Source organism: Sheuella amnicola (assembly GCF_010499255.1).
GTDB lineage: Bacteria > Pseudomonadota > Gammaproteobacteria > Burkholderiales > Burkholderiaceae_B > Zwartia > Zwartia amnicola.
Map to the genome: position 1 here is coordinate 1 of NZ_JAAGRN010000012.1, position 55,992 is coordinate 55,992.

Here is a 55,992-nt window from a genome sequence, read left to right on the forward strand (position 1 = left end):
CATGTTGTTTGGTCAGAAGTCCGAGAAACTGATTGCCCAAGTCAATCAACTTGAGCTGGAAATTGAAGAGTTAGAAATCAATCAAGGCATCCGAGCATCAATAATCGAGACCAAAGCTGATGCCCCAAGTGTCGCTCCCACTCGTCGCCCGTTACCTGAGCATCTGCCCCGCGATATTCAGGAGCATTTACCTGCCGATGCCGCATGCCCTGATTGTGGTGGCGACTGGAAAAAGATTGGCGAAGATGTCAGTGAGGTTCTAGAGCATATCCCCGCTAGCTATCGCGTGATTCGCCATGTTCGTCCACGCATGGCCTGTGCATGCTGCGATCGGATGGCGCAAGCGCCTGCGCCGAGTCGCCCGATTGCACGTAGCTACTTTGGGCCAGGCTTGATTGGTCACATGATTATTGCAAAGTATATGGATCATCAACCCATCTACCGGCAATGTCAGCAAGCTGCGCGAGAAGGTGTGGAGTTGAGCGAAAGTACTGTTTGTGACGTGATCGGTGGGGCGCATCAACTGCTGCGCCCATTAATGAATGCATTACAACGATATGTCTTTGCCTCGCCCAAGCTACATGCGGATGACACGCCGATCGATGTGTTGGCTCCAGGCAATGGCAAGACTAAGCAGGGGCGACTCTGGGTGTACACGAGTGACAATCGCCCTGCGGGTGAAACTCAGGCACCAGCGGTTTGGTTTCGCTACTCGCCTGATCGCAAAGGCATTCACCCGCAAACTCACCTGAAAGATTACAGCGGCATTCTGCAGGCGGATGCTTATGCCGGTTACAACGCAGTTTATGAGACTGGTCAGGTGATTGAAGCAGGCTGTTGGGCACATGCCAGACGTAAGTTCTATGACATACACGTCACTCGGCCGACACCGATTACCACTCATGTTCTGGCACAAATTGCAGAGCTTTACAAAATAGAATCCGGCATTCGTGGCAGTCCAATCCACCGAAGACGAGAAATCCGACAGGAGCAATCCAAACCGATTGTCACCGCGCTATTTGCCTGGCTGACTGAACAGATCTCGACAATCTCGCGTAAATCCGTGACTGCCGATGCAATCGGCTATGCCATGAATCAAAGGCGAGCACTAGAGCGCTATCTGGAAGATGGTTTGATCGAGATCGATAACAATGCTGCAGAACGGGCATTGCGAACGGTTGCCCTTGGGCGAAAGAACTATTTGTTTCTTGGATCGGATGCGGGTGGTGAACGTGCCGCGACAATGTATAGCTTGCTTGGCACGGTCAAGCTCAACGGGTTGAATCCGGAAACTTATCTACGGCATGTGTTGTCGGTCATAGCCGATCACCCAGTCAACCGTATTGACGAATTACTGCCCTGGAATGTGAAGTTGTAATCAGCGAAGATCCAATCTTGACGTCAAGACGGTACTGACCGGACCGTTACCTTTTAACATTTTTTCACTGCGTTAAATGTTGATCTTTTTTCTGGCGCAATAAACACGTTGATTGTTTGAATGAGAAACTCGACTGGGCGAAGAAAATCTCTTCGCTATCTGCGAGAGTGATTGGAGCTCTCGAGCAAATCATGGAGAGGCGAGGCAAGCCGTTGCGATTCGTTGTGATAATCAGTCAGTAGTCTTTTTCTATTTAATTGCTGTGACATTCGTACCACCAGCGTTATATCTTTTGTATGCCATAGATATAAATGGTGTTCACAACAAATTTTATTGTGAACTTTTGATTTCAGCTTGCGGTTTTCGCGCGGCTCGGCCTCACTTAGGGCTAGGGTTATTGACTGCTCTCTTTAGGTTTAGTCATAAGACTAGCGACCATTGATATGGCAAGAATGATTCCAACAACTGACAGTGAGATTCCCACAGGGATCTTGATCCAGTCAACGATTAGCATCTTTGTGCCAACGAACACGAGAATCACGCCCAGGCCATAAGTCAGCAAATGGAAGCGATCTTTCAGATCGGCAAGCAGAAAATACATTGCGCGTAAACCAAGAATGGCGAAAATATTCGAAGTCATCACGATAAACGGATCCTCTGTAATTGCAAAAATTGCAGGGATACTGTCGACTGCAAAAACCACGTCGGTAATACCGATTAGAATCATGACGACAAACAATGGCGTGTAAAACCTTACGCCCTGACGAATCACCCAGAATTTTTCACCATCAAAATCTGATGTCAAATTCATGTGCCCACGCATCCATTTCAGAATGGGGTTCTTCTCCAGGTCAGAATGAGCGCCGGCAAATATAAGCATTTTGATGCCTGTCACCAATAGGAAGGCACCGAAAAGATAAAGCACCCAGTGAAATTCTTTGATTAGCCAAGCACCAACCAAAATCATGGCCGCTCGCAAAATAATTGCCCCGATCACGCCTAGAATCAACACCCGCTTTTGCAATTCTGCAGGGACGGCAAAATAGGTAAACAACATCAGAAAAACGAAGATATTGTCTACCGCGAGGGATTTTTCAATCAGGTAGCCGGTAAAAAATTGCGCTGCTTTTGCATTCGCGACTTCACGACCGGCCTGCCCATCGAGGTACCACCATAATATGGCGTTGAAAAGCAGGGCAAGACCAACCCATAAAGCTGACCACCTGAGTGCTTGTCCAATTGAGACACGATTGTCTCCCTTTTTTTGCAGAACAAGCAAATCGACTGCACAAGCAATCACGACAACCACAGCAAAGCTTGCCCACATCCACCAACTACCAATTGATTCCATGTTGACTCTCCGAAACGTGAACTAGATAGCAAAATAGCTAACGACGAATCGAAGGTCTTGCCGCAATCTTTTGCAAAGACTGCTTACCTGACCGGAGCGATGCTTTAGACATCGCTCGTATTGGCGGCCTGAGGTGCTTAGGCTACTCCCCTTCAAGTGGAATTAGATTATCACGTGTACGAGTAAGAGCTATTAAAACCACATCGAAACTACTGGTATTTTTGGTCGGAATTCTTGAAATTTCAAAAGCGAACCCTTAAATAATGCATACCTGGATGCCTACGGGGTCCGGTTCAAAGTGAACTTGCTTACATTTAAGGAGAAAACGATGTCTTACCCATTTGGTAGAAACGTATTATTGAGTTCTGTTGGTTTTGATCGCTTGATTAATGCGATGGAAGAAATGAGCTCGGGTGAAACGCTAAGCAAAGCTCAAAGCTATCCGCCCTATAACATCATTAAAAAGAATGAACGAGACTATGCCATTGAGATTGCTGTGGCAGGGTTCAAGAGTAATGAAATTGATATCACCTCTGAGGGCAACAAGCTAACTGTTGTCGGCAAAGCCAAAACCGAGCAGGCAGGCGAATATTTGCACAAGGGAATCGCTAATAGAGACTTTAGCCACGACTTCACTTTGGCCGAAACTGTCATTGTTCGTTCCGCTGATATTGAGGATGGTCTTCTTATTATCAAACTTGAGAATGTTATTCCGGAAGAGAAGTTGCCTCGTAAGATTCTCATTGGAGGAAATGCGAAGCTTGTCATTGAGCAGGATAGGGAAGCTGCCTAAGCAGATAGGTTGGCTAGGCGGGTGTCTAGCCAACCTCTTTTCGAATTTACTAGCGGATTGTGTTGCACATGTTAAGACCACAGAATTATTCTTCCAGCAAACTTCTCAGCATCCAGGCAGTTTTTTCATGTACGTCTATACGCTGAGTCAATACATCCGCGGTGGGCTGGTCATTGGACGCATCGACCACTGGGAATAATTTGCGCGCAGTCTTAGCAGTCGCTTCCTGTGCTTTAACTAGATGCCTAATCATATCTTCAGCTTTAGGAACACCATTGACTTCTTTTATTGACGCTCGCTTAATGAATTCACTGTATGTTCCCGGAGCCGGGTAGCCCAAAGCTCGAATTCTTTCAGCAATCACATCCAGTGCAGCCCACTGTTCAGTGTATTGGGTCATAAACATCGTGTGCAACGTATTGAATTGAGGACCCTTTACATTCCAGTGAAAATTATGAGTCATCATGTAAAGCGTATAGCTGTCAGCAAGAAGATTTGATAGGCCTTCAGCAATTTTTTCTCGATTTGACTCCGATATGCCAATATCGATACTAATGCGTTTCGATTTTTTGCTAGTCATAGATTTCTCCTGATTTGCCATTAGGTCAATTAAGCAACAGCAGCTTTTCTGGAAGCATGGCTGAATTTTTAATGTCAGCGAGTGCGATGAATTATTGTCGAGCGAATCGATATATGACTCAAGACAATTTAATTTATTTTGCTGATAGAAAACTTCAATGTTCTTAAAATTCAAATTATTTTCAATCAGAATTACCCCTCCAATTTCTATCAAAAATTAAACAATGCCTCTAGATAGGAAAAAGCAATCATTAACATGTTTACGGGCTTAAAGTAGCAACTTCCATTTTGGAATAAGATTCAAATTAATAAGCTAATTTGAATTTAAAACGGGGAAACATGATGTTGCCGCTTGAAGGGTTAAAAGTCTTGGATCTGAGTCATGCGCTTGCAGGACCATTTTGCTCGACTATGCTGGCCGATTACGGTGCCGAAGTGATCAAAATCGAGCCGCCCGGCTCGGGGGATATCGCGCGAGCCTGGGGTACAAAACTGCCGGGAGGTGAAACCGATTATTTTGTCGGTTTGCATCGCAACAAAAAGGGCATTGTTCTTGATTTAAAAAATCCTGAAGGAAAAGAGACCTTCCTGAAGATGGTTGAACGGTGCGATGTGGTTCTGGAGAATTTCCGGGCTGGAACGCTTGAGCGACTGGGGCTGGATTACAAAGTCGCTCGCGAACGCAATCCAGGAATCATTTACTGTTCGATTTCCGGCTTTGGTCAAGATGGTCCGTATAGAGATCGACCTGCACTGGATTTGATCCTTCAGGCCGAGAGCGGCATGATTAGTGCAACCGGAGAAATCGGTGGGCGGGGCGCACGTGCCGGCGTATCAGTTGCGGATTTGACCGCAGGGATGAATGCCGCCTTTTCTATCATGGTTGCTTTGCGGGTAAAGGACGCGACAGGGTTCGGACAGTCGATAGACGTGTCGATGCTTGAGGGGCAGTTGCCACTACTTGGCGTCATGATCGGCAGCTATTTCGCAACTGGTGAAATACCGGGACCGATGGGCACTGCTTATAAAGCCTTACTGCCGTATCAAACCTTTCAAACGCAGACGCAAGATCTTGCTCTGGCGGTTGGCAGCGAAAAACTTTGGCGCGAGTTTTGTCCGGCGATTGGTTGCCCTGAATTGACTGATGATCCGAAATTTCGCACTAACAGTGACCGAAACCAAAATCGTAAGGAGTTGATCGATAAACTTCAGGCGGTGTTTTTGACCGACACTTATCAGGCATGGGAAGAGCGGTTGGTCAATGCGGGTATTCCGGTTGGAGCAATCAATAACATCGCACAAGTCGTGGAGCATCCTCAAGTCAAAGCGCGAGGCGCGATCGTCGAAATGGATCACCCCAAGGCGGGCAAAGTCAAAGTGGTTGGAGTACCCGTACGGTTTTCTGAAACCCCTGGTGCCGTTAGAACGCCATCGCCCTCGCTCGGGGAGCACACCGAGGATGTTCTGAAAGATTTGCTGGGTATGGATGAACAGCAAATCGACGCGTTGCGACAGGCGGGTGGGTTGGGTAAAACGACAACGTCGTAATTATTCTGCCGGTCGGTCGTTGAGTTTGAGTTGCAAAAAGGCGAGATCAAGCCAGCGCCCGAACTTGATACCGACTTCCGGCATCAAGCCTGTTTTGATGAAACCAAGCTTTTCATGCAGGGCGATGGAGGACTCGTTGCCGGCCTCGATCCCGGCAACCATCACGTGTTTGCCTAAAGCCCGCGCGCGTTCGATAAGCTCAACCAGCAACGTTTTGCCTGCACCTGCGCCCCGGAAATCCTTGTGAACATACACGGAATTTTCGACAGTGCGGCGATAACCCTCAAATGCGCGCCAGTCACCAAAGCTGGAATAGCCGATGACTCGATTCATTTCATTGACGGCGACAAGAACAGGATAGCCGAGTGCTTGCCTATCTTGTATCCATTTGACCCTATTGGCAGTATCGACGGTGACATCATTCCAAATGGCTGTTGTATGTAATACCGCATCGTTATAAATTTCTCTGATGGCTTCGGCATCACTGGGCAATGCATCGCGAATTATCATGGTCGTAGTTGGCTATGTTGAGATCAAGGTATCGGACTTTGTCCAAATGTACACCAATCGTATATTCAGTTGGTTTAGTCCTTTTGATGCACTATGCACACACATAGTGCAAGAGGCTTAAAATGCGTTCAATAATATAGATTTGAGACGATCACTCATATGGCTAAGCAACCCAAGCCACCTAGTCCTCACGCGTTGTCCAAGTTTAAGGAAGGCCTTGCACATCACCAACAAGGAAGACTTCAGCAGGCCGAGGCGTTATATCTTGCGGCTCATCGACTCGATAAGGAGTTTGCAGACGCGTTGCATCACTTAGGAATCATCGCGTTACAAACTAATCGGCTGAATGATGCGATCGGGTTGATTAGACAGTCGATAAAACTCGATCCGTCTGATCCAGGCGCCTACAACAATCTGGGTATGGCATTAGAGGATACGCGCCAACCAGTGCTGGCTCTTGAAGCCTATGGCAATGCTTTGCATTTAAACCCCGATCATATCGAGGCGCTATTGAATCGCGGCAATGTATTGCAGACCCTAAATCGGTGGGATCAGGCGCTCGGTGATTACGACCGAATCATTAAGCTTGCTCCCAATTATCCGGATGCATACAACAACCGTGGAAATGTTCTGCGTGCCTTGGGGCGTCATCGTGAGGCAATCATTAGTTTTGACCGCGCGATTGCATTAAATCCGGGATATGTTCAAGCGTTCAATAACAAAGGTATTGCCCTCAAAGATCTCAATCAATTGCACGAGGCATTGAATTGTTATGATCGGGCATTAAGCATGCAGCCCAATTATTCCGATGCATTGAGTAACCGCGCGATTGCCTTGAAAGAGCTTGGGCAACCCGATCGGGCATTGCAAGATTTTGATCGCGCGATTGCCCTTAACCCCGTTAATGCGCAAGCATATGCAAACCGTGGCGGGTTGTTTCAGGAGTTGGGTAAAAACGATCTGGCACTCAGGGATTATCAAAAGGCCTTAGATTTGGATTCAACGCTTTTGCCGCTATACGGAAAGCGGTTGCACGTCCAAATGTTGTTGTGTGATTGGACTGATTTCGATTCGCGCAGGGATCAAATCACATCACTTTTGATGGGTGGCGAGCCTGCGGCAGATCCTTTCACGACGTTAACATTTGTCGATTCTCTTCTTGTTCAAAAAGCATCCGCCCAGCTTGCCATCAAGTTGCATGCACCCGAAAATAAAAAATTAGGTTTGATTAAGCGAGATAAGTTCGGATTGAAAATACGACTTGGATATTTTTCAGCCGATTTTCGTGATCATCCTGTTGCATATCTGATGGCCGAATTATTTGAAAAGCACGATAAAAGCCGGTTCGAGTTGTTCGCATTCTCTTTGGGACGTCCGACTCAAGACGTCATGCGACAGCGGATCGCATCGGCATTCGACCATTTTATCGAAGTGGGTTCAAAGTCTGATGAAGATATCGCTAAGCTTGCGCGATCACATGGAATAGATATCGCCATTGATCTGGGAGGCTTCACCATGGGGAATCGGATCGGTGTATTCGCCTACCGAACAGCGCCCGTGCAAGTGCAATATATTGGATATCTCGGCACGATGGGCGCACCCTATATTGATTACATATTGGCGGATCGGGAACTGATACCCGAGGCGAACCAGAATGGATATGTCGAAAAAATCGCTTATCTGCCCAGCTATCAGGCGAACGATTCGCTACGCCAAATTTCGGAGAGGATTTTTAGCCGAAAAGAGCTAGGATTACCGGAAGATGCTTTTGTATTCTGTTGTTTCAACAATACTTACAAAATTACCCCGGACACGTTTGATAGTTGGATGCGCATTTTATCGATAGCAACCAATAGCGTCCTTTTTTTATTCGCAAACAACGTACAGACACAAGACAATCTTAAAAAAGAAGCTAATCGGCGCGGTATTGATCCGACAAGACTTATTTTTGGGCAGCGTTTGGAACGCGATGAGTATCTTGCTAGATTTCGATGCGCGGACTTGTTTCTGGATACGTTGCCTTATAACGCCGGCACCACTGCGAGTGATGCCTTGTGGGCGGGATTGCCGGTGTTGACACTTTCCGGCGAGTCATTTGCGGCAAGGATGTGTGCAAGTGTTTTGAAGGCGATTGGTCTGCCTGAATTAATAACAAGTTCGACCTTGGAGTATGAGGCGAAAGCGATCGAGTTGGTAAAGAATCCGGAATTGTTGCAGTCGATTAAACATAAGCTTAGCGTAAACAAACATTCTACGGCTTTGTTCGACACGGGCACGTTCTGTCGAAGTCTTGAAATGGTGTATCAAACAATGCATGAAAGAAGTCGATCTGACTTGCTTCCATGTACTTTCTCCGTCAAATCTCAATGAATATTTGGCTCGTATACACCCTACGCCATACACCGAATGTAGTCTCAATATCAGATAAGATTGACGCTATCTGTTTGTAGGTCATTTCAAAAATCAAGAGTAAATAAACAATGATCGTGGTTACACTATTCGGAACGACTGCCGGCCTAGAGGTGAAGAACCTCTCTGTGGGGGCGAAGCCATCGATCGAAACGCAGGATCAGTGGCTTGCGTTGTCCGATCAGGATACGAGGCCTCAAGCCGATCATGAATTGTTTCGATTCGATCGCAGAATAATCGATGGAAAAGTGCTGACATGGATCGGCCTCTATCGAGATCTTCCGGCAGTCGATTCGAAAGAGCAGGCCGGTTATTACGGTGCCGGACTCTGGATTTACGACGCAGTCGTTCCTGGCCAACTTGTTGCCGAACTGCTTGTGAAAATGGCAGATCAGATTAAAAATCTCGCATTATCCGAAGGACGTTTCGTTAAAAAGATTGGTGACATTCTTTCTTCGGTTTCTGCTCCGGCGCAATTGATGGCGCTGCCTTCAAATACAAGACCAGTTGTTTCCGGTATATCGCCTAATGGGGAATACAAAGCGTTCCTTTCAAATCAAAAAAATCCTGTTGCAAGCTCGATAGACTGGGCTCAACGCAGTCGGACTGCCGAGATATTTAATCAGGCCTTGATTGGTAATACAGAAAAAATCTTCGCCCAGGCAAACCAAGCTGGGTTAGAGCGATTCGATTCCGTAACAAACGCAGTGGAATGGGCATATTCTATGCAGGCAGCTTTGCTTGCAAAATATGCTCAAAATATGGATTCCGACAAATTAATTACCCTGGAAAAAGAAAACGAAATTCTTAGGAGTGAATTTGAAAAGCTTCGAAAAAAACTCATTGAGCAGAATTCGATTTATGGTAAAAATCCAGGCTCTCGTCAATCAAGAAAAAATAATGGGATAAAAGGCTTTTTATTCAAAAACTGGCCTTTGCTTATTTTGATTATCGTCTTGATGGCGACAATGTCCATGTTTGCGTTACTTTGGCAAGAGGCGCACTTGAAAAATAAAGCCTATGCCAAGGAAATCACTTCCTTGATTCGTGTACAAAAAGAGTTGCGAAATCAACTCGTGGAAAAGAGAAATTAAAGTGCCATTGCCTCAAAGTGTTGATCGTGAAGAGTTGCATCAAAGACAAATCACAATGAAAGCGTACAAACGCTCCGATGGGTTGTATGACATCGAAGCGCGATTGATGGATACAAAAACGGCACCATTCTCAGCCCCTTTGTCTATGCAACCGCTTGCTCCGGGACGACCGATACATGATCTTTGGATCAGATTAGTGATTGACGACAATATGCTCGTTCATGATGCGATTGCTTCTTCTGATGCGACTCCTTTCTCGATTTGCAAGGAGGCGGGTGCAGCACTATCGTTTTTAAAGGGTGAAACGATTGGTTCCGGATGGAACAAGATTGTCAGGGACGGACTGAAGGGAGCGATCGGTTGTACGCACCTGATGGAATTGTTGTCGCCAATGGCGACCACAGCGATGCAAGCTATGTGGCCTGTCAAGCAGACTAGACCGATCAAAGTTGATGCCAATGGACGTCCGCTCAAAGTGGATAGTTGCTATGCTTATGCGGCAAAACGTGTCGTCGTCAAACAACTTTGGCCACAGCACTATACAGGCGGTCAGGATTAAAGTCTCTGGACTGTAGCCTGCGAATATAGTCTGGCGACATCTTGTGCGTTACACATCTTGCTGTGAATGTTCAGAAGAGTACCTGTTGCGCAGGCAATGCCGTATTTGAATGCGATTTCCAGGTCATGATCTTGTGTTAGTCCCCAAAGAATTCCTCCGACCATGCTGTCGCCGGCTCCAACCGTGCTGAGCGGTTTAACGGGAATGGCCGGGGCCCGCAGTGCAAAGTCCCTACCGACCATCAAGGCACCCTCTTCACCGAGCGACAATACAACCAGTTGAGTGGAGCCAGACAGAATTAAGTTGCGGGCTGCCCGCAGTCTGGACTCTTCGGATTCGAGTTTCGCGTCAATCAACTCTTCCAGTTCTTGAAGGCTGGGTTTGATCATGTAAAGTCCACCAGCTTCAATAGCTTTGGCCAATGAAATTCCGGCAGTATCGAGTACAAAATGCGATCCGATTTTTGTTGCGATTACGGATAGTTCGGCATAAAAATCGTGAGCCACGCCAGGAGGAAGGCTGCCACTGGCAACCAGAAATCGGGGTCCTTGTTTTAATTGTTTGAAGTAGCTCAGGCAATCCTTTACATCCGAATCCGAGAGTGGCTCGCCCGGCAAAATAAAGCGAAAATCTCGCCCGCTTGATGTTTCATGAACAGAAAAACATTGGCGCGTATCTATTGGCAGGGCAATCGATTCAAATCGTACACCTTCGTTGGATAATAGTTTGATCAGTCTTTGGCCGGTATAACCTCCCGAAGGAAACACCGCGCAACTTGTGCCCCCCATTTCCTTGATAACCCTAGCTACGTTGATTCCGCCACCTCCGGGTTGAAGAGTCTCCGGCGAGCATCGCAGCTTGTTCGTATCCACCACTTTTTCGACGGATGTCGACACGTCGAGTGACGGGTTCATCGTTAAGGTAATCGTATTAAACATACCGTTCAATTACCGAATTCGTACCAGTTTTGTATCGTATCCCAAGCGTCTTTGGCCGAATCGACAAAAGTGAGGATGTTGAGGTCTTCCGCATCGATCAGACCCTGGTCGACGAGCATGTCAAAACGCACGATGGTTTTCCAGTGTTCGGTTCCCACCAAAATCACCGGAAGCGGTTTCATCTTTTTGGTTTGTATCAGTGTCAGGACCTCAAATATCTCGTCAAAAGAGCCGAATCCACCGGGGTATACGACAATGGCACGCGCCCGCAGCAAAAAGTGCATCTTGCGTAGCGCAAAATAATGAAAACGAAAACAAAGCGCGGGAGTGATGTAGCGATTGGGAGTCTGCTCTCTCGGTAGGCTAATGTTCAGTCCTATCGACAAATCGCCGGTTTCGAATGCCCCCCGGTTTGCCGCCTCCATGATTCCCGGGCCACCGCCGGTGCAAATATGCAGGCGTTTTTTGGGATTGGAATGCATGAGGTTGTGCGTTGCGACCAACCTACCGAATTCCCGAGCCGATTCGTATAAGGCGCTGTTTTTAAGCGCCAGCAGTGCCTTTGCCGTGTCAGTATCGTTTTTAGCCTCGGAAATCATTTTTTCAGCCTTTTCCTGACTGACAAATCGCGCGGAGCCGAACACGACAATCATGTGATCGATATCGTTTTCACGCAAAATCAGATCCGCTTTCAGTAATTCAAGTTGAAATCTGATACCCCTAACTTCCGGGCGCTCTATGAATTCTTTGTCTTCAAAGGCAAAAACATACGATTCGCTTGCCTCTTGCATCGAATGAGGCGGCTCTGCGCGACTCAGTATTTCGGCAATTAAAGGTGCGTTATCGTTCGTGAGTTTATGTGACACGTGACTAATCCTGCCCAAAAGAATGATTCAGAAAGATAACTGGCTGTATAGCGATATTCTGTCCTAATATTCCAGAAATTCAAATTGTTAAGTTAATTAAAACGATTAATCGACGTAAAGGGGATGCAAGTGAAATTGGCCAGCTATCAGTATCAGGGACGTGTCTCCTACGGGATTGTCGTAGATGACGGCGGGGTTGTGGACTTATCTTCCCGTATAGGGACAACGTATCCGACACTGTTATCCCTGATTCAAAAGCAGGGTTGGGATGCGGCCCGGCAGATCGCCCACGAGATTGCTCGCGGTAGCCTCAATGTGGATTACAACGAGTCGGACTTGACCTATCTTCCGTTATTTCTCGAGCCTGTCACAATTCACTGTATAGGGTTGAATTACGCCGCTCACGCAGCCGAAGCAGGGCATAAGCCGCCCGAGTTTCCTCGTACATTTGTCAAAATTCCGGCCGCACTTGTCGGACATGGAGAAGCTTTCGAAAAACCAACCTTATCCCCCGAGTTCGATTTCGAGGGTGAGCTGGCGGTGGTGATTAGTCAAACAGGTCGCAATATTCCCAGGAAAAAAGCGCATGAATACATTGCTGGTTATACCTGCTTCATGGATGGATCAGTGCGTGATTATCAGTTTCAGCGCACGCTGGATCAGGGTAAAAATTTTTACAGATCAAGCTCCATCGGTCCTGCATTAGTCACGGCGGACGAGGTTGGTGATCTGGATCAATTGTCTCTTACGACCGTCGTCAGCGGCGAAACGATGCAGCATAGCAAGTTCGATAATCTGATATTTTCGGTGCCTCAACTGATTGAGTATTTGTCCGGGATTACCGAGTTGCGCGCCGGAGACGTGATCGCCACGGGCACCCCTGAAGGTGTTGGTTTTAGCCGTACGCCTCCACGATTTTTGCAGCATGGCGACGTGGTCGAAGTCATCATCGACAAGGTCGGTACGCTTCGCAACGTTGTTGATTGATCAGTGCAGATGTTTGGCACCGCGACGTTGCGCCATGCGCACACCGATCGCGCGTAATTTTGCCTGGTCCAGTAATGCAATGGCAGGGTAAATTTCGGCCTCTTCACGATCGGCGTGTTCTACGTATGCCTGGGCGAATCGATTCAGGTTTTCTGGAGTAGCAATGAACTCTTTCTGCTCGATTCGCTCCAGCCATTGGCGCACTTCTGACCATAATTTCTCAAGCTCGAAATGTTGAGCCTGCAATTGTCGAATTGACCGATCCAGCGCGAATTTATGTTCGGCATCTAAATCTTTGTGATTCAGCGCCAGTAGAGCCGGATAAACATCAAGGTCTTCATCGTCATGGTGCAGTGGTGCTGCGATATTGAAATAGCGCAACACCTTCTGTGCGGCTTGTGACGCGGCATCGTCTGCACCATGGGCAATGACATGTGCCGCGATTTTGTCGGTCAAACGCGCAAAGCGTCTGACTTTCTCATGGCAAAGCGTCAACATTTCGAGCGGATCGTCAAACATGTTCAGCCTGAGTCTTTCTTTCCATGAAGAGAATATTGTTTTCCAGGTGAATGTGTTGCATTAAATCCTCGCGCAATTGATGCAGTCCGGCATATAACGCTCTCCAAGTATTGCAAGCATCGGCAGGGGGCGTGATGTCGTTGGTCAAGGCTTCTAGTCTGGCAAGAGCCTCGCCATGCTGATCGTGTTCGAATCGCATCATCGATACCGGCGCAGGCACTTCAACCGGAGATATGCGTCTGAGCATCGGGAAAAGCACCTGCTCCTCTTTCATCATATGACTTTCGAGTTCTTGTTGCATATCTGCAAGGTGATCAGCGAGCCCATGCGGGCAGGTTGGTCGATCGCCATGCACTTGTTCGACTCGACGGGCAAGGCGTGTCAGCTCGGGCAGTTGCTCTCGATGTACATCGTGATACCGATGCAGTATATGATCGATCAAAGTATCCACCGGAACCTCGCGCCAATCACGATATTCGGCCTGACTCATTCCCGATAGTGTCGACAAGGCGTCCAGAACGGGCTTGGGGTCCTCCACTTTGCGTCTTTCCAGTGCTTCGCGCAAACTTTTACTGCCACCACAACAGAAATCCAGTTTGTACTGATGAAACACCCGCGTTGCGCCGGGAATTTCACATGCGATCGAACCAATCGTGCGGTCAAGCAATTGCGTTGTCATGATGACTCCTTTCTACTGAATATGCACATTCGTGCTGACAGCTTGTACAAAGCAATTACCGTGCCAGTTTTTAAATTATTGATAATAATGAATTTATTTTTTTATTGGTATAAAATACCCTGTAAATAATTGTATTTTTTACCCTTTACTGGGTATTTTTAACCCTACTGTTGATAAGCATGTCTGACCGTCTAAACATAGAAATTTCCATCGTTGCAGACTTGGTTGCAGATCTTCCTTATGCAATTCGAGCACAGCGCTTGGTCAATAGTATTCGCGAGTTTTTTTCGTGCGATGCGGTCGGACTACTTAAGATTGATGGAGACAGCCTGACTCCAATTGCGATGCAAGGCTTAACGCTAGAAGCACTGGGCAGACGATTTCTGATTTCCCAGCACGCTCGTTTGGCAAGCATTTTGTCGACGAGATCACCGGTTCGGTTTTTACCCGGCAATCCGTTGCCCGACCCGTATGACGGCTTGCTTGAGCATCATGCGGATCAAGCATTGCCTGTGCATGATTGCATGGGAATAAGCCTGCATCTTGAAGGACAGCTATGGGGGGCGCTCACACTGGACGCCTTTAATGGAAAAACTTTTCAGCAATCCGATCCCGATCGGCTCGCCTCTTTTGCAATTCTTATTCAGGCTGCAATGCGCGTGTCGCAACTGGAGCAGGACAATCGGCATTTGCGGTTATTGCGCGGCAATGAAAACCCGGTCGCGTCAACGGACCATGAACACATAGAAATTATTGGCCACAGCCCCGTCTTGCAAAACTTGCTTAAAGAATTGGATGTGGTCGCCGAATCCGATTTGCCGGTGTTATTGCTGGGTGAAACGGGGGTCGGCAAAGAGTTGTTTGCCCAGCGTGTCCATCGCACATCGCAAAGATGCCATCATCCTCTCATTAAGGTTAACTGCGCAGCTCTTCCCGAGTCCCTGGCAGAAAGCGAACTGTTTGGTCATGTAAAAGGTGCGTTTTCCGGTGCGACGACTGACCGTATGGGGCGCATCGAAGCTGCTCAACATGGAACGCTATTTCTGGATGAGGTCGGAGAGCTGCCATTAAGCATTCAGGCAAAATTGTTGAGGACACTTCAAAACGGCGAGATTCAACGATTGGGGGAAGACAAGCCTCGTCAGGTCAACACCAGAATCATTTCCGCCACAAATCGACAGTTGCAGGAGCAGGTGCGCCAAGGGAGTTTTCGCGCGGACCTTTACCATCGATTGTCGGTATACCCTGTTCACGTACCCGCCTTAAGGGAGCGCGGAAGTGATGTGTTGATACTGGCCGGTCGATTCCTAGAGTTAAATCGTGCCCGATTGGGAATGCGCAGCTTGAGACTTTCAGAGTCAGCTGAACGGGCGCTCTGCGAATATTCATGGCCCGGTAATGTCCGAGAGCTGGAGCATGTCATTAGTCGCGCAGCTTTGCGCACGGTGAGTCTTGGAGCCAATCGGAATGAAATCATCACGATCGGGCCGGAACTTTTAGCGCTTGAATCTACCAGCAACGATCATGATAATTTTTTGTCTTCAACGTGTTTTCATGTATCCGACTCGCAGAGCATTAGACAAGTTGAATCAACGTATCCTAGTCGCACGCAAGCAGAGCAAAAACATACTCAGTCACTACGCGAGGCAACCGAATTTTTCCAGCGTAAACAAATAAGGGAACGTTTGGAACAACATAATGGCAATTGGGCCGCGACAGCGCGAAGCCTCGAGCTAGACACAAGTAATTTACACAAGCTGGCAAAAAAACTTGGTCTGAAGTGAAAACGGGCTCTAGAACAAATGACCGCTTTTAGTTGCCTTTGTTCTCAGGTAGCCTTGATTGTGCTGATTGGATGGAAAAACATGGGGGACGCGCTCTGTGACCTCGATGCCATGGCGTTTCAGGGCATCAACCTTAAGCGGATTGTTGGTCATTAGGCGAACCTTTGAAATCCCTTGCAGCCTGAGCATCTGTGCTGCCGGCAGATAACTGCGCTCATCCGAATCGAACCCGAGTTGAAAGTTAGCGTCGACCGTATCGAATCCTGCATCCTGCAATCTATACGCACGCAACTTGTTCACTAAACCGATGCCTCTGCCTTCTTGCGCCAGATAAAGCAATATCCCGCTACCGGCTTTGGACATTTCGGCAATGGCCCCACGCAGTTGGTTTCCGCAATCACAACGCAATGAACCAAGTAAATCACCTGTGAAGCATTCGGAGTGCAGGCGAATTAGCACGGGCTTGGATATGTCAGGCTCGCCCACAACGATTGCCAAGTGCTCAATTCCACCATCCCTTGGGCGGAAGGCCAGGATCCGGGCATTTTCGGCACCTTCGAGCGGGACACGTGCTTCACTAACCAGCTCAAGCTTGTTTGCGGCCGTTTTCATGTAACTTTCGATATTTGCAACCTCAACCTCGACAATATCTCCAATGACGGTTGTTGAATCGACATCGGCGATGATTGAGGCGGGAACTAATCGGGATAGCTTTGCCAGGGTGACGCTGGCTTGTTCGATGCGTGTCGCGTCCATGACTTTGAAAGAGAATAAGTCAGGGGCAGGCGTGCGGTCAGCAAGCGGGTCAACCAAAAAATTAATCGTAGACGTATCGAATCCGAATTCAGTGCTCAAAGCAGTTGCGGAGTCGCTTTTTGATTGAAGTCCCAAAACTTTCGCGCGCGACCCCGTCATGACGAGTCGCAAATCTGCATTTGAGGCAGTGCGTTTCAAAGACTCGAGACGTTCGGGCGTTGCCATTTCTGCTGCCAACATGAGTAACGACGAATCGACAGCGCGCAACCGTACCGCGGCGCCACGACGCAACTCCGAAACGGCGCGATCTACTTGAACAAGGGAATCAGACATGGAAATCAGGACTTTTCAACAAGCCACATTGTAATGCGTAACTTTACTTAGGGCGCTCATGTTAACTTTAAGCTCGCAGGAGTCTCAATTAGGCTCAGCAATGTAGCGATTTTCGTTCAACTTCCCGTAAGAGGCATCATGTTCAAGAATATCCATATTGACAACATGACTTTCGGGTTCGGTTTCGAGCCATTATTCAAAAACTGGACAATAGAAATCCCCAGTGGGGTTGTGCTTGTCAGATGCGAAGAAAATCGCGGTAAAACCACTTTACTGCGTCTTCTAGCGGGTGAACTGAGCCCGCAGTCAGGACAGATTTATGTCAATAACACCGTTTTAAGCCAGTTAATGAGGCAGGATTCGTCAACCGTTTTTTACATCGAGCCGGCAACAGATTCGTTCGATCAGATCAAGGTAATAGACTTTTTCGAACGCTGCAAAAAGCAATATCCAAAATTAGACGCAAAGATGCTGGTTGACTTGATTCATGGCTTATCACTGACTGCCCATCAGGATAAGCCGATCTACATGCTATCGGCTGGTTCAAAACGTAAAGTATGGATTGCCGCCGCATTGGCATCTAATGCGCGAATAGCATTGATTGATGATCCCACTGCCGCACTTGATAAACCTTCGATCGAATTTCTTAAAAGCGAACTTAAGAAGCTAGCGAACGGGTCTTTGGATAAAACAATTATCGTGGCGCATTACGACACGCTTGATGGCGTTCCGTTTACTCGGTGCATTGATCTTTAGATGGATTCTCATTCGTCCAGGTTAGGGGCTTGACGAGCGTCAAGCTTTTGAAAAACACTTCATTTAAAGACGGTAAAACACAATATGTAGTGATAGAGTGCCTCAAATAACACAATATGAGGTGTTCTATGAAAATTGATTCGGATTGCGGCCGACAGACCTTGGTGGATGTCGAACATGCAATGGAAGAGTATCTTGAACTACGGGACTGGCGGATTCAGGCAAATGCAAATCAGGGCTACAGCCTGGGTGGTTTGATCCTGAACGTGGCAGGTAAGGTCACGGCCAACTATTGGCTATCCCATGTGTTTTCACCTCAGGCGGGACATGCGCATCGAAATGGAGACATTCATATTCATGACTTGGATATGTTTGCCGGTTATTGCGCAGGTTGGTCTTTACGCCAGTTGTTGATAGAGGGGTTTAACGGCGTGCCCGGTAAGGTTGAGGCAACCCCGGCCAAGCACATGTCGGCGGCAGTCGGGCAGGTTGTCAATTTTTTAGGTACGTTGCAAAACGAATGGGCGGGTGCTCAAGCCTTTAGTTCATTCGATACGTATATGGCACCGTTTGTGCGCCAAGATCGCATGAGTTACGAGCAAGTCCGACAATGCATGCAGGAGATGGTCTACAACCTGAATGTGCCAAGTCGTTGGGGAACACAAACGCCGTTTACGAATCTCACATTCGATTGGACATGTCCGGATGATTTGAAAGAGCAGGTTCCGTATATCGGCGGCAAGGAAATGCCATTTTGCTATGGCGAGCTACAAACCGAAATGGATATGATCAATCGGGCATATATCGACGTGATGATGAGCGGCGATGCGAATGGTCGGGCCTTCACGTTTCCGATACCCACCTACAACATCACTTATGACTTTGAATGGGATAGCCCCAATGCCGATCTGTTGTTCGAAATGACGGCCAAATACGGACCTCCGTATTTTCAGAATTTTTTGAATTCGGATCTCCAGCCTCACATGGTTCGATCCATGTGCTGTCGCTTACAGCTCGATCTGAGAGAGTTGCTCAAAAGAGGCAATGGTCTTTTCGGGTCGGCCGAGCAGACCGGAAGTATTGGCGTGGTGACGATCAACTGTGCAAGGCTGGGATATTTATATGCTCAAGATGAGCCCGGCTTACTGAATCGACTTTTGGAATTGCTTGATTTGGGTCGGGATGTATTAGAGATGAAAAGAAAGGTCGTACAGGAATATATCGATAAAGGTTTATATCCCTATACAAAACGATATCTGGGCACCCTTAGAAATCATTTCAGTACATTGGGCGTAAATGGATTGAACGAAATGATCAGAAATTTTTCGCTTGATCATTTCGATATTACGACTCCTCAGGGCCAGGCGATGGCGGAGAGAATACTTGATCATGTGCGCAGCCGAATAACGTTATTTCAGGAGCAGACCGGTCATATGTATAACCTGGAGGCTACTCCGGCTGAAGGCACAACATATCGATTTGCACGAGAGGATCGCAAACGCTGGCCCGACATTATTCAGGCCGGCACCGAAGATGAACCTTATTACACGAATTCAAGTCAGTTACCTGCCGGGTTTACGGATGATCCATTCGAAGCATTGACTCTGCAAGAGAGATTGCAATCCAAATACACAGGCGGGACAGTTTTGCATCTTTACATGAATGAGGCAGTTTCATCTGCCGTTGCATGCAAGCAGTTGGTTCGTCGCGCGCTTTCCAGCTTCAGGCTTCCTTATCTGACAGTCACGCCGACCTTTTCGATATGTCCTAGGCATGGTTATTTATCGGGACATCATGAGTTTTGTCCAAAATGCGATGCAGCCTTGCTGGCAAAGCAAGCAGAACAATTTGAAGCTGTAGTTTGAATATTATTCCGGGAGTTCAATCATGAATCAGGTGAATCAAGTCGAATACCATCAATTAGCCGCCAGTTCGCTGGCTGAGAGCTCAAGAACACGGTGTGAAGTGTGGACAAGAGTGATGGGATATCACCGTCCAGTCAGTTCGTTTAATACCGGCAAGAAGGGGGAGTTCAAAGAGCGAAAGTTTTTCGAGGAATCAAGGGTGAAATGCAACGACAATCAGATTTGAGACGTGTAAATGCGCCGTGAAGGATCTGCGATAGGCGGTTTTGTGCCGTTTTCGAGCTTGGACTGGCCGGGCCAGCTTGCTGCCGTTGTATTCATCAAAGGATGTCCCTGGCGTTGCGATTATTGTCATAACCCGCATCTTCAAAGCAGGAAGACGATTCCCGTTGTCCATATCGAGTCTCAAAATGCTCAAGGGAGTTTGGACTGGGATCGGATTCTCGAGTTTCTGGATGCGCGCAAGACTTTATTGGATGGCGTTGTTTTCACGGGCGGAGAGCCATTTACCGAACCGAATCTTGAAGAGATGATTGGACAAGTGCTTCACAAAGGATTCAAAGTCGCGGTTCATACGGCGGGCATGTATCCATCCAAACTTGAAAGGTCTCTGGAGTCACTTTCATGGGTTGGATTGGATATTAAAACCAAGGCTGAAAATTATGATTCGCTGACGCATCGCTCTGGAAGCGCCGAGCCGGTTCGCAAAACCCTGGAAAAATTGTTGAAGAGTGATGTTTCCTTCGAATGTCGTACTACATGGAGTCCGCAATGGCTATCAGAATCGGATTTAATTGATCTGGCGCAAGACCTGAGTGCCCAAGGCGTGAGGAAATATGCAATACAGAGATTCCGTTCGCTGGCGCATCGATCCGTAGGACATGAATTGAGTGAACAGAGTCTGCGAATTTTAGACAGTCTGTTCGAGCAATTTACCTATAGGTGAATGATGGGAAAGGTACAGGATACTTTTGAGCTGTTATCTCACTTGAAGCTGTTCGATGGTGTCTCCCCCGAGGTGCTACGGAATTTGGCGGATGCGTCCGTGCGAATCAGGCATCAGAAAAATGAAATGATTTTTCGGCGTGGAGATCTGGCGCGTGGCCTATATGTTGTTGTGATCGGAGAAGTCAAAATATCCATTCCGTCACAGCAAAGAGAGAAGGTGATCGAGTTTATCGGCCCCGGGCAAGCATTCGGGGAGGCGGTCATGTTTCTGGATCATCCTTACCTGATCAATGCCCAGGCGCTGAGCGACTGTTTATTAATGTGGCTAGACAAGCGCGACATCAAGCTCGCGATCGAACATGATGCCAAATTCTCCATGCATTTACTGGAGGGGTTATCCCGCAGGTTCGAGACGTTATTGAACGACATCGAAGTCGTTAATCTTCATACCGCAATCGAAAGGGTCACCGGATATTTGTTAAGTTTAAGTAACGAAGGCGAGGGTTTGATGCACTTGCCCAATAAGAAAATGATCGCTTCCAAGCTAGGCTTGACACCCGAAACGTTTTCGCGGGCGCTGGGCCAGCTAGCCCAGAGTGGATTTATATCGGTTCATGGATCAAAAATACAAATACTTAGAGAATCCCGTGGCCAACAGCATAAATCGCCGCTTGAACCCGGTTCGAGAGACCGAGCTTCTTCAGGATACTTTGCAAGTGTATTTTGACTGTGCTTTCGGCAACGTCGAGTTTGCGCGCAATTTCTTTATTACTTAAGCCGGCCGCAAGCTGAGCGAGAATTTCACGTTCGCGTGGTGTCAGCTTATCGATTTCAGGAGTAATCGGAGCGGGGGCAGGGTCATTGCGTATTTGGGCGAACAGTTTTTTTGTCATGTCGGCGGAAATAACGGAATCACCGTTCATGACGCGTTTTAACGAATCAAGTAAATAATCGGCATCGATGTTTTTCAGAAGATATCCTGCCGCACCGGCTTTTAACCCCGCCGACAAATCAGCGGCATCTTCCGAGACTGTCAACAAAATGACATGGGATTGAGGCGCATCCTTTCTGAGCAGTTGAGTGGCCTCAATGCCGGAAATCCCGGGCATATGCAAATCCATCAGAACGATATCTGGTTGTAATTCTTTGGCGCGTTTGATGCCTTCGAGTCCGTCGGAAGCTTCTCCGATGACAGAAAAATCTGGGTTGCGAGAGAGCAGGAGACGAATGCCGCTTCTGAAAAGATTGTGATCGTCCACCAGGAGTATGCGGATGGGATGATTGTCCATGTTCAGGCTGCTATGCGTGCAGAGCGCGGAATGGTTAGGCTGATGGTGGTGCCGTGATTGACCTTGGATGTGACAGTCAGTTTGGCATTGAGTTGCGCAGCGCGTTCTTTCATGATTTTAAGTCCGATGTGCTGCTCTTTATCAGAGGCGTGAATATTTTGATCGAAACCACATCCATTATCTTTAACGCTGAGCTCGAAATCGCGGTCATTCTTCAGGTCTATTCGGACTTGGCTGGCATGGGCATGCTTTCTGATGTTGGAAAGCGCTTCCTGCACGATGAATAACGCTTGCAATTCCTGCTCGGACGGAAGTGGGAGCCCATGATTATCCACGTTCAAATCTACCTTCAAGCCGGTTTGATGGCGGAACCGATCCACCGAAATTTTCAAGGCATCCAGGAGATCGCCTTCGCCGAGTTTGATTCTGAAGTTCGTCAATAACTCCCGAACGTCATCGTAACTTTCCCTTACGCCCGCATCGATCATTGCGAGCACTTCCTGAACCTCGTCCTTGGCATCGCGTTTGAGTGAATCATGTAGCATTTGGATCTGCAGTTTCAAGAAATTCAGGCCTTGAGCGATCGAGTCGTGCAGGCCCTGGGCAACCAAGTTTCTTTCTTCCGAGACGGCTAACTCTCGCGTGCGAGTGAGCAGGCGTTGATTTTCGATCGCCATACCCAGGTGCTGACCCACCGCTTCGAAGAGCTTACGATCTTCGCCCGTAAATTCTCTTGGTGTTTTGAAGTGAAGGGTGTAGCTACCCAGGTGCATATTGCCCAGTTTAATTTGAGCGATGGCGATCGAATTAAAGCCTTCCTCCTGGCATCTGTATTGAAGAACTTGCGGCAAGCTACGAAAGTCGTGCAGTTTCATTTCACCTTGCTGCGCTGCCTCGCCACACAGACAGTCGCCGGCGTGCAGGCATAATTCATCTTTGGCAAAGTTTTCCGAAATCCCTTGATGCACGGTCAGATGCAGATTGTTTTGGCGCAAGTCGAGAATGCGCACGGTTCCACCCGATGCTCCAAAATGTTCGATCAATTTAGATAAAAATCCCTCGCACCGCTGTTCGAGATCGCCAGCCTGACTCAAGTATGCCGAAAAGCCATAAAGAGTCGCTAATTCTTTATTCTGAGCTGCAAGTTGTCTGGTCTTCTGTTCAACTCTGTCCTCAAGATCGCTGTACAGCGCCTTTAGTTGAGCGGCCATGTCATTAAAGCCGGAGGCAAGCTCTCCAAACTCATCCCGACCTTCGACGGGAACACGCGCATCGAAATTGCGGGCCGTCATTTGCGAGATGCCGCGTTGTAGTGCCCCGACCGGGCGAATGACCCAGCCATACAGCAAATAAATCAATGCGACGCTGCTTGCGATCATGAGTACGATCAAAGCCAATTGAGACGCACGCAGTATCGAAGTGTCATATGCGTTTTCCGCTTCAATTTGCCAGACAAGCCTGTCTGCGATCGTGACAAAGTTCGATACTTCGTTCAAATACCGGGACACCCACTGCGCGCGTTGATCAGGATTTTTTTCGAAAGAGGACAAAATCGGCAGTAATTTGTTTTGCCATGTGTCCGACAATTGATGGAATTGCTTTTGGACGGTGTCACGACCAGGCATGCGAAGCGGACGCTGAGGGTCGCCATCGCGAAGATTGGCGATTGTTTTTTCCAGTGCCCGGATTTGCTGTTCAAGCTCGACCAAATTTGGTTTCGGCTGACTGAGGTTCAAGCCGATTCGAACCGACTGCATGCGCAGGCTTCCGGTATCGTTAACAGCCGCTGCAGCACCCTCCAGTGCCCACGACAGCCAAAGCGTGCCGACTACCATGGTCAAGCCGAATAATAGGCCGGTCAAACACACGGATACAAGGCGCACGCCTAGTTTATAGTTGCGGCCGATAGGGGATCGCCAGTTAACCGCCATGCGCAAATCCTGTTCGTTTTCCAAGTTATCGATAACTTGATTATCGCCTGATATTGAGCGCATAGAGTTTGGTTTCGATGACAGAGTCGTAATAATCAGGGTGTCCGGGCGCGCGCGGGCCTGCCCGTAGGTCCAATAGGTTCAAGCGCACAGACCATGGGCAGAAAACATCCCGATCTCTCGGAGTAGGCAAGAAGCTCACCCGCCGCCAGGTCGAAGTACCAGCCATGAACCGTTAATCGCCCTTCCTTGATGGCCTGTTTGACCCAGGGAAATGTCATCAAATTGTTAAGCGAGTTCAGGATCGAAGACTGCTCACATACCCTGCATTGCACCTCTTTGCTTGCGTTGCCGAATTTTGCCAAAGTACTTCTTCTGGCGGGTTCGGCGATTTTCATCCATTTACTGATGAAATCGAAATTGTCCGGTTTTTTTGGTTCCGTCCCCATTAAGGCGCGAATCCCGCCACATTGGGCATGACCCAAAATGATGATCCGTTCAACTTTCAGGTTTTGCAATGCGAATTGAATGGCGGCACTGACTCCATGGTAGCCCCCGTCATCCGGAGCGCACGGAGGGACCAGATTGGCAACATTTCTGGAAACAAAGATATCACCCGGTTCCGCCCCGATCAGATAGCCAGGGTCAACGCGCGAATCGCAACACCCTATCAACAAGGTGCGTGGATGCTGGCCCTGCACAAGTTCATTGAGCAAAGTCGGATCGTCGCCGTAGTGCTGTTGCTGAAAGCGTTCGAAACCGGAGATGAATTTTTCGAGATCGTGTCCGTCCATTCGTGAATTTTCAGGCATTTGTCAGATTGTTTCCATGAAGCAAACGGATAAGAACATCTAGTCCTTTGGTAGGGGGTGGCTAGGTCGAATGTTGTGCCTGACCCCCCGCATCTGGCGAATGTTCGATTTCGGCCGGACAACTTAATCTTCTATTACTGTCAAAAGCGAAAAAGGAAGCGGGCATGGATTCGCAAATGCGCAAGGCTAATATGGTGCTGGGGTCCAGCACATTTGCATTCACCATCTGTTTTGCAGTGTGGATGATGTTTGCCGTGATAGGTATTCCGATCAAGAAGCAGCTCGGTCTGAATGAAACCGAATTCGGACTGCTGGCGGCCACCCCGGTGTTGAGCGGGTCGCTGATTCGAGTCCCCTTGGGTATCTGGACGGATCGTTACGGTGGACGGATCGTTTTCTTTTGTTTGATGGTCACAAGCGTTGTCCCGATCTGGATGATGTCTTATGCGACCGAGTACTGGCATTTTCTTGTTTTGGGCTTGTTTGTCGGCCTGGCAGGCGGTTCGTTTTCAGTTGGTACTCCCTACGTCGCACGGTGGTTTCCCAAAAATCGTCAAGGCTTGGCAATGGGCATTTTTGGGGCGGGTAATTCCGGTTCGGCATTGACGAAATTTGTTGCTCCCGCCTTGATCGCGGGAGCGGGCGGGACATGGACGATTGTCCCCCAGGTTTATTCAGTCGCCATGTTGATTACGGCAGTGGTCTTCTGGTTATTCACATATACGAATCCGGCTCATAACGTTTCATCGACGGCGAGCTTTAGCGCGCAGTTAAAGATGTTGAAAGACCCTCGGGTATGGCGGTATTGCCAGTATTACTCGGTGGTTTTCGGTGGCTATGTCGCTTTAGCGTTGTGGATGACCAAGTATTACGTGGGCGAATATGGATTCAACATGCAGACCGCGGCATTGCTTGCGGCATGCTTTTCTTTGCCCGGCGGTGTTTTGCGTGCAGTAGGCGGATGGATATCTGATCGATATGGCGCGTACAAAACGACATGGTGGGTGATGTGGGTATGCTGGGTTGCGTTCTTCATTCTCAGTTATCCGCAAACCAATTTCACTGTGATGACGGTGAATGGTCCGCGTGAATTCTTCATCGGACTTAATCCGGTTGTGTTCACGATCCTGTTGTTTGTCGTCGGCATTGCCACTGCAATCGGGAAGGCATCTGTTTTCAAGTTCATATCTGATGATTTCGGGGCCAATATCGGTGCGGTATCCGGCGTGGTTGGTCTGGCAGGTGGTTTAGGCGGTTTTGTGTTGCCAATCATGTTTGGCGCCCTGGTGGATATCACCGGAGTGCGTTCATCAAGTTTCATGCTGTTGTATGGGACGGTTTGCGTCTCGCTCGTGTGGATGCACTTCAGTTTCAGAGCTGAGGGTGTGGCGAAAGGTCGTGCAGCACTCGCTGCAAATGAAAAATAGGAGTAGATGATGTCTTCAGGGTATGTTCTAAATCATTGGGAGCCCGAAAAGAGCGAGTTCTGGCAGAAGCAGGGCAGTCGTATCGCCAATCGCAATCTCTGGATATCGATTTTCGCTCTAATGCTGGCTTTCATTATCTGGATGTTGTGGTCGGTGGTCGTTGTCAATCTTGGCAAAGCCGGCTTCAATTTCAGTAAAAACCAGATGTTCTGGCTGACCGCCTTGCCTGCGCTTTCGGGTGCAACGCTCAGGATTTTCTATTCGTTTCTCGTGCCGATTTTCGGTGGTCGCAGATGGACGGCAATATCCACGGCTAGTTTGCTGATCCCGGCATTGGGAATGGGGTTTGCGTTGCGCGATCCGACAACAAGCTATCCGACGTTGCTGGTGTTGGCTTTACTTTGCGGATTTGGTGGAGGCAACTTTAGTTCCTCCATGTCCAATATCAGCTTTTTCTTTCCCAAGTCCAAGAAGGGGCTGGCAACGGGAATGAACGCCGGCATCGGCAATCTTGGCGTATCTGTTGTCCAGTTCGTGGTTCCCATGGTGATTTCTCTGGCCGTGTTCGGCACGATTGGCGGGGATGGTCACAATTACGCAGCTGCCGATGGCGTGCAAAAAACGATCTGGTTGCAAAACGCCGGATTTGTCTGGGTACCTTTTATCGTTTTGTCTACATTGCTCGCCTGGTTTGGCATGAATGACATCGCTGATGCAAAGGCTTCATTTGCCGATCAGGCGGTTATTTTCAAGCGCCGTCACAACTGGCTGATGTGTTGGTTGTATCTTGGCACGTTCGGTTCTTTCATAGGTTTCTCGGCCGGTCTTGCACTGTTGACCCAGTCTCAATTTCCCAACGTGAATCCGACCAAATATGCATTTCTGGGTCCCTTGGTTGGTGCGATGGTTCGCCCAATCGGCGGCTGGATATCTGACAAGGTTGGTGGCGCGGTAGTGACGCTCTGGACTTTCGTCGGCATGATTCTCGCTGTCCTGGGGGTTTTGTATTTTCTTCCCGCAGCGGGAGCTACAGGCAATTTCGAAGGATTTTTGGGAATGTTTATTTTGTTGTTTGCCTTGACCGGAATCGGTAATGGCTCGACGTTCAGAATGATTCCCGTGATTTTCCTTTGCGAGCGTCAACAGGCGGCTAATAAGGATGAGGCATCCCAGCGTCAGGCAACGCTTGATGGCGGAAAGGAAGCCGCCGCTGTGCTTGGATTCTCCGGTGCGGTTGGTGCTTATGGCGGGTTCTTTATTCCCAAGAGTTTCGGAACAGCAATTGATCTGACCGGATCACCACATGCCGCACTTTGGTGTTTCATTATTTTTTATGCGACCTGCGTTTTGGTGACGTGGTGGTTCTATGCCCGCCGTAATTCAACGATGCCTTGTTGATTCAAGAGTTGAAAGATTAAAGGTCGCAGCGCGCGACGAGTTTGGAGAGAAATATGAGTCATTTTTTAGATCGGTTACGGTTTTTTTCTAAGGCCAAGGAAGAGTTTTCCGATGGTCATGGTGTGGTGGTCGAAGAGGATCGAAAGTGGGAAGATGCGTATCGTCAGCGCTGGCAGCATGACAAGATCGTGCGCTCGACCCATGGAGTGAACTGCACCGGTTCGTGCTCCTGGAAGGTGTATGTCAAAAGCGGGCTGATCACTTGGGAAACCCAGCAAACCGACTACCCGCGCACTCGTCCGGACTTGCCCAATCATGAGCCGCGCGGTTGCCCCCGAGGTGCTTCCTACAGTTGGTACGTATATTCGGCTCAGCGAGTCAAGCATCCGATGGTGCGGGGTCGCTTGATGGAAATGTGGCGCGATGCCCGCAAGACGATGGATCCGATCGCGGCCTGGGAGTACATCAGTCAGAATCCGGAACGAGCCAAACGTTACAAGAGCGTTCGCGGTCTCGGTGGCTTTGTCCGTGCGGACTGGGATACTGTGACCGAGATCATCGCCGCAGCCAATGCCATGACGATCAAGAAATTCGGGCCTGACCGGATCATAGGCTTTTCGCCCATCCCTGCGATGTCGATGGTGTCCTACGCCGCCGGTGCGCGTTACTTAAGCCTGCTTGGTGGCGCCTGCCTGAGCTTCTATGATTGGTATTGCGACTTGCCGCCCGCCAGTCCACAAATCTGGGGTGAGCAGACGGACGTTCCGGAGTCGGCCGATTGGTACAACTCGACATATCTGATGGTCTGGGGTTCGAATGTTCCCCAGACACGTACGCCTGATGCTCATTTTTATACAGAGGTGCGTTACAAGGGCACCAAGACAGTTGCTGTCTCAAGCGACTTTGGCGAAATGGTGAAGTTTGGCGATATTTGGCTAGCACCCAAACAAGGCACCGATGCAGCCCTGGCAATGGCAATGGGGCACGTGATCCTGAAAGAGTTCCATTTGAGCGGCAAGTCTGCTTATTTCCGCGATTACGCCAAACAGTACACCGATATGCCGATGTTGGTTAAGTTGCGCGAGCACAATGGCAGTCTCGTACCGGATCATTTTCTGCGCGCTTCTCATCTGGCCAACAATCATGGTGAAGCCAATAATCCCGATTGGAAAACATTGTTGATCGATCGTAATTCCGGCGATCTGGTAGTTCCGAACGGTACGATCGGATTGCGCTGGGGCGAAGGTGCAGTCAATGATGGAAAACAAGTCGGCCGCTGGAATCTTGAAAAGAAAGATGCGGCATCGGGTCGAGAAGTGGATCCAGTCTTGAGCATGGTGGATCAGGCTCATGAAGTTGTCGGGGTGAGTTTTCCATATTTTGGCGGAGAGCACGACGAGTTACTTTTGCGCAATGTACCGGCCAAGCGTGTGACGCTGGCTGATGGATCGACTGCGCTCGTCACTACCGTCTATGACTTGCAGATGGCCAATTACGGTGTGGATCGCGGCCTGGGTGGCGCAAACGTGGCATCAAGCTTTGATGACGATATTCCTTACACTCCCGCATGGCAGGAAAAGCATACTACTGTTCCACGCAAACTGGTGATTCAGGTCGCACGTGAATTTGCACAAAATGCGCATGATACGCACGGTAAGTCCATGATCATCGTCGGTGCCGCGTTGAATCACTGGTATCACATGGATATGACTTATCGCGGCATCATCAATCTTCTGATGATGTGTGGTTGCGTGGGACAAAGCGGAGGCGGTTGGGCGCATTATGTCGGCCAGGAGAAGTTGCGTCCCCAGTTCGGCTGGGCGCCACTTGCTTTCGGCTTGGATTGGTCGCGTCCACCACGCCAGATGAATGGCACAAGTTTCTTTTATGCGCACACCAGCCAATGGCGTCATGAAAAACTGCATATTGATGAAATTCTCGCACCAACCGCCGATGCCGGTAAATACGCGAACCTGAGCATGCTCGATTTGAACGCGAAATCCGAACGGATGGGGTGGTTGCCGTCCGCACCGCAGCTGCAAACCAATCCTCTGGATGTGACGGATGCCGCAGCTGCCGCAGGCAAGGATCCTGTCGCTTACGCGGCAGAGATGCTCAAAAATGGCAGCCTCAATATGAGTTGCGATGATCCCGATAATCCAGCGAACTTCCCGAGAAATATGTTCGTCTGGCGCTCGAATATTCTTGGCTCGAGCGGCAAAGGACATGAATACTTCCTGAAATATTTCCTCGGCACGCAGAATGCGATGTTCGGCGATGAGTCCGATGCGATTCGTCCGAGCGAAGTGAAATTCCGTGAAGAGGCAGCAGAGGGCAAGCTGGATCTGGTCACAGTGCTGGATTTCAGAATGAGCACGACTTGTCTGTATGGCGATATCGTGTTGCCTACCGCAACCTGGTACGAGAAGGACGATCTGAACACGTCCGATATGCACCCTTTCATTCATCCTTTGAGTGAAGCGGTTCAGCCTTTGTGGGAAAGCAAGACCGACTGGGAAATCTACAAGTTGATTGCGAAGAAATTCAGCGAAATCGGCGGACCCTATCTCGGAACGAGAAAGGATATCGTTCTCACACCCCTGTTGCACGATACTCCGGGAGAACTTGGACAGGCGCTGGAACCAAAAGACTGGAAACATGGTGAATGCGATCTTATCCCCGGTAAAACAGCTCCGAACATGACAGTCGTTGAGCGTAATTACAACGACATCTATCGCAAGTTCACTTCTGTCGGTCCCTTGCTCGATAAGCTGGGTAACGGCGGCAAGGGTATCAACTGGGATACCAAACACGAGGTTCATGAGCTGGGCGAACTGAGTAAAACAGTGACTCAGGAAGGTGTCAGTAAAGGCCGCCCGCGTCTGGATACCGCTATCGATGCTGCAGAGATGATTCTGACTTTTGCTCCGGAAACGAATGGCCATGTTTCCGTGAAGGCATGGGGGGCACTATCGAAAATTACCGGTCGCGATCATACCCATCTGGCTGTCGGGCGTGAGCACGACAAGATTCGTTTTCGTGATGTTCAGGCCCAACCGCGCAAGATCATTTCCGCCCCCACCTGGTCGGGTCTGGAAAGCGAAGAGGTCAGCTACAACGCCGGCTATACCAACGTTCACGAGTTGATCCCGTGGAGAACGTTGACCGGCCGCCAGCAGTTTTACCAGGATCATCGCTGGATGCTCGATTTTGGTGAAGGCTCTTGCGTGTACAAGCCCGCCATTGATACCAAGACGATTAAACCGATGTTGGGCGTCAAGCCAAACGGCAACAAGGAAATCGTTCTGAACTGGTTGACGCCACACCAGAAATGGGGGATTCACTCGACCTATTCCGACAATCTGCGCATGCTGACACTCAGTCGCGGTGGGCCTCATGTCTGGATTTCAGAGGATGAAGCCAAAAAGGCCGGTCTGGTCGATAACGACTGGGTAGAAGTGTTTAACGTCAATGGAACGCTGACGGCGCGTGTTGTCGTCAGTCAGCGCATTCCGGATGGAATGTGCTTGATGTATCACGCTCAGGAAAAGATCGTGAATACACCGGGGTCGGAGATGAGCGGATTCCGGGGAGGAATTCACAACTCCGTGACGCGCACGGTTCTCAAGCCAACGCACATGATCGGTGGATATGCGCAACAGGCGTGGGGATTCAATTATTACGGAACAGTCGGAAGCAATCGTGATGAATTCGTGATTCTGCGCAAGATGAACAAGGTCGATTGGCTCGAAGGCAAGCTGGAAGAAGAGGTCGCAAAATGAAAATTCGTGCACAAGTAGGGATGGTGCTGAATCTGGACAAATGTATCGGTTGCCATACGTGTTCGGTTACCTGTAAAAATGTTTGGACGAGTCGGGATGGTGTTGAATACGCCTGGTTTAACAACGTCGAGACCAAACCAGGAATTGGATATCCCAAGGAGTGGGAAAACCAGAAGAAGTGGCTTGGTGGCTGGCAACGTAACTCCGCAGGCAAGCTTGAACCCAGACAGGGCAGTAAATTAAGGATCTTGGCGAATATTTTTGCCAACCCTAATCTTCCTGCCATTGATGATTATTACGAGCCTTTCACATATGACTACGAGCATTTGCAACAGGCACCTTTGAGTAAGACGCCCCCGACAGCTCGTCCGGTATCGGTGATTACCGGTAAAAAGATGGAGAAGATCGAGTGGGGTCCTAACTGGGAAGATGATCTGGGTGGCGAATTCCATGCGCGCAGCAAGGATGCATTGTTTGAAGGCGTTCAGAAGGAGATGTATTCCACCTTCGAAAACACGTTCATGATGTATCTGCCCAGGCTTTGCGAACATTGCCTGAACCCGACTTGCGTGGCGAGTTGCCCTTCCGGCTCGATATATAAACGGGAAGATGACGGTATTGTGCTGGTTGATCAGGACAAGTGCCGCGGTTGGCGCATGTGTATTTCCGGTTGTCCCTACAAGAAGATTTATTACAACTGGCAAAGCGGAAAGGCGGAGAAGTGCACGTTCTGTTTTCCGCGCATCGAAGCAGGTCAGCCGACAGTATGTTCGGAAACATGCGTTGGCCGTATTCGCTATCTTGGCGTCATGCTTTACGACGCTGACAAGATAGAGGGCGCCGCATCGGTGAGTAATGAACAGGATCTGTATCAAAGCCAGCTTGATGTGTTTCTCGATCCGAATTCGGAAGAGGTCATCGCCCAAGCCCGCAAACAAGGCATTCCGGAAAGCTGGTTGGAGGCCGCTCGTAAGTCGCCTGTATATAAGATGGCTTGCGAGTGGAAGGTGGCCTTCCCATTGCATCCCGAGTACAGAACGTTGCCGATGGTTTGGTACATACCACCGCTTTCGCCCATCCAGTCAGCCGCAGAGGCAGGGCATATGGGAATGAATGGCATTATCCCTGACGTGAAAAGTCTGCGCATTCCGGTCCGGTATCTGGCCAATCTTTTGACCGCCGGCAAAGAGGCTCCGATTGTCCACGCATTAGAACGGATGCTCGCGATGCGTGCGTACAAGCGTTCGGAATCGGTGCATGACGAAAAGGATCTGGCTGTTCTTGGACAAGTCGGACTGACTCCGGCAGAGGTTGAGGATATGTATCAGATCATGGCCATCGCGAATTACGAAGACCGTTTTGTTGTGCCTACCAGTCATAAAGAGTTGGTCGAAGACAGCTTTAACGATAAAGGTAGTTGCGGATTCACGTTTGGAAACGGTTGTTCCGGTGGATCTTCCGAAGGAACGTTGTTCGGCAAGAAAAAGCAGGGCAGTGAGATTTTCATCGACATGCCTAAATCGCGTAAGGCGCGAACCGAAACAATTTGAACCTATGCGTCGGCCGTGATTCGGCCGGCTCCGGAGATAAATGATGCAAACATTCAAAATACTTTCTGCACTGCTGTGTTATCCCGAACAGCCCATGCTGGATTCACTACCTGAAATCAGATCGATTGTTCAGCGAGACAAGCAATTGTCTTTAGAACTTGATTCCCTATTGCAGTATCTCGAAAGTAATCCACTGATTGCGCTGCAAGAGAACTACGTCGCGACTTTCGATCGTAATCAGAAGCATAGCCTGCACCTTTTCGAGCATATCCATGGCGAAAGCCGCGACCGGGGGCAGGCGATGGTCGACCTGCTGACCGAATATCGCAACAATGGATTTTTGATGGTGCCTGACGAATTGCCGGATTACGTGCCCCTGTTCCTTGAATTTTTGGCACACATCCCGCAAGAGAAATCCAAACAATTGTTGGGAGATGCGATTCACGTGCTGGCCATGATCGGTGAAAAACTTCATGCCAATGGCAGTCCGTATGCCGTTGTGTTCGATTCGATCGTTGCCCGCTGCGATGTCAAGCCTTTGCCATTTGAAGAGCCACCCGTTCGCGATATGGATGAAGCGCTTGAAACCTTTGGCCCCGGCGAGGATGGGGTAGAACCTTTGCTGAAGCCATCCGCCACTCAAGCCATTCACTTCTATCCGCGGCGCCCCGCCATGCCAGGTGGTAACGGTCAGTCTTTGAAGCATAGTTGATGCAGATCAGGAGCAAATCATGAGTTATCTGAATCATTTCGTTTTTGGAATTTATCCTTACATTGCACTTTCGATTTTTCTGCTCGGTAGTCTGGTCAGGTTCGAAAGAGAGCAATACACATGGAAAAGCGACTCTTCCCAGTTGCTTTACCGCGGTCAATTGCGACTGGGCAATATCCTTTTTCATATCGGCATACTTGGCCTTTTTTTCGGCCACTTGTTCGGTCTTTTGACCCCGTTGTGGGTTTGGCATGTGCTCGGTATTTCTCATGAAACCAAGCAGATGGTTGCTGTCGTGGCCGGTGGCATCATGGGAGCGATTTGCCTCGCAGGGCTGTCGTTGTTGATTTATCGTCGTTTTACCAATGCCCGTATTTCGGCGGTTACAACCGTTGGTGACAAGATTCTGCTGCTGTGGATTCTGGGTGCATTGTTGCTCGGATTGGCAACCATTACCCAGTCGGTCAAGCATAGCGATGGTTCCGTAATGGTGACGCTGATGATGTGGGCCCAGCATTTGTTGACCTTTCAGGGCGATGCGTCGACATTCATGCTTGAAGCACCCATGTTGTTCAAGTTGCATATGTTCATGGGGATGACACTATTCGTGATTTTTCCGTTTACACGCTTGGTTCATGTCTGGAGCGGTTTCGGTTCGGTGACGTATCTGGTTCGTCCGTGGCAGCTGGTTCGTCGTCGTTGAGTTGATAAGGAATTGCCATGAGCGTACACGTCAATGGAGTTGAAATTACCGATGCCCAGATCGATGAGGAGATTCGCCATCACGAACGCGCGGCCCGTCCGATGGACGAGGCACTGCGCGCCCTGGTGATTCAGCAGGTTGTTCTGGACGAGGCGAAGAAATGCGGTTTCGATATTTCGCATCCCGATGCGGCAGCCTCAGCGTTGCTTGAACAGCAGGTGCGTTGTCCCTCCGCTTCAGAGGAAGATTGTTTTCGTCATTATCAATCCCACCCAGAACGGTTTGTAGTCGGCGCACTGGTGAGCGCAAGTCATATCTTGTTTCAGGTGACCCCGGACGTCAATCTGGATAAGTTGAGGGACAAAGCTAACGAGGTTTTAGCGCTTGTGAAATCAAACCCTGAGCGTTTTGCTGAATACGCCAAAGAATTTTCCAACTGCCCCTCGTCCGCACTTGGTGGTAGTCTTGGACAACTTTCCCGCGGCGACAGCGTAGCCGAATTCGATCGAGCTATTTTTTCCGAAAAACAACCGGGTTTGATAGATCATTTGGTGCAGACAAGGTACGGATTTCATATCATTCGTATCGATCAGTGCGTTGACGGTAAATTGCTGCCGTTCGAACATGTGCATCCACAAATTGCGCAAGCTTTGTATGCCGCAAGCCTTGATCGTGCGACCCAGCAGTATCTCAAAATACTTGTCGGACGGGCATGCATCGAGGGCGTAGATATGGAGGCCGAGGGCGGATTGCTTGTTCAATGAGGGCGGGTAACGCTATGATGGGCAAATTCACCTTCACCCATCAAACAAGCGAGACAGTCATGTCGTCAAAAAGAGCCCCCCAATCATCGCGCGTGGCATTCGGTTGTGCCACCGCAGTTCTGTTTTTGATTTCGGGTTGTGCATCGGTTTCGAGTGTACAGTCCGGTACGCCGATTGACGATGTCGTTCAGAAATTTGGCCGTCCGTCTATCACGTGTTCCCAGCCTGATGGTTCGCGTCGGATGGTCTGGACCCAGCAGCCAGAAGGTGAAACTGCATACGCTTTGATTGTCGGAACCGACAATAAAGTAAGCGCACCCCGTCAGATATTGAACGATGGTCAATTCGCCATCCTCGGTAATGGCCAGAAATGGACTCCGGAGGCAATCCGTTGCGAATTCGGACCGCCAGCCAATATGACTGAAGATGGTATCGGGCATGCCAGGCAGTGGGTTTGGGGTTATCGCTATATGCGTGGCAGTGATCCGCTCATGATGTACATATACATGGGTAAGGATGGCAAGCAAATGACCCGTTTTGGCGCGGCCCCGGACCCCGATCGCAACGAAGAGGTGATGGGCGGCCGTCGGTGATGTTCAAAATATCACATGTATCCGCAGGTTTTATCGCAGTGCTTGTCGGATACACAAGTTCCGCCGCGATTGTGTTTCAGGCAGCCGGCGCTGCCGGAGCTAGCCCTGCGGAACTCACATCCTGGATGTGCGCATTAGGTTTGGGTATGGCGCTTACATGCATCGGATTGTCTCTTTATTTTCGAACGCCGATCCTGACCGCCTGGTCTACGCCCGGGGCCGCACTCCTGATTACCGGACTCGCCGGTTTATCCATGTCGCAGGCCATTGGGGTGTTCCTGTTCAACTCCCTTTTGATCACGATTGTCGGGTTTTCTGGATGGTTTGATCGAATCATGAAGCATGTTCCTAAGACGCTTGCCGCGGCAATGCTTGCAGGGGTGCTTTTGCGCTTCGGAATGGATGTCTTCGTTGTTTTCCCCACCCAATGGTTGCTTGTTGGCGTGATGCTCGGATGTTATTTGATCGGACGTCGATTGTTTCCGATTTATGCAGTGCCGATTACTTTTTTCATTGGCATGCTCGTGGCTGCTTCGCAAGGATTAATTCTCCTGGACTCAGTCAGTGTCAGCATTGCGCAGCCGATGTGGATTACCCCGGTTTTCGACTGGACGTCTTTGCTTGGGGTTGGTTTGCCGCTTTTTATCGTGACGATGGCTTCCCAGAACGTTCCGGGCCTCGCAGTGTTGCGGGCCAACGGTTACACCACACCAGCATCACCATTGATCGGATGGACTGGTTTGACTGGTTTATTGCTTGCCCCTTTTGGCGGGTTTTCCTTCAATCTCGCTGCTATCACAGCCGCGTTATGCATGAGCAAGGATGCCGATCCGGATCCTAAAAAACGTTACATGGCTGCTGTTTGGGCTGGATTGTTTTATTTGGCAACAGGGATTTTAGGGGCAACAGTCGTGAGTCTTTTCGCTGCGTTTCCTCGCGCACTGATTGTTGCGATTGCAGGTTTAGCTTTGTTGGGCACGATAGGCAACGGTTTGGCTGCCGCGCTTTCGGATGAAAAAGAGCGCGAGGCGGCATTGGTCACTTTTCTTGTTACAGCATCAGGGGTGACGATGCTTGGTATAGGGAGTGCTTTCTGGGGGTTATTGCTCGGCATGGCAACCGCATGGATCAACCATCGCCGTTAGAGGCAACTCGCGCGACAGGCGCGCGAGCCTTGTGGAGCATTTAGTCGGTGGAGTGCATCAACGTCTTGCTTAATTCATTCGGTGCCATGTGCGAGTAGTCTTTACTGATCTGCTTGACGATTTTCTTTTCGAGTGCGGCAGGCATCTTTTGACGCATATCACCCAGTGCGGCAGGTGAGGCAATCAGAACCAATTCAGAGAATTTGCTCGCTTGCGCATCGTGTGCAAGACTTTCGACCAGAGCGTGCAGGAAATTATGCTTTGCAGCTGCGTGAGGGTCTCTGTACTCTTGAGTGGACGATTTATGCTGGCCCTCGCCCGCGTGTGAGCCAGGTTCGTGTTTTTGATCCACTGCCTTCAAAAGCTTCAGGCTGATCTCACCGATTTCACCTACGTTTTCGTACACACTTGCACGGCTGCCATCGGCAACAACGATCCATGCATTTCTTGAAATAATCATCCTAGAGATCTCCCGCGAATAAGGTAAAAAGGTACAACCCCAAGTCTAACTTAAATTTCGAGTTGATTTGGGGGCGGATTCGGGTGAAATATCCCTATAATCAACTGAATTGTTAATCCAGATCAACTACCTCTTAAATACTCGACCCGCAATTTAATGCCGCTACAGACAATTAGTCGTCTTACCAGTCCGCATAGAAGTCAAAAAACCAACCGTCAGTTGGGTGCGTATTTGGCTTTTGTTGCCGGCACGATTAATGCGGGTGGTTTTCTCGCGATCTCGCAATACACGTCCCATATGACAGGGATCATCTCGAGCATTGGAGATAACGTGGCGCTTCAGGATGTGATTCCTGTGCTTGGAGCGTTCTCCATGCTTTTTTCGTTTGTTATTGGCTCCATGATAAGCACGATTATGGTGAGTTGGGGGCGCAGACACAAAATCTACAGCGAATACGCCCTGCCACTCCTGCTCGAGGCGCTTTTGTTACTAATTTTCGGGGTGCTTGGGGCCAATCTGAACGTCTTGACTCCATTGACAGTTCCGACAATTGCGTTGATGCTTTGTTTCATGATGGGTTTGCAAAACGCCATCATCACCAAGATTTCAAAAGCCGAAATTCGAACGACGCATATGACCGGAATCGTCACTGATATTGGAATCGAGCTAGGTAGACTTATTTATTGGAATCGCTCTGCGCAAGGCAATCAGGTTCATCCTGTGCAAGCCAATCAGCAAAAGTTGAAAACGCATTTGTTGATTTTCAGTATGTTTTTGATCGGGGGTGCGTTTGGCGCGATCAGCTTCAAAACATCCGGTTATATATCCGTAGTGCCGATTTCGATTTCATTGATTGCCGTTTCTTCGTTACAGGTTTACAGGGATCTCAGACGTTTAATCAAAATGTTTGGTTCGTATCCCCGTATTTAACGACTTGATTTAGTGATGGATTACTTGGGAGACTTGCTTGAAATCAGAAAAAATTAAAAAGAAGAACGACACAAAGGGAAAAGAATTCCAAGGTGAAACAAAGCAAGTCACTGACAAGGAGAAAAAGAGTGACAAGCCGTCGAAAAAGAATCAACTCGACAAGCGTGTCACGAATCGGGAATTTAAGCTCCTGATCAATCCCAATGGCTTGGACCGCAGAAGCAAGATCGCCCAACTTAGTAATTTGCTTGTGGCTTTTTGCCAAAAATCCGGTGTTGAATTTTTTCATCTGGACAATGCCAATACCGGCTTGCGCAATGTTTATTTTTACGACACACCGGGTGAGCACTTCAGGCGCAATAATCTGATTCTGCGTGTCCGCGAGTCGCGTCAAAACGTTTGGGTGGACGACTGGTGCGAAGTGACGATGAAATGTCGAGCACACTCGTTGATCGACTCGCTTGCGTATGATCCAAAGCCGCAGATTGCCCAAAAGGCTCGCCTGAGATTGAAAGAAGAAATTCTGCGTGGCGATGGCTTGGGTACGGCTCGAATGATTTATTCCAATAACGCGATTCTCGACACGGTTCCGGTTGATAGCGTTTTTGATCGCAGCATGAAAAGTGTCATCGGATTTTTTCCGGACTTGAAGAAGCTTGGTATCGCAGATGATGTACCTATCCGTATTGTTGGAGGGCGCACCAACAAGATTCTGGAGGCCTGCCTGCCATTAGGCAATCTGGTTTTCGGTGAGACTGTTCAGGCGCATTGCGATATCGGAATCTGGATGCGCAGCGTGGGCGATCCCATTATTGGAGAGCTTGCGTTTTCATATCGTGTCAACAATGAAAATCGTGCCGAGACTGCCGCGCATAAAAAAGCGGATAAATTTTTCAAGAGCTTGCAGTTGGCCCTGCCGGACTGGCTGGCCAGCGGTACGACTAAAACCGCGTTGATTTACGGGAAGCCAGAATGAGTGCAGCTCCAGTCGCAACGACTGCATCTAGGAAAGAGATTTCACCGCATCCTGCATCGCCCACTTCGTTGTGGTCCATTTTTATCGAGTTTCTTTTGATTGGTGCGGTCAGTTTCGGAGGAGGAATTATTGCCTATGAAAGGATGCTATTGATTGAAAAAAGAAAGTGGCTGACCCCCGATGAATTCATGGCAACACTTGCCATCAGTCAAACCATGCCCGGCTTGAACTCCGTCAATCTCGCTTGTCTGGCTGGAGATCGTTTGCGAGGCGCTTGGGGCGCAATTGCGGCGATTTGTGGCCTGATCTTGCCGGGGGGGCTGTTTGTACTGATTGCCGGCTTGGCTTACAGCGCAGGAGAAGATCATCCGGCCGTGAATTTGTTGCTGGCTGGTGTGGCCGCAGGAGCAACGGGTTTGCTTTCGGCCGTTACCTACAAAATCGGTTCAGAACATTTCAGGCATTTGAAGTCCTTACTAATCATTGTCGCAACTTTTGTGCTGATGAGCATATTCAAGCTGTCGCTGATCTGGGTGCTTGCCGTCATGGCACCGATTTCTCTGCTGCTTTACTGGCCGAGGCACGAAAAATGAGTGCACTGATCCACTTGGCATTGGTCTTTTCGATGTTGTCTTTGTTGGCTGTGGGCGGGGGTACTGCCGTGTTGCCAGAGATGCAAACGGTCTTGGCTCAGCGCTACAGTATTGATCACACAACATTCGTGCACATTTACAGTATTGGCCAGCTTGCCCCGGGGCCAAACATGATGATGGTGCTAGTGTTCGGTTTCCAGATTGCCGGACTGCTTGGTGCGCTGGTTGTATTGCTGTCCTTTTTTATTCCATCTAGCCTTCTTTGTCTTTTTGTTGGACGGCTCTGGACTCGAATCGGTGAGGGACCCATGCGCCGGGCGGTGCAAAATGCACTGGAGCCGATTTCGATTGGATTAATGTGTTCGGGGGTGTTCGCGGTAGCCAAGTCTGCAATTGCCGGTCCTGTCTCGATATCTTTGGCTGTGATCACGTTCACGATTATTCTGTTGACTCGCATCAACCCTGTTTACATCATTCTGACGACCGGATCGCTGGGCGCTTTACTGATGCATATTGCGGGGTTGAAGTGACTGCTTGGTTGGGTGTGCATAAAGACGGCGCTGCCCTGATGCTTCATTGTCAACCGGGTGCGAAGGTCACGCGAGTGGTGGGCGAACATGATGGGCGGTTAAAAATTTCACTGAATGCACCCGCGGTAGAAAACAAGGCAAATGAAGTTTTGATTGCATGGCTTGCCGATGTATTGGGCACGACAAAAAAACAGATTGAATTGCTGTCGGGCCACACGGGTCGAAAAAAACGCGTTCTGATTCGAGGTTTGAATCAGAACGCGATTATTGAAAAGCTCGCTCCCGACACATAGAGTCGGGGCTTGATGCAACGGTGCCGGTCAATGTGAATTATTGCTCTACTTTGATGTTGCCCTCTTTGATGACTTTGCCCCAGATTTCGCTGTCACGCTTCATCAGAGGGGCAAGAGCATCGGCACCAGTAAATGTGGCCTGCAAACCCATGCCTTCAATTTTTGCCTTATTTTCCGGCGTTCTCAGCAAACGCAGAATTTCGTTTGAAAGTTTATCCACAATGGGCTTGGGTGTTTTACTGGGCAAAAAGAATGTAAAGAAGCCGTATGGCTCGAAATCCTTGTAGCCCATTTCAGTGAATGTGCGCACATCAGGAAGGATTTCCGAGCGTTTTTCACCGGTTGATGCCAAGATTTTTATTTTGTCAGACTTGATTTGGGCGCGTAAATTAGCCACGTCAACAAATGCCGCATCCAATTGACCTCCAAGCAAGTCAGTCAATTGGGGTGCGCCGCCTTTATATGGGATGTGGGTCATTTCCAGTCCAGCCTGCTTTTTGAGCATTTCACCGTGAATGTTGGACGACGTAGCCGCACCGTAAGATCCGTAACTGAACTTCCCGGGATTAGCTTTGACTACTTTGATGAACTCTTCAAAAGTATTGGCCGGAAAGCTTGCTTTAACAACAAGAAAGTCGGACGAGAGGCCGATTTGCGCCACGGGTGTCAGATCTTTGTCTACGTCGTAAGGGATCTTGGCGAACAGATGAGGGCCCTGGATGATCGCGGTAATTCCGAGTAGTACGGTATATCCGTCCGGCGCTGCCTTGGCGACGAGGTCGTTACCGATCATGCCACCCGCTCCAGGTTTGTTTTCGACAATGACAGTTTGCTTCCAGGCTCCAGTAAGCTCTCCCGCAACCAGTCTAGCCAGAGCGTCTGTTGATCCGCCGGCGGAGTAGGGAACGATGATTCGGATTTGCTTGTCTGGATAGTTTTTAACTGCGCCTTCCTGAGCAACAGTGTCAGTGACTACCCCGCCCAATAGTGACAAGGCAAAGATTGCACCGATTTTGGCTTGTGTACGGAATTTTTTAAACAATGTCATGCCTTATCTCGTGTCAATGTGATTGGGACGGGTGAATGGAGTTACTCAATCAGTCCGGCAACAATATTCGAAAATCCCGAGTCAACGTGAATGATTTCTCCCGTCACGCCCGATGCTAGATCCGACAGCAGAAAGGCTGCAACATTGCCAACCTGTTCGATTGTGACGTTACGACGCAAAGGAGCATTCGACTCGACGAATTTCAGAATCGAAGAAAAGTCCTTAATGCCGCTAGCGGCCAAGGTTTTAATAGGTCCGGCCGAAATGCCGTTGGCTCGGATTCCCTCAGGCCCCAATCCGGATGCCAGGTAGCGTACGCTTGCTTCGAGAGAGGCCTTAGCTAAACCCATCGTGTTGTAGTTGGCCATGGCCTTTTCGGCACCAAGATAGGTAAGCGTTAACAGTGCGCCATTTCGCCCCTTCATCATTGGCTTGGCGGCTTTGGCAAGTGCAGGGAAGCTGTAAGCCGATATGTCGTGCGCGATTCTGAATGCCTCGCGCGAAATGCCTTCGAGAAAATCCCCTGCAATCGCCTCCCGAGGCGCGAAACCGATCGAATGAACCAGTCCATCCAGGCCGTCCCAATGTTTTGCAAGTTCGGCGAATGTTGCTTCGATTTCGGCATCCGAGCTGACGTCGCAAGGCAATACGATTTTGCTGCCGAATTCAGCCGCAAACTCGGTAACACGCTCCTGAAAGCGCTCACCTACATAAGTGAAGGCAAGCTCGGCGCCTTGTTCGTGGCAAGCTTGCGCAATGCCATAAGCGATGGATCGGTTAGAAATCACGCCTGTAATCAGTATGCGTTTGCCAGTTAGAAAGCCCATGTTCGGATCCTAGTAAAAAAAATCGATAATCAAAAAAAATCAACTGCGGTTGCCTGTACCGGGAATGCGTAACTTCATGCCAGACCTGACGGTATCATTTTTCATGTTGTTCAGAGATCGTATCGTGCTGGGGGTTGTTCCGTATTGCCGTGCGATACTTTGAAGTGTTTCGCCTTTTCGAACAACATGGGTGCGAACTCGAGTGTTCGGATCGACCTTTCCCGCCAGTTTTGGCGCACTGGTCGGTGTTGGAGGCGCCAACTGAATCCCTTGACCCGCAGGTGCCGGAATCATTAATGACTGATTGCTGGCGCTTCGCATGTTCGAAGGAATCCGGTTGGCTTCACGAAGGCGTGCTTCGGATACGCCAAACTTGCTCGCGATTGATGAAAACGTTTCACCTTGCGAAGCTTCGTAAATCTTCCAGGACGACAACTCTCCTTTGTATTCGGCCAGATTAGTGTTGAAGATGTCGACTTTATCGCGTGGCAGGATGACGGAATGATCTTCCATTGCCGAGATAATAGGCTGATTGAAAGAAGGGTTCAGCGCCTTGAAGTCTTCGATTGGCATTTCAGCCAGTTCAGCGGCGACATGAAAATCAATATCGACAGACTTTTTGACCGAAACAAAGTAGGGTTCATTGTCAACGACCGGCAACAGTACTGCGTATTTTTCGGGATCGGCAACGATGTTCTTGATGGCCTGAAGCTTGGGAACGTAATTGCGGGTTTCGTCCGGCATGCTCAGGGAAACGTAATCAGTAGGCTTGCCTGCAGCAAGGTTGCGGGCGATTGCACGCTTGACCGATCCTTCTCCCCAGTTATATGAGGCGAGCGCCAGATACCAATCTCCCTGAAATTCGAACAAATACTCGAGATAATCCAGTGCGGCGTTCGTCGATGCGATGGGGTCTCGCCTCTGATCGTGCCACCAATCCTGTTTTAACTTGAATTGCGTTCCCGTGCTGGGAATGAACTGCCACAGGCCGGAAGCCCTGGCCGAAGAATATGCGATCGGGTTATAGGCGCTTTCCACAAATGGAAGCAGGGCAAGTTCGGTGGGCAGGCCGCGTCGATTGATTTCATCGACAATGTAATAGAGATATTTACCTGCGCGCGTTGCCATCCGCTGCATCGCCTCGGGGTGCGACGCATAATACGCAGTCCACTTATCGACTAAAGGCGTATCCAGATTAGGGATGGCGTAGCCACGACGAATTCTTTCCCAGACATCCGTGGGCGCAACGGTCAGGTCGATGGTCCGCGACGTATCTTGGGCAACATAGCGACCATCCTGACGCGAGGTGCCGGCACAACCGGCCAGAATCGCCAGGCAAAGAAGGAGAGATAAACGAAACAGACGCATGGTTTTATCGGAAATGGTTCTTCCACTCTCTGAGTGCGGCAAATACCTCGACCGGTGTATCCAGGTTGCGGTTTGCCCATTGAGTGGTCGCGTTCACGACAGCTTTTTGTTGAGTACGCATAAAAGGGTTGCAAGCCAATTCTTGCCCGATCGTGCTCGGAATGGTTGGCTCATTGAGGTTGCGCTGATTTACTGCGATCTGATGCCAACTTTGCAAATCCTGATTTTCGGGATCGACCGTAAGCGCCCAGCGCATATTGGAAAGTGTATATTCGTGTGCGCAATAGACTTTTGTACTGGTAGGCAGCGCAGCTAATTTGGCCAGGGAACTCACCATCTGTTGCGCAGTACCTTCGAACAACCTGCCACATCCGGTGGCAAATAATGTGTCTCCGCAAAACAGCACCGGCTCGCCATTGAACGTGCCTGCAAAGGCAATATGCCCCGCGGTGTGGCCCGGAACATCCAGAACGGATAGCTCGATTCCGATCTTGCGATCTTCAAATCGATCGCCTTCAACCAAAGGGTTGTCACAATGAGGAAGGTCTTCGGTTGCGGGGCCCCATACTTTTGCACCAGTCGTTTCAAGAAGCTTTTTGACCCCGCCGACATGATCTTGATGGTGATGGGTGAGTAGAATGGCAGTTAATTCGAGTTTGAGGCGCGAAAGGATTTCGAGCACGGGTTCTGCTTGGCCCGGGTCGACAACAATCGCTGACTTCTCGCTCGCGATCAGCCAAATATAGTTGTCGTTGAATGCGCGTACGGCCGTTATCCCATTTAATGTTTGGGCAACGAACGAATGTCCCTCGGGCAAAAATGACTTGGTCAATTTTTTTATTCTCAGGTATAGAGTGTCTAAAGCACAGCCTTCCATTGTAAATCTTGCAGACTGGTTTCGAAGCGATTCCGGCAAATACATGCTTGAGTGGGAAAAATCTAAATTTGATGCCGTTGTAGCTGATGTTTTTGGTTTTAACGCATTACAAGTAGGCGCTTGCGGGCAAGATTTTCTTGAAAATAATCGAATTTCATTCAAGTTGTACGCTTTTTCATCTAAAAATACATCATTTCCTCCTGGCGGTGAGGGTGTTCTGGTTCTTTCAGAGTCTGAGCTTTTACCATTTGCATCGCAGAGTATTGATTTACTTTTGTTGCCGCATGGTTTGGAATCTTCAATGAATCCCCATCAGGTATTGAGGGAAGCGGAGAGGGTTTTGGTGCCAGAGGGGCGTGTCGTGATTTCCGGATTTAATCCCTGGAGTCTTTGGGGATTAAGAAATCGATTGCCATTTGCCAAGCCCTGGTTACCCGAAAAGCATGCAAAACTAGTTTCTCTGCCTAGACTAAAAGATTGGTTAAAACTTCTTTCATTTGATATCGATCGAGGGCACTTCGGGTGCTATGTTCCAGCTTTTGCAACCAAAAAGTGGATTGATCGGTTTTCATTCATGGAGCACGCCGGAGATCGATGGTGGCCAGTTTGCGGGGGAGTGTATGTTGTTTCTGCGATTAAACGCGTATCGGGCTTGCGTTTGTTGATGCCTGACTGGAAGTCGCCAGCAAAAAAAACCAGAGCGCGCGCTACAACTCACGGAGTTGCGACAAGTCAAACGACTCAAGTTTTGAAAGATTCCAGGGAAGGCATGAATTGACCAACATGACGCAAACAGATCAAAAAGTGGAAATCTGGACTGACGGTGCATGCAAGGGTAATCCTGGCCCCGGTGGTTGGGGAGTGCTATTGAAGTTCGGTCAGGTTGAAAAAACCTTGCACGGTGGTGATCCCCTGACCACGAATAATCGAATGGAAATGATGGCGGTTATAGAAGGCCTACGCGTCTTGAAGCGCTCTTGTCAGGTTGTATTGCACGTGGACTCGCAATATGTCATGAAAGGTATGACTGAGTGGATTCATGGATGGAAACTGCGTGGATGGCGAACCTCCGATAAAAAACCCGTTAAAAACGCCGATTTATGGCAATTGATGGATGAGCAGGTCCAGCGCCATCAGATCGAATGGAGATGGGTGAAAGGGCACAATGGCGATCCGGGCAATGAGCGGGCGGATCTGCTGGCCAATCGAGGAGTGGATGAAGCCCGATCCAATGCCTTATGATGACGACTATGCGCTGGATTATTTTAGATACTGAAACCACCGGACTCGAGCCGGCCTATGGACACCGCGTGATTGAAATCGGTGCGGTCGAGATCGTTAACCGCAATATCACCGGACGTGATTATCATACCTACTTAAAGCCCGATCGCGATAGCGATCCCGAGGCTTTGAGGGTGCATGGCCTGACGCTGGATTTTCTCGAAGACAAGCCCGCCTTCGAAGATGTTGCCGACGAGTTTCTGGAGTTTATCGCCGGTGCTGAACTGATCATTCATAACGCCCCGTTCGATGTGAAGTTTCTGAATGCGGAGCTGGCCCGTATCGGAAAGCCTCCTGTCACGACTTTTTGCGAAGGCGTGACCGATTCTCTCGTTCATGCAAAGACGTTGCATCCCGGCAAACGCAATTCACTCGATGCATTGTGCGATCGATACGGTATTTCCAATGCGCACCGAACATTGCACGGTGCTTTGCTTGACTCTCGCCTTCTCGGAGAGGTTTGGCTGGCGATGACCAGAGGCCAGGATAGCCTCATGATCGATCAGTTTGATGCGCCCGAGCCCCGGGGGGTCAAGGCGGTTGAACAAAGCCAGGATCCGATGGAGTTACCTGTCATTTGGTCGAGTGCAGAAGAGCTCGAGGCGCACGAACAATACTTGGTTTCTTTGGACAAGGCTGCCAAAAAAGACAGCCTCTGGCGGCTATATGAACCAAAAGCGTAACATTTAGCTCAAAATGCCAAGCGTTTTTCGTTTGATCAACTCAAAATCGATTTGCGCGCCTAGACCCGGTTCGGAAGGTGCGTGCACCATACCATCGGCATCAATTTGAATGTCTTCGATCAAACCGTATTTTTGGGACGCTGAGGGCAGTAAGACCTCAAAAAATTCAGTATTTTGCAGTGCCATGATTACATGCAGATTTGCAAAATTGTTTAGGGAGTTCCCGCCATGGTGAACTTCGTAATTTAAATGAAATGCTTCCGCCAAATGCGCAGTTTTCATTAATGTGGTGATTCCGCCTTTGACGGCAACATCCCCGCGCAGAAAATCGGTAGCTCTCTCCTTGATCCACGGTGCGTACGAATCGAGCCCACCTGCGGGATATTCGGTTGCCATGATCGGAATGCTCAAATGTTTTTTGAGCTCTACATAGTTGTAGATGTCAGCATCGGCGAGAGGGTCTTCATACCAGTAATAACCAAGGTCCTGAATAACCTGCCCGACTCGCAACGCCTGCTGATAGTCGTAAGACCAAACGGAGTCCAGCATCAATAGATAATCATCACCCACAGCTTTTCGCACGGCCTCGCAAACCTTGATGTCGTCGCGCCAGATTTGTGGAGGATGAATTTTGTAAGCAATAAGGTTCAGTGATTTGTAATGTAAAGCTTCATCGGCGTATGCTTGCGGGGAGGCCAAAACAGCAGAGCTGATGTATGCGGGCACCTTGGTGCGAAACGAACCTAACAATTGATGAATCGGCAGCCCGGCCACCTTACCTGCAATGTCCCATAGCGCAACGTCACACGCACCAATTGACCGGGCAGTTGTTGTCCGGACACGTTTCCACATCGCTTTATATAGGCGTTCGCGATCCAGAGGATTTTGCCCCACTAATATCGGCTTCAGATATTTGATGAGTGTCGCGCCGTCCATGTCTGCCGGATAAAAGGCGGACCCTAGAAAAGCATGCCCTGTGATGCCGGAGTCGGTCGAGATGCTGAGCAGCCCCAGTTTGCTGCCCCCCTCAAAGCGGCCTGTATGCGCGCCATAGCTTGTCGATGGGATTTCATCCCAGGCAAATAGAGTGAGTGTGACGTCTAGGATTTTCATTCGATTTTGATCCCGGCATCTTTGACCACTTTGGCCCACTTGGCCGCCTCGCTTGCGATCATTTTCTTGAACTCTTCGGGAGTGCTTGCAACAACTTCCACCCCTTGATCATTAAATCGTTTGGTTACCTCTTCCGTTTTGTAAATTTCGGCAAGTTGACGGTTAGCCTTGTCGACGATTGCTTTTGGTGTACCCGCGGGCATCTGAATGCCAAACCATACATTCACTTCATATCCGGGGACGCCGGATTCAGCTACAGTCGGGATCCCCGGTAGCATGGGCGATGGCTTGCTTCCGGTGACTGCGATCGGTGTCACGCTGCCTGATTTGATCTGGGAAATGATGTTTGGAATGTTGTCGAATAAAACATCCGTGTCGCCGCCTATCAATGCCGCCACTGCGGGTGCGCTGCCTTTGAACGGAATATGCACCATTTTCGTTCCAGTCATGCTCATGAAGAGCTCCATCGATAGATGGTTGGAAGAACCCGATCCGGTGGATCCATAATTCAATTTGCCGGGATTTTTATTCGCATATTCGATCAATTCTTTTACGGACCTGACTGGCAGCGTATTACGCACCGCTAAAACATTCTGGGCGCTACCAGCCCAGATCAAGGGCTGAAAGTCCTTAAGTGCGTCATATGGAAGTTTGTCCCCATAAAGCGCAGGCAATACCGAGAAAGGCAAAGGCGACACTAGCCATGTATATCCATCTGCGGGAGATTTGGCGACATAGTTGTTGCCGATCGTTGTGTTGCCACCAGGTTTATTTTCAACCGTAACAGTCTGATTCCAGACTTTGGAAAGTTTGTCGCTGGAGATTCGGGCAAGCGTGTCGTTAAAGCCTCCGGGTGGATAAGGCACAACGATTTTGATCGATCGTTCTGGGTAGTTTTGCGCACTTGCAGTGCCGGTGAAGGCGCCGGCGCATATTGACACGGTACCCAGGGACAACAGAATATGTTTGATTGAATTTCTCATTTGCCTCTCCTTAGAATTTGACAACATAGCCAGGGCCATCGATCAGGGGGTATTGTGCGAATATCGCTTCATCGATTTCAAGACCGATGCCCGGGCGATCAGGTGGCTCGACGCATCCGTCCGCACCGATTTTGAATGCCTCTCCAAACATGTCGCGAAGAGGATTGAAGTGAGAGACACAGGCTTCGAAGTAACCTGAATTTTCGATTGCTGCGGCGAAATGTATGGTAGCGGCATGGTTGATGCCCGTCGCCGAACTGTGTGTATTCATCGGAATGCGGTAGGCCGATGCCATCGCCGCAATTCGAAGCCCTTCCGTGATGCCGCCACACTTGGACAAATCAGGTTGCCAGATTTGAATTGCACCGGCCTCGAGTATCTGCGCAAACTCAAACCGGTTGTAGTGGTTTTCGCCAGCGGCGATTGGAACGAGGGGAGTGATTTTTGCCGCCTCTCGATAAGAATGGAAGTCGTTGCAGGCAAAGGGCTCTTCAAGCCACCCCGCCTTGATTTCCGCAAGTACCGGTAAAACCTGGCGAGCCTGTGCCATTGTGTAATTGGTGTTGGCATCGGTCAAAATATCAATATCATCACCAAGCATTTTTCTGACATGCAGGACGCGCTCGATATCGTTGCGTGCGCTATCACCCAAACGCAACTTCACGGCCTTGTAGCCGCGAGCGACATAGTCGAGAGCTTCCTCGGCCAATGATTCCTTTTTTTGAAAACCAAGCGAAATACCTCCGGCATAGGCCGGAATTCGGCGCTTGCTGCCACCAAGTAATTCGTACAGCGGCATCTTGGCTGCTTTACCACGGATATCCCACAGCGCCATATCGATCCCTGCAAGTCCGAGTGACGCGCCTGAGCCTACGCCATGACTCGATAATTGCATGCGATGCACGCGTTGCGATACGCCGACGCAATCGGTGGCTTGCATGCCGATCAGCATGGGGGCGAGAGTATTGTGAATCAAGCTGACGATCGCACCGGGGCTGCGTCCCGGATGGGCCTCGCCATAGCCTGTAATACCTTCAGATGTTTCGACTTTAACGATAATGGCATCGCGTTTGCTGGTGCTGCCGATCCCCATCGTGACTGTTTTTCCTTCCGGAAGGCGAAAGGATAGCGGAATGGCCGTAATTGCCGTGATTTTCAAAATTTGTCTCCGAAGTATTTGTATGTTTTGGATGATTATGACGCAGAAATGCCATTTTTGAGGGGGAATCGGATGACCGTGTATAATCTTGATCTTGGATTTACGATCCAGTCTCCAGTCTTGCCGCTATTTGCGCGCATCAGATCGGGCGGTTAACTCAGCGGTAGAGTGCCACCTTCACACGGTGGAAGTCACAAGTTCGAACCTTGTACCGCCCACCAATAATTCCAGCAAAGTCAACGATGTTGACAACATCAGATCAAAATAACACCTAAAGAAACTACCGAATTTCACCACTCGGATGGGTCGGTATTGGGTCACTGCTGGGTCAATTTTACATTTACTTTTCCTTATAAGCTCAAGGGATTTATACCTATCACATTGTTAAGCCAGAAAAGATTTTTCGATTGTTAATCCTGCCATGACTAGGCGCTGTGTAAAACACTACTTCGGCTGCCTTTGTAAAAACGACATTGGGAGGCAGCATGCAAACGATCACAACAAAGTATTTGGGACCTACTAACTACAGAGGCTCACGTATCAAAGCTAGTACTACTACTGGCATTCATATCACCCGTCCTTTTAATCATGTGCATAGTGGCGTTATGGTGCACGCTGTGGTGGCTATGGAGTTGGCAAAGTCGTTAGGATGGCAAGGTCAAATGATTGCAGGTGATACGCGGACTGGGTATGTATTTGTATTTAGCTCAGGCGAACGCTTTGATATCTGAACGCATTTATGGGATTGGCCTTGCAGTATGGATTAATTGAATTGCTCCCTGCCTAGGGGGATGGGCCAAGGGGGTGGGGGTGGGTACCCTATTGATAAGTATCCCGTTTATTGCGAGACCTATTTTTTACTATGTATGTATACGCACATTGTTAGGCCTTATTTCGTTTGTAGTGATAGGTTGTTCGTAACCATCTCAACTGTCAATCGTCCAAATTCTTTTGCTGGGGTTCTCGCGCGAAGCTCGAGGCAGTCAACCTATTGGTGCGCTCATGACCGATACGAACTGCCCATTGATTGCGTTTAACTGTCAGTAAAAGTCAGTAACAAGTGCCATTGGGCTCGTAAATTACGAAAACTTGCTGTTTGTACTACTAGTAGTACACACTGTTGAATACAGGAATATGGAGAAAGTTAGTGTCGTTTTGAACGACATTTGTAAAGCTAGAGCTGTTTCACGGCTGTGATTACAAGACCTTCTGTAAGGACATTTCTACTAGTTACTTTCCATTCAAATCACATACGCTATTTGGTATATTTCTAACCAATTAAAAAGCAAGGTATGTGGAAAATGTTTCGCAAAGCTCTCTCGGAAAAAAGGCTTTATTTTCTATTTGGAGTACTGAGTGTATTTGCGTTAATTAACCACGCACACGCTGTCGTCGATGACATTTGCCCTGTACAGATTCTTAGTGGCACGCGATTTTCTACTGTTTCAGTTGCCTCAACTGCCAACTGTGCAGTCACTATTTCTAGCGGAGCAGCCCTATCCCCCCCCTCGGGCAATGCCATTTTGGCGGGCGGCGCGGGTTCTACAGTAGTAAATGATGGAACAATCACCGGGTACATCGGGTTAAGAAACTCATCCCCTGGGATTAGCATCTTCACAAACTCCAGCACTGGTGTCATAAACACTTCAAATACCAGCATTTGGAACTCTAACTCTACTATCACAACTTTTAACAACAGTGGATCTATCACTAGCAATAACGATGCATTTTCGAACCGAGGTAACGTAACAAACTTAATAAATACAGGTTCAATTAAAGGAGGTAACGTTTCTGGCGGAGCTGGCTCCGCAATAAAGAACAGCGATGGTACGTTAATAGGCACCGTCACAAATTTAACGAATACCGGTGCATTAAGCTCAGGAGGATCTGGCTATGGTATTTACAATTTTCTTGATAAGGGATCTGTTTTAAATCTCAATAATGGTCAAGGTGGAGACAGTACGACACCAAGCACAACCGCACTAAAGCACTGGGGACCACTTCCGACCAACTACAATCTCATCGTCACTTCAACCGCAAAATACGGTCAACTTGCAGCCACCAGTCCTTCCGGTTCAATCACTTTTGGTATTTATTCTGGTGGTGTATCGGGTGTCCCAGCCTCCACGTTAGTGGCAGGCACATACACAAACGTTTTTACTGGACTGAATGAACTCAACATTCCAGGAGCAACTTCTGGCACTTATGGTACTTACAATTGGTCCCTTACTAGGATAGGCACAAACTGGGATCTCATTGTTACTTGCGCTAGTGGTTGTGGCGGAGGTAGCAGTAGCAACAGCTCTAGCGGTAGCAGCAGTAGCTCAAGCACAACCAACATCACATCCAATCAATCAGTCCAACTATCCAGCGTTGGCTCAACAGCCAATCCCGTTTTAGACGGCGGAACGCTGTTGCTTGGTGCAGGCGAATCTTCATCTCAGCGTTTTAGCGTAACCAACAATAACGGCTGGATCACTTCAGCTGCTAAGAGTAAATCTACGTTGTCTGGCGGATTTACTGGCGCAGGTGCTTTGACTTTTAATGGCACAGGCAAAACGGTTTTGGTTGGCGCAAGTTCCCACACCGGTGGAACGACCGTTTCACAAGGTGCGCTAGAGTTACAGAACGGCTCACTGGGTTCGGGTTCAGTAACTGTGGCAACTGGCGCCGAACTTCGCGGTTCAGGCACGATTGATGGCGAAGTTCAAGTATTTGGACTGCTCAAGCCTGGTAACTCACCAGGCTATCTGGCGATGAACTCATCTGTAACGATGAACAGTGGGTCAACATTCCAGCAAGATATCGCAGGAACCATACAAGCCAGCCAACTAACCCCCATTGGTGCGACGGGTTATTACTCGTTTATGAACATCACCAATGGTCAGTTCATCATCAACTCAGGTTCCATTCTCAAGCCTATGCTACAGAACCTGTTTAGCACTGATGAATCTGGCTACGGTAGCACCCCCTACACACCTAAACTGGGCGACCAGTTCCGAATCATTACGGCGGCAGGTGGCATCAACGGTCGATTCTCAAGCCTAGTTCAACCAGATGGTCTGGCTTCAGGCACACAGTTCGTGTCGTTCTACAACATGAATAGCAGCAATAGCTTGGATTTGGCTGTTGTTCCATCGTCATATAAGACCACAATTTCATCTGCTTCAGGCAACAGAAACGCACAGTCTGTAGGCTGGGTGTTAGATCAAATCACACAAGCCAATACATCAGGCACATCTACTTCCATCCAAGACAAGCTGCTCTACAGCATCTCGAATCAAACGTCAGGCTCTGGTATTGCCTCTTACGCACAAAGCTTGGCAGGTGAAGTCTATGCCGCCGCAGTAGCAACCATCGCTCAAACCACTCAGCGTGTTCAACAAGCAGTATTGACACGATTGGGGGACACGATGGGTCTTGGATTGCCTAATTCGATGACCAATGCTGCGGGCAATACCGCGTTGATGAATACCACCAACACAGCATTGAATGGTGGTGTGGCATCTTCTGCGGTCAGCACGAATCCAAATGTCAATCCAGCAAACGAGTCGTTTTCCAACGGCAATGTCTGGGGTGAACTGGCTTACCAGAAAGGCAATCGCGCAAGTGACAGCTACTCAGGTGGTTGGAACAGCAATCTGTATCAACTGGTGTTTGGCTCGGATTTCATTAAAGCAAACGGTTTAACCGTAGGCGGTGGTTTTGCGCTCTCCAGCACCACGTTGAATCCAACTTATGGCTCGGGTACGATTCAGCAAGGCTCACTCTTTGCTTACGGCAAAATGCCTGTAAAAGAATACGTGGTCGATGCCATGGCAAGCTTTGGCTTGAACTCAAGCAATCTGTCACGTGGCGACATTACGAACTTGAGCGGCGGCTTTAGTAACAAGAGTATTAATGGCAATGATGCGCTGATCAGCTTGGGATTAAGTCGTCCGATTGATCTGGACACCAACTTGCGTGTCACGCCATTCGCTCGTGTCATTTGGCAGATGGTCACACAGTCCAGTGTCAATGAAGGTGACGTGGCTTCGGCACTGAGCGTCAATAGCTACACAGGCAATGGTGTACGTGGTGTGATTGGTGCGGCGGTGGGCTCCAAAACCAACAATCCAATGACCGAGAAATACACCTACCGTGCTTATGTTGGTGTCGGTGCTGACTCATCAGGACTGCTGAATCCAACGATGAATGCTTCGCTGGCTGGATTGTCCACCAGCATCACCACACCAAATGCTGGTGCGGCATTTGTTCAAGCTGGTCTGTATGGCACAGCCAAGATCGCAGATAACGCTTATGCGTATGCTGGACTATCTGGCGAAGCTCGCAGTGGTCAGACTCTGGGTGCAGTGAATGTTGGTGTAAAAATTCAGTTCTAGTACCTGTACAGCTATCCTCTTGTTTCTGGACGGACAATGCTTTGTAAACTTAGAGTATGTCCCTTCAGCATATTTTTCCATACAGGTGCTTCAGTACCTTTTAGGCTGGATTCATAGCAGAATCCTGTAAACAATTTTCCAAGTTATTATTCAAGTTCAAAACCGCTGGTGATAGCTCTTCGATGATTTGATCTGCGAATGCAGTAACGTTGTGAGTGAATTTTTCCATCGCAGATAAATATTGCCGTTTTTCTGATTCAAGCTGAGCCTTAGGTTTGGGATAAGTTGTCTTGTAGGTATCCCTAATGCGCTCTAGCTCTTCATCAAGGATTCTACGGATCATCGTGTATTCGTTATAAAGCTGACCTGTCGTATCTAGTTCAATGCTTGCTGCGTAAATTGCTGAATATATTTTACAGTCAACATTGGCGATATCATTTTGAACCGACTTGTACGCAGACTGTGAGCCAGTAGGTTGCCCTGTTTTGATTAAATACTTCCATAGTTCTATTGCCTCTGCTGCCTGAGCTTTGCCTGCTTCGAGATAGTCGAAAATTAATATAGCAGCTTCATCATGTGAGTTAGTTGCAATGCTATGTGCGATTTTTGTTACTTCAACGAGTACTGTATCCCTAATTGAAGATGGTAATTTATCTAGCAATTTAGGCAGCATAGGTTTTGATTGTGGATTTTTCATGATGCGACTTACCTTTTCAGCAGTAAGCTTTTCTGCATAACGGATCTGTACTGCGGGATCTATATTTAATGGTTTCATGATTACTATTCTCATTAATGGATAATTAGTTGGTGGTTTTTAAACAGGTGGGTGCCAGATACGTGATCCACGGCCTTCAGAAGTCCATACACGGGTTCTTTGCCAGCCCAAGGCCATTAACTCTTTGGCGATGTTCTGGGGGTGTGGATGAGCTTTGTAGCGACCATTGAGCTGCTTTGCTAGTTCTGTGATTGACCACGACCGCTGGCGCAGTTCAGGAGGCATTTCAGACACAAGTTTGATGATCTGGTTACGTAATGGTGTGTATGTATACACAGGTGATTGAGATGATCGTTTATCAGAAGTGCTGGCCTCTTTGCACAAATTAGCGATTTCGGCTTTTAGGTATGCATGCATACTTCATCCCCACAAAATGACAGGCGGTGCTCACAAAAAATCAAGTCAAAGCACCGTAGACGTATAGCCCGCCATAGCGGACTAACGTCGCTAGACGTACCAAAACCACGGCGGGCTACAACCCTTGTGTAGTAAGGCTCCCAAGCCCGCCGCAGGGGGTATAAATTTGGCGGGCTATAAAAAGCGGGCTGCAAGCCAACAAGCATAAGCATTTCAAGCCCGCTGTCCGATTTGTCAGTTGGATTCGGCGGACATAGATTTGGCGGACTAGGAACGAGCACGAAGCACCTCCTTCACCTGTTTTGCCAGTCCATTGTTATCCCGTTCTTCTGGGCTTACTGTATGGACAACAATTGATCCAAAATCGATCCCCATATCAATCACATCACGTAACTTGGATTTACTGGCCTTGAACTTTCCGTCCTTGCCCGATAAACCATCAAACTGATTTCGTGTAATCCATTGATCAGTAGTATGCGTCCGGCCAACCCATCTTGACCATCTGCCTGCGGTGCAAGTTTGGCAGTGACGGTTTTCGAAGCGTATCAGATCGTCTGTGGTTGCCAGTTGTGTGGCAGCAGATCCGTGATCTGGCGATA

54 protein-coding genes, 1 tRNA gene and 1 pseudogene are annotated in these 55,992 nt (G+C 49.0%); 33 read left to right on the top strand and 23 right to left on the bottom strand.

Going from position 1 to position 55,992, the window contains the following annotated elements; all coding sequences use genetic code 11:
- A partial coding sequence (gene tnpC, locus G3I67_RS14180; RefSeq protein WP_163656201.1) for an IS66 family transposase occupies positions 1-1,378 on the top strand: 1,378 nt, incomplete at its 5' end.
- A 394-nt stretch (positions 1,379-1,772) separates the two neighbouring features.
- On the opposite strand, the gene G3I67_RS14185 is transcribed toward tnpC, so the two are convergent.
- Positions 1,773-2,729 (bottom strand): TerC family protein, encoded by a 957-nt coding sequence (locus G3I67_RS14185; protein ID WP_163656202.1) that lies wholly within the window; start codon positions 2,727-2,729, stop codon positions 1,773-1,775.
- A 328-nt stretch (positions 2,730-3,057) separates the two neighbouring features.
- Between G3I67_RS14185 and G3I67_RS14190 the strand changes: the two genes are divergently transcribed.
- Entirely contained in the window at positions 3,058-3,522 is a 465-nt protein-coding gene (locus G3I67_RS14190; RefSeq protein WP_163656203.1) for an Hsp20 family protein, read from the top strand.
- 85 nt (positions 3,523-3,607) lie between these two features.
- Here the strand turns inward: G3I67_RS14190 and G3I67_RS14195 are convergent, their stop codons facing one another.
- The gene (locus G3I67_RS14195) at positions 3,608-4,102 is read right to left on the bottom strand and encodes a Dps family protein (RefSeq protein ID WP_163656204.1); all 495 of its coding nucleotides are present in this window, start codon (positions 4,100-4,102) and stop codon (positions 3,608-3,610) included.
- A 338-nt stretch (positions 4,103-4,440) separates the two neighbouring features.
- On the opposite strand from G3I67_RS14195, the gene G3I67_RS14200 reads away from it, so the two are divergent.
- A complete protein-coding gene (locus G3I67_RS14200) occupies positions 4,441-5,649 on the top strand; it encodes a CaiB/BaiF CoA transferase family protein (protein ID WP_163656205.1) in 1,209 nt (402 codons plus the stop codon).
- Here G3I67_RS14200 and G3I67_RS14205 read toward each other — a convergent pair whose 3' ends face one another.
- Positions 5,650-6,159 (bottom strand): GNAT family N-acetyltransferase, encoded by a 510-nt coding sequence (locus G3I67_RS14205; RefSeq protein WP_163656206.1) that lies wholly within the window; start codon positions 6,157-6,159, stop codon positions 5,650-5,652.
- A gap of 159 nt (positions 6,160-6,318) precedes the next feature.
- Between G3I67_RS14205 and G3I67_RS14210 the strand changes: the two genes are divergently transcribed.
- The 3 genes from G3I67_RS14210 to G3I67_RS14220 all read left to right on the top strand — a co-directional run bounded on the left by G3I67_RS14210 (position 6,319) and on the right by G3I67_RS14220 (position 10,221).
- Entirely contained in the window at positions 6,319-8,529 is a 2,211-nt protein-coding gene (locus G3I67_RS14210; protein ID WP_163656207.1) for an O-linked N-acetylglucosamine transferase, SPINDLY family protein, read from the top strand.
- A 212-nt stretch (positions 8,530-8,741) separates the two neighbouring features.
- Positions 8,742-9,662 carry a hypothetical protein gene (locus G3I67_RS14215; protein WP_163656208.1) on the top strand — a complete coding sequence of 307 codons (921 nt, stop codon included), beginning with the start codon at positions 8,742-8,744 and terminating at the stop codon, positions 9,660-9,662.
- Position 9,663: 1 nt separating this feature from the next.
- Positions 9,664-10,221 (top strand): DUF2889 domain-containing protein, encoded by a 558-nt coding sequence (locus G3I67_RS14220; protein WP_311197134.1) that lies wholly within the window; start codon positions 9,664-9,666, stop codon positions 10,219-10,221.
- Here G3I67_RS14220 and G3I67_RS14225 read toward each other — a convergent pair.
- Positions 10,218-11,135 carry a 1-phosphofructokinase family hexose kinase gene (locus G3I67_RS14225; protein ID WP_235931952.1) on the bottom strand — a complete coding sequence of 306 codons (918 nt, stop codon included), beginning with the start codon at positions 11,133-11,135 and terminating at the stop codon, positions 10,218-10,220. The two genes, G3I67_RS14220 and G3I67_RS14225, sit on opposite strands and share 4 nt — an antisense overlap.
- Positions 11,136-11,164: 29 nt before the next feature.
- Positions 11,165-12,025 (bottom strand): LOG family protein, encoded by an 861-nt coding sequence (locus tag G3I67_RS14230; RefSeq protein ID WP_311197135.1) that lies wholly within the window; start codon positions 12,023-12,025, stop codon positions 11,165-11,167.
- 129 nt (positions 12,026-12,154) lie between these two features.
- On the opposite strand from G3I67_RS14230, the gene G3I67_RS14235 reads away from it, so the two are divergent.
- The gene (locus G3I67_RS14235; RefSeq protein WP_163656210.1) at positions 12,155-13,012 is read left to right on the top strand and encodes a fumarylacetoacetate hydrolase family protein; all 858 of its coding nucleotides are present in this window, start codon (positions 12,155-12,157) and stop codon (positions 13,010-13,012) included.
- On the opposite strand, the gene G3I67_RS14240 is transcribed toward G3I67_RS14235, so the two are convergent.
- A complete protein-coding gene (locus tag G3I67_RS14240) occupies positions 13,013-13,531 on the bottom strand; it encodes a hemerythrin domain-containing protein (RefSeq protein ID WP_163656211.1) in 519 nt (172 codons plus the stop codon).
- Complete coding sequence (gene ytfE, locus G3I67_RS14245; RefSeq protein WP_163656212.1) at positions 13,524-14,210, bottom strand: iron-sulfur cluster repair protein YtfE; 687 nt, start codon at positions 14,208-14,210, stop codon at positions 13,524-13,526. The genes G3I67_RS14240 and ytfE overlap by 8 nt, the downstream gene beginning before the upstream one ends.
- Positions 14,211-14,389: 179 nt before the next feature.
- On the opposite strand from ytfE, the gene norR reads away from it, so the two are divergent.
- Entirely contained in the window at positions 14,390-15,994 is a 1,605-nt protein-coding gene (gene norR, locus G3I67_RS14250; protein ID WP_163656213.1) for a nitric oxide reductase transcriptional regulator NorR, read from the top strand.
- Between the two features lie 9 nt (positions 15,995-16,003).
- Here norR and ribA read toward each other — a convergent pair whose 3' ends face one another.
- A complete protein-coding gene (gene ribA / locus G3I67_RS14255) occupies positions 16,004-17,083 on the bottom strand; it encodes a GTP cyclohydrolase II (RefSeq protein WP_163656214.1) in 1,080 nt (359 codons plus the stop codon).
- A gap of 138 nt (positions 17,084-17,221) precedes the next feature.
- Between ribA and G3I67_RS14260 the strand changes: the two genes are divergently transcribed.
- The 5 genes and pseudogenes from G3I67_RS14260 (at position 17,222) to G3I67_RS14280 (ending at position 21,379) form a co-directional block, all read left to right on the top strand.
- Positions 17,222-17,839, top strand: coding sequence for an ABC transporter ATP-binding protein (locus G3I67_RS14260; protein WP_163656215.1), 618 nt, complete (start codon positions 17,222-17,224; stop codon positions 17,837-17,839).
- 152 nt (positions 17,840-17,991) lie between these two features.
- Positions 17,992-19,704, top strand: a pseudogene (locus G3I67_RS14265) (ribonucleoside triphosphate reductase); the annotation flags it as partial.
- A 22-nt stretch (positions 19,705-19,726) separates the two neighbouring features.
- Positions 19,727-19,930, top strand: coding sequence for an anaerobic ribonucleoside-triphosphate reductase (gene nrdD, locus G3I67_RS15115; RefSeq protein ID WP_163656216.1), 204 nt, complete (start codon positions 19,727-19,729; stop codon positions 19,928-19,930).
- 9 nt (positions 19,931-19,939) lie between these two features.
- On the top strand, positions 19,940-20,650 hold the full coding sequence (locus G3I67_RS14275; RefSeq protein WP_163656217.1) for an anaerobic ribonucleoside-triphosphate reductase activating protein: 711 nt from the start codon (positions 19,940-19,942) through the stop codon (positions 20,648-20,650).
- 3 nt (positions 20,651-20,653) lie between these two features.
- Positions 20,654-21,379, top strand: a complete 726-nt coding sequence (locus G3I67_RS14280; RefSeq protein WP_260074607.1) for a Crp/Fnr family transcriptional regulator — start codon at positions 20,654-20,656, stop codon at positions 21,377-21,379.
- Here G3I67_RS14280 and G3I67_RS14285 read toward each other — a convergent pair.
- From G3I67_RS14285 to G3I67_RS14295, 3 genes are all read right to left on the bottom strand, one after another.
- Positions 21,288-21,941, bottom strand: a complete 654-nt coding sequence (locus tag G3I67_RS14285; RefSeq protein WP_163656219.1) for a response regulator — start codon at positions 21,939-21,941, stop codon at positions 21,288-21,290. The two genes, G3I67_RS14280 and G3I67_RS14285, sit on opposite strands and share 92 nt — an antisense overlap.
- A gap of 2 nt (positions 21,942-21,943) precedes the next feature.
- Positions 21,944-23,872 carry a type IV pili methyl-accepting chemotaxis transducer N-terminal domain-containing protein gene (locus G3I67_RS14290; protein ID WP_163656220.1) on the bottom strand — a complete coding sequence of 643 codons (1,929 nt, stop codon included), beginning with the start codon at positions 23,870-23,872 and terminating at the stop codon, positions 21,944-21,946.
- Between the two features lie 95 nt (positions 23,873-23,967).
- A complete protein-coding gene (locus G3I67_RS14295) occupies positions 23,968-24,684 on the bottom strand; it encodes a carbonic anhydrase (protein WP_235931953.1) in 717 nt (238 codons plus the stop codon).
- A 164-nt stretch (positions 24,685-24,848) separates the two neighbouring features.
- On the opposite strand from G3I67_RS14295, the gene G3I67_RS14300 reads away from it, so the two are divergent.
- From G3I67_RS14300 to G3I67_RS14340, 9 genes are read left to right on the top strand one after another with little or no spacing between them, the layout of a single operon-like run.
- Positions 24,849-26,111 carry an MFS transporter gene (locus G3I67_RS14300; protein WP_163656221.1) on the top strand — a complete coding sequence of 421 codons (1,263 nt, stop codon included), beginning with the start codon at positions 24,849-24,851 and terminating at the stop codon, positions 26,109-26,111.
- A gap of 6 nt (positions 26,112-26,117) precedes the next feature.
- Positions 26,118-27,509 (top strand): NarK family nitrate/nitrite MFS transporter, encoded by a 1,392-nt coding sequence (locus tag G3I67_RS14305; RefSeq protein ID WP_375539328.1) that lies wholly within the window; start codon positions 26,118-26,120, stop codon positions 27,507-27,509.
- A gap of 53 nt (positions 27,510-27,562) precedes the next feature.
- The gene (locus G3I67_RS14310; RefSeq protein WP_163656222.1) at positions 27,563-31,291 is read left to right on the top strand and encodes a nitrate reductase subunit alpha; all 3,729 of its coding nucleotides are present in this window, start codon (positions 27,563-27,565) and stop codon (positions 31,289-31,291) included.
- Positions 31,288-32,841, top strand: coding sequence for a nitrate reductase subunit beta (gene narH, locus G3I67_RS14315; protein ID WP_163656223.1), 1,554 nt, complete (start codon positions 31,288-31,290; stop codon positions 32,839-32,841). The genes G3I67_RS14310 and narH overlap by 4 nt, the downstream gene beginning before the upstream one ends.
- 43 nt (positions 32,842-32,884) lie before the next feature.
- Positions 32,885-33,553 carry a nitrate reductase molybdenum cofactor assembly chaperone gene (gene narJ / locus G3I67_RS14320; RefSeq protein WP_163656251.1) on the top strand — a complete coding sequence of 223 codons (669 nt, stop codon included), beginning with the start codon at positions 32,885-32,887 and terminating at the stop codon, positions 33,551-33,553.
- A gap of 19 nt (positions 33,554-33,572) precedes the next feature.
- A complete protein-coding gene (gene narI / locus G3I67_RS14325) occupies positions 33,573-34,256 on the top strand; it encodes a respiratory nitrate reductase subunit gamma (RefSeq protein WP_163656224.1) in 684 nt (227 codons plus the stop codon).
- A 17-nt stretch (positions 34,257-34,273) separates the two neighbouring features.
- Entirely contained in the window at positions 34,274-35,020 is a 747-nt protein-coding gene (locus G3I67_RS14330; RefSeq protein ID WP_163656225.1) for a peptidylprolyl isomerase, read from the top strand.
- 59 nt (positions 35,021-35,079) lie between these two features.
- Positions 35,080-35,613, top strand: coding sequence for a hypothetical protein (locus G3I67_RS14335; RefSeq protein ID WP_163656226.1), 534 nt, complete (start codon positions 35,080-35,082; stop codon positions 35,611-35,613).
- Positions 35,613-36,758: a benzoate/H(+) symporter BenE family transporter gene (locus G3I67_RS14340; protein WP_163656227.1), complete on the top strand. Its 1,146-nt coding sequence runs from the start codon at positions 35,613-35,615 to the stop codon at positions 36,756-36,758. Before G3I67_RS14335 ends, G3I67_RS14340 begins: the two co-directional genes overlap by 1 nt.
- A 40-nt stretch (positions 36,759-36,798) precedes the next feature.
- Here the strand turns inward: G3I67_RS14340 and G3I67_RS14345 are convergent, their stop codons facing one another.
- Positions 36,799-37,218: a host attachment protein gene (locus G3I67_RS14345; RefSeq protein ID WP_163656228.1), complete on the bottom strand. Its 420-nt coding sequence runs from the start codon at positions 37,216-37,218 to the stop codon at positions 36,799-36,801.
- Between the two features lie 156 nt (positions 37,219-37,374).
- On the opposite strand from G3I67_RS14345, the gene G3I67_RS14350 reads away from it, so the two are divergent.
- Genes G3I67_RS14350 through G3I67_RS14370 form a run of 5 tightly spaced genes read left to right on the top strand, consistent with a single transcriptional unit; the run spans position 37,375 to position 40,540 of the window.
- Entirely contained in the window at positions 37,375-38,148 is a 774-nt protein-coding gene (locus G3I67_RS14350) for a YoaK family protein (protein ID WP_163656229.1), read from the top strand.
- A 37-nt stretch (positions 38,149-38,185) separates the two neighbouring features.
- Positions 38,186-39,124 carry a CYTH domain-containing protein gene (locus G3I67_RS14355; RefSeq protein ID WP_163656230.1) on the top strand — a complete coding sequence of 313 codons (939 nt, stop codon included), beginning with the start codon at positions 38,186-38,188 and terminating at the stop codon, positions 39,122-39,124.
- A complete protein-coding gene (locus tag G3I67_RS14360; protein WP_163656231.1) occupies positions 39,121-39,717 on the top strand; it encodes a chromate transporter in 597 nt (198 codons plus the stop codon). Before G3I67_RS14355 ends, G3I67_RS14360 begins: the two co-directional genes overlap by 4 nt.
- The gene (locus G3I67_RS14365) at positions 39,714-40,247 is read left to right on the top strand and encodes a chromate transporter (protein ID WP_163656232.1); all 534 of its coding nucleotides are present in this window, start codon (positions 39,714-39,716) and stop codon (positions 40,245-40,247) included. Before G3I67_RS14360 ends, G3I67_RS14365 begins: the two co-directional genes overlap by 4 nt.
- On the top strand, positions 40,244-40,540 hold the full coding sequence (locus G3I67_RS14370) for a DUF167 domain-containing protein (RefSeq protein ID WP_203583683.1): 297 nt from the start codon (positions 40,244-40,246) through the stop codon (positions 40,538-40,540). The genes G3I67_RS14365 and G3I67_RS14370 overlap by 4 nt, the downstream gene beginning before the upstream one ends.
- Before the next feature lie 37 nt (positions 40,541-40,577).
- Here G3I67_RS14370 and G3I67_RS14375 read toward each other — a convergent pair whose 3' ends face one another.
- The 4 genes from G3I67_RS14375 to gloB are packed head-to-tail and all read right to left on the bottom strand — an operon-like array spanning position 40,578 to position 44,600.
- Complete coding sequence (locus G3I67_RS14375; protein WP_163656233.1) at positions 40,578-41,588, bottom strand: Bug family tripartite tricarboxylate transporter substrate binding protein; 1,011 nt, start codon at positions 41,586-41,588, stop codon at positions 40,578-40,580.
- A gap of 41 nt (positions 41,589-41,629) precedes the next feature.
- The gene (gene fabI / locus G3I67_RS14380; protein WP_163656234.1) at positions 41,630-42,415 is read right to left on the bottom strand and encodes an enoyl-ACP reductase FabI; all 786 of its coding nucleotides are present in this window, start codon (positions 42,413-42,415) and stop codon (positions 41,630-41,632) included.
- Positions 42,416-42,454: 39 nt separating this feature from the next.
- Positions 42,455-43,783, bottom strand: coding sequence for a transglycosylase SLT domain-containing protein (locus tag G3I67_RS14385; protein WP_163656235.1), 1,329 nt, complete (start codon positions 43,781-43,783; stop codon positions 42,455-42,457).
- 4 nt (positions 43,784-43,787) lie between these two features.
- Positions 43,788-44,600 (bottom strand): hydroxyacylglutathione hydrolase, encoded by an 813-nt coding sequence (gloB, locus tag G3I67_RS14390; RefSeq protein WP_235931958.1) that lies wholly within the window; start codon positions 44,598-44,600, stop codon positions 43,788-43,790.
- A gap of 37 nt (positions 44,601-44,637) precedes the next feature.
- Here gloB and G3I67_RS14395 point away from each other — a divergent pair, with 37 nt between their 5' ends.
- Genes G3I67_RS14395 through dnaQ form a run of 3 tightly spaced genes read left to right on the top strand, consistent with a single transcriptional unit; the run spans position 44,638 to position 46,624 of the window.
- The gene (locus G3I67_RS14395) at positions 44,638-45,438 is read left to right on the top strand and encodes a class I SAM-dependent methyltransferase (protein WP_311197136.1); all 801 of its coding nucleotides are present in this window, start codon (positions 44,638-44,640) and stop codon (positions 45,436-45,438) included.
- Between the two features lie 5 nt (positions 45,439-45,443).
- Complete coding sequence (gene rnhA, locus G3I67_RS14400; RefSeq protein ID WP_163656237.1) at positions 45,444-45,902, top strand: ribonuclease HI; 459 nt, start codon at positions 45,444-45,446, stop codon at positions 45,900-45,902.
- Positions 45,903-45,910: 8 nt separating this feature from the next.
- Positions 45,911-46,624 (top strand): DNA polymerase III subunit epsilon, encoded by a 714-nt coding sequence (gene dnaQ, locus G3I67_RS14405; RefSeq protein WP_163656238.1) that lies wholly within the window; start codon positions 45,911-45,913, stop codon positions 46,622-46,624.
- 3 nt (positions 46,625-46,627) lie between these two features.
- On the opposite strand, the gene G3I67_RS14410 is transcribed toward dnaQ, so the two are convergent.
- From G3I67_RS14410 to G3I67_RS14420, 3 genes are read right to left on the bottom strand one after another with little or no spacing between them, the layout of a single operon-like run.
- A complete protein-coding gene (locus tag G3I67_RS14410) occupies positions 46,628-47,737 on the bottom strand; it encodes a mandelate racemase family protein (RefSeq protein ID WP_163656239.1) in 1,110 nt (369 codons plus the stop codon).
- Positions 47,734-48,720: a Bug family tripartite tricarboxylate transporter substrate binding protein gene (locus G3I67_RS14415; RefSeq protein WP_235931954.1), complete on the bottom strand. Its 987-nt coding sequence runs from the start codon at positions 48,718-48,720 to the stop codon at positions 47,734-47,736. The genes G3I67_RS14410 and G3I67_RS14415 overlap by 4 nt, the downstream gene beginning before the upstream one ends.
- 10 nt (positions 48,721-48,730) lie before the next feature.
- Positions 48,731-49,879, bottom strand: a complete 1,149-nt coding sequence (locus G3I67_RS14420) for a mandelate racemase/muconate lactonizing enzyme family protein (protein ID WP_163656241.1) — start codon at positions 49,877-49,879, stop codon at positions 48,731-48,733.
- Positions 49,880-50,025: 146 nt separating this feature from the next.
- On the opposite strand from G3I67_RS14420, the gene G3I67_RS14425 reads away from it, so the two are divergent.
- A tRNA-Val gene (locus G3I67_RS14425) sits at positions 50,026-50,100 on the top strand.
- A gap of 264 nt (positions 50,101-50,364) precedes the next feature.
- Positions 50,365-50,610, top strand: a complete 246-nt coding sequence (locus G3I67_RS14430; RefSeq protein ID WP_163656242.1) for a hypothetical protein — start codon at positions 50,365-50,367, stop codon at positions 50,608-50,610.
- A gap of 602 nt (positions 50,611-51,212) precedes the next feature.
- Here the strand turns inward: G3I67_RS14430 and G3I67_RS14435 are convergent.
- On the bottom strand, positions 51,213-51,728 hold the full coding sequence (locus tag G3I67_RS14435) for a hypothetical protein (RefSeq protein ID WP_163656243.1): 516 nt from the start codon (positions 51,726-51,728) through the stop codon (positions 51,213-51,215).
- Between the two features lie 565 nt (positions 51,729-52,293).
- Between G3I67_RS14435 and G3I67_RS14440 the strand changes: the two genes are divergently transcribed.
- Positions 52,294-54,261: an autotransporter family protein gene (locus G3I67_RS14440; protein WP_163656244.1), complete on the top strand. Its 1,968-nt coding sequence runs from the start codon at positions 52,294-52,296 to the stop codon at positions 54,259-54,261.
- A 100-nt stretch (positions 54,262-54,361) separates the two neighbouring features.
- Here the strand turns inward: G3I67_RS14440 and G3I67_RS14445 are convergent, their stop codons facing one another.
- The 3 genes from G3I67_RS14445 to G3I67_RS14940 form a co-directional block, all read right to left on the bottom strand.
- Entirely contained in the window at positions 54,362-55,036 is a 675-nt protein-coding gene (locus G3I67_RS14445) for a hypothetical protein (protein ID WP_163656245.1), read from the bottom strand.
- Positions 55,037-55,075: 39 nt separating this feature from the next.
- Positions 55,076-55,393, bottom strand: coding sequence for a hypothetical protein (locus G3I67_RS14450; protein ID WP_163656246.1), 318 nt, complete (start codon positions 55,391-55,393; stop codon positions 55,076-55,078).
- Between the two features lie 267 nt (positions 55,394-55,660).
- Positions 55,661-55,992, bottom strand: a 332-nt coding sequence (locus tag G3I67_RS14940) for a hypothetical protein (RefSeq protein WP_203583684.1), incomplete at its 5' end; no start/stop codon positions are given.

What these genes read in the sequence shown, in the direction of transcription:
- G3I67_RS14415 (WP_235931954.1), bottom strand. Translation starts at nt 48,720, where the DNA reads ATGAGAAATTCAATCAAACATATTCTGTTGTCCCTGGGTACCGTGTCA.
- rnhA (WP_163656237.1), top strand. Translation starts at nt 45,444, where the DNA reads ATGACGCAAACAGATCAAAAAGTGGAAATCTGGACTGACGGTGCATGC.
- G3I67_RS14275 (WP_163656217.1), top strand. Translation starts at nt 19,940, where the DNA reads ATGCGCCGTGAAGGATCTGCGATAGGCGGTTTTGTGCCGTTTTCGAGC.
- G3I67_RS14210 (WP_163656207.1), top strand. Translation starts at nt 6,319, where the DNA reads ATGGCTAAGCAACCCAAGCCACCTAGTCCTCACGCGTTGTCCAAGTTT.
- G3I67_RS14445 (WP_163656245.1), bottom strand. Translation starts at nt 55,036, where the DNA reads ATGAAACCATTAAATATAGATCCCGCAGTACAGATCCGTTATGCAGAA.
- G3I67_RS14340 (WP_163656227.1), top strand. Translation starts at nt 35,613, where the DNA reads ATGTTCAAAATATCACATGTATCCGCAGGTTTTATCGCAGTGCTTGTC.
- G3I67_RS14285 (WP_163656219.1), bottom strand. Translation starts at nt 21,941, where the DNA reads ATGGACAATCATCCCATCCGCATACTCCTGGTGGACGATCACAATCTT.
- G3I67_RS14195 (WP_163656204.1), bottom strand. Translation starts at nt 4,102, where the DNA reads ATGACTAGCAAAAAATCGAAACGCATTAGTATCGATATTGGCATATCG.
- G3I67_RS14295 (WP_235931953.1), bottom strand. Translation starts at nt 24,684, where the DNA reads ATGCCTGAAAATTCACGAATGGACGGACACGATCTCGAAAAATTCATC.
- narH (WP_163656223.1), top strand. Translation starts at nt 31,288, where the DNA reads ATGAAAATTCGTGCACAAGTAGGGATGGTGCTGAATCTGGACAAATGT.
- G3I67_RS14305 (WP_375539328.1), top strand. Translation starts at nt 26,118, where the DNA reads ATGATGTCTTCAGGGTATGTTCTAAATCATTGGGAGCCCGAAAAGAGC.
- fabI (WP_163656234.1), bottom strand. Translation starts at nt 42,415, where the DNA reads ATGGGCTTTCTAACTGGCAAACGCATACTGATTACAGGCGTGATTTCT.
- G3I67_RS14280 (WP_260074607.1), top strand. Translation starts at nt 20,654, where the DNA reads ATGGGAAAGGTACAGGATACTTTTGAGCTGTTATCTCACTTGAAGCTG.
- G3I67_RS14375 (WP_163656233.1), bottom strand. Translation starts at nt 41,588, where the DNA reads ATGACATTGTTTAAAAAATTCCGTACACAAGCCAAAATCGGTGCAATC.
- G3I67_RS14345 (WP_163656228.1), bottom strand. Translation starts at nt 37,218, where the DNA reads ATGATTATTTCAAGAAATGCATGGATCGTTGTTGCCGATGGCAGCCGT.
- dnaQ (WP_163656238.1), top strand. Translation starts at nt 45,911, where the DNA reads ATGCGCTGGATTATTTTAGATACTGAAACCACCGGACTCGAGCCGGCC.
- G3I67_RS14385 (WP_163656235.1), bottom strand. Translation starts at nt 43,783, where the DNA reads ATGCGTCTGTTTCGTTTATCTCTCCTTCTTTGCCTGGCGATTCTGGCC.
- nrdD (WP_163656216.1), top strand. Translation starts at nt 19,727, where the DNA reads ATGAATCAGGTGAATCAAGTCGAATACCATCAATTAGCCGCCAGTTCG.
- G3I67_RS14310 (WP_163656222.1), top strand. Translation starts at nt 27,563, where the DNA reads ATGAGTCATTTTTTAGATCGGTTACGGTTTTTTTCTAAGGCCAAGGAA.
- G3I67_RS14185 (WP_163656202.1), bottom strand. Translation starts at nt 2,729, where the DNA reads ATGGAATCAATTGGTAGTTGGTGGATGTGGGCAAGCTTTGCTGTGGTT.
- G3I67_RS14205 (WP_163656206.1), bottom strand. Translation starts at nt 6,159, where the DNA reads ATGATAATTCGCGATGCATTGCCCAGTGATGCCGAAGCCATCAGAGAA.
- ytfE (WP_163656212.1), bottom strand. Translation starts at nt 14,210, where the DNA reads ATGACAACGCAATTGCTTGACCGCACGATTGGTTCGATCGCATGTGAA.
- norR (WP_163656213.1), top strand. Translation starts at nt 14,390, where the DNA reads ATGTCTGACCGTCTAAACATAGAAATTTCCATCGTTGCAGACTTGGTT.
- G3I67_RS14365 (WP_163656232.1), top strand. Translation starts at nt 39,714, where the DNA reads ATGAGTGCACTGATCCACTTGGCATTGGTCTTTTCGATGTTGTCTTTG.
- G3I67_RS14190 (WP_163656203.1), top strand. Translation starts at nt 3,058, where the DNA reads ATGTCTTACCCATTTGGTAGAAACGTATTATTGAGTTCTGTTGGTTTT.
- G3I67_RS14200 (WP_163656205.1), top strand. Translation starts at nt 4,441, where the DNA reads ATGATGTTGCCGCTTGAAGGGTTAAAAGTCTTGGATCTGAGTCATGCG.
- G3I67_RS14290 (WP_163656220.1), bottom strand. Translation starts at nt 23,872, where the DNA reads ATGGCGGTTAACTGGCGATCCCCTATCGGCCGCAACTATAAACTAGGC.
- G3I67_RS14360 (WP_163656231.1), top strand. Translation starts at nt 39,121, where the DNA reads ATGAGTGCAGCTCCAGTCGCAACGACTGCATCTAGGAAAGAGATTTCA.
- G3I67_RS14450 (WP_163656246.1), bottom strand. Translation starts at nt 55,393, where the DNA reads ATGCATGCATACCTAAAAGCCGAAATCGCTAATTTGTGCAAAGAGGCC.
- G3I67_RS14240 (WP_163656211.1), bottom strand. Translation starts at nt 13,531, where the DNA reads ATGTTTGACGATCCGCTCGAAATGTTGACGCTTTGCCATGAGAAAGTC.
- ribA (WP_163656214.1), bottom strand. Translation starts at nt 17,083, where the DNA reads ATGTCTGATTCCCTTGTTCAAGTAGATCGCGCCGTTTCGGAGTTGCGT.
- G3I67_RS14300 (WP_163656221.1), top strand. Translation starts at nt 24,849, where the DNA reads ATGGATTCGCAAATGCGCAAGGCTAATATGGTGCTGGGGTCCAGCACA.
- G3I67_RS14350 (WP_163656229.1), top strand. Translation starts at nt 37,375, where the DNA reads ATGCCGCTACAGACAATTAGTCGTCTTACCAGTCCGCATAGAAGTCAA.
- G3I67_RS14430 (WP_163656242.1), top strand. Translation starts at nt 50,365, where the DNA reads ATGCAAACGATCACAACAAAGTATTTGGGACCTACTAACTACAGAGGC.
- G3I67_RS14330 (WP_163656225.1), top strand. Translation starts at nt 34,274, where the DNA reads ATGAGCGTACACGTCAATGGAGTTGAAATTACCGATGCCCAGATCGAT.
- G3I67_RS14410 (WP_163656239.1), bottom strand. Translation starts at nt 47,737, where the DNA reads ATGAAAATCCTAGACGTCACACTCACTCTATTTGCCTGGGATGAAATC.
- G3I67_RS14225 (WP_235931952.1), bottom strand. Translation starts at nt 11,135, where the DNA reads ATGAACCCGTCACTCGACGTGTCGACATCCGTCGAAAAAGTGGTGGAT.
- narI (WP_163656224.1), top strand. Translation starts at nt 33,573, where the DNA reads ATGAGTTATCTGAATCATTTCGTTTTTGGAATTTATCCTTACATTGCA.
- G3I67_RS14260 (WP_163656215.1), top strand. Translation starts at nt 17,222, where the DNA reads ATGTTCAAGAATATCCATATTGACAACATGACTTTCGGGTTCGGTTTC.
- narJ (WP_163656251.1), top strand. Translation starts at nt 32,885, where the DNA reads ATGCAAACATTCAAAATACTTTCTGCACTGCTGTGTTATCCCGAACAG.
- G3I67_RS14335 (WP_163656226.1), top strand. Translation starts at nt 35,080, where the DNA reads ATGTCGTCAAAAAGAGCCCCCCAATCATCGCGCGTGGCATTCGGTTGT.